The following is a 57,671-nucleotide window of genomic DNA, read 5'->3' as shown; positions in this document are numbered from 1 at the left end:
GACCGTATGCCGACCGATCGTTACGGTATGCTGCAAAAGCGCAGCGGCGCGGCGGCAGTTTTGCGCCACCGCGTGCGCAACGACTGGGCGAAGGTGGCGCTGAGGGTAATGCTGGATGCGGCCTCGGAAGCCGGTGCGCATTTTACCCCGGCGGTGCCGGCATTTCCTGAGCTGGCGTTGCCTGTGGAGCTGGAAAGCCTGTGTGAAAAGGCCGTCGCCCTGGGACGTGCGGCACGCAGCGGTGGGCAGGCGGTGGGATTTACCACCCCGGAGCTGAACCTGCTGGCGGGGCAGTATCTGCACTGTTCCGCCAACTGGAACGCCGTCAGCGTTGATGAAAGTGGCTGCGTTTCCGGCGCGGTCAGGCCTGGCAAACTGCTGTCATTCACTAACCGCCCGGACAGGCACTGGCAACGCACGATTTACAGCGTGGATGGCCGGAAAATGTGAGCGGAATTACCTGGCGTCTGTTTGCATCGGAAAAGTACCAGATAAATAATAGCGGCAACGTCATCTGCGACGAAAATAAATCTGACAGCAGATAATAATGGCACCATTAATCACAACGGTCGGTCTCATCGCTGTTGCTGCCGAAGCGTGCGGTATTTATATCTGATAAAAACATGAGAGATGCCGCAATTATTCTTACTGATTATTGACCTGTAATTATTTGCAGAATAGCATCGCAACCGCTGATCGAAAATCAATTTTCAGGATGCAAAAAATAAATATCTACCGAAAATTATTCGCGTTGCAGGAAGGCGGCCAGCGAGTAAATCCCCGGGAGCTTACTCAGGTAAGTGACCGGGGTGCGCTCGTGCAGCCAACGCACCTGCAACGTGAAGTATGAAGGGTATATGTGGGTGAAAAATACCGTTCATTAGCAAAATAAATTGCAGATAATATCAGGAATTTTCAGGGTAAAAATATCCGTAATATAGACCAGGCGATGGCATCTCTGAATAAAATCATCTCTAATCCTGGAATGAAAATTAATAAGGCTGATAAGGATGCAATAATTAATGCCTGGCGGAGTCTGAACGCCAACGATATGGCTGACAAGCTGGGCAACCTTGCCAGAGCGTTTAAGGCGGTCGATGTAGTGCAGAAGGTTGAAAAGATCCGCCAGAAAAGCATTGAAGGATTTGAAACCGGAAACTGGCAGCCGCTGATGCTTGAGGTTGAATCCTGGGTGCTGAGTGGTCTGGCCGCCAGCTTTGCACTGGGGATACTGACCAGCATAATAACTTCTTTATCATCAACTTTATCTCTAATAACAGCTGTAACTATTCTTGGAATAATATTGTTTAGTGTTGCTGCTACATTAATTGATGATAAATTAGTAGATAAAATAAATAATGAACTGATACGTCCTGCATATTAAATTAGAAAAGGAGAGAGCACTTTTATCTCTCCTTTTTTTACTGTGATATATTATAATTTAACTCATTACCTTTAGATAGAAGAATTGCATGTAAGGATGTTATAAAAAATAAATCGCTAAGATATATTTTCTTTATACTCCCTATATATTCCGATTATAATCCACAAAAAAAACACGCTAAAAACGAAAACTCCAGAGTAAATGCTCACATAAAATAACGTAAGGAAATAGTCGTTTTCTGCTACGATTTTTAATGGTTTTCTTTTTGTGGTCATTTCTATATTACAAAATATAAATATATAAATTATAACCGCGTACAGTAAGGAGTAGAGAATTCCTGATCTTATCTTTTCACTTAATGGAGTTATGGTTTTTAAAGTCAGGCAATTGCGTGATGTCAAAACAAACAGCAGTGCAAAAATGGGTGCCGTTTTGCAGTAAATATCCATCACCTTACTCATTAATTGATTTTTAGCTGACATCAAAGCGGGCCAGTCTGCACCGAAGCTGGCGATCTCTTTCAGCAGGGGGGATTGTGGATCATCCTGATAAAAAGCAAAGATAAACAGTATTGGTATCGCGGAAAGTGCCATAAAAACCAGCATTCTTTTGCTTATTTCATTGTTTTTCCTGACGATATCCGCGTGTTCCATATTATCTCCCTGTTTGTTATTTCACCCGAAATCTGTCCCGTCGGGCTGCTCCGGTCGCCTGCCTGGTTCGGAAAGTGCCTGTAATCCCTGTATGACTCTCGGCGCTGCGCCCGTTTTGCGTTGTGCTCCTGGTAAGTGGCTGTGACATCTGTTCGGAAAGATTGTCAGCCCAGATTGATAATCATGGCCGGCATCACTCTTTTTTCACCAGAATGTTGCAGTCCCAGCGATGATAAAGCGGCTTTATATTATCTGTCAGTATTCTCAGGGGAATTTGTGATACCACGCATATAGCCTGGCAGAGCATTTTATAACGGCGTACTGTTTTGCATTGTCGTGCCGCAGACTGTAAAACGGCCTGCTCCCTGTGTGCTGAAGTATCCTTGCCACCCGGCAAAAACAGGGCGCAAAGTAAATGAACTCAGCCCGCAATGAAACTGCCTTCGATAATAACGGGAAGGGAAATGATTCATCGCAACGACCTGTCAGCTCGCTGCTGTGCTGCCTGCGCAACCAGCATGCCAGTTGCGCAGGCCTCACTCTCAGCTGTTTGTCCCACCTACTGCGGCCAGGCCACCCAGTCGCCACCGTTAAGCCGAACCCAGGGTTTGCCCTGATAGAGGATCACCACCGCGTTATCATTTTCCGACACCACCGGCGACTGCGGCAGATTCTCCGTCAGCGCTGACATGCTGACGTTGGCCGCATTAAACACCTGCCCGTCCACCACCCGCGAAATCAGATCGGAGAGCGCCAGCAGGCTGGTGGGGGCGTCTACCTGTAATGGCTGCTGCTGATGCGGTGCTTTCATACCGGCGAACATAATGCCCACCGGTACATGGGTAATCGCCGGGCTGGGGATGTCACGCAGGCCGGGCATCTGCATTTTGTCACCTTCAAGGGCTGCACCGTGCTCCGGCGCAACAATCACCATCACCTTACGGCCTGATTTATCCAGACGGGTCAGGAAGGCATCCAGCTGGTCAAACAGCTGTCTGGCCCTGGGCTGCCAGGCGGCGGTTTTGGTGCTGCCCAGCTCCCGCGTGCCATCATGCAAGGGGATCAGGTTGTAAAAGGTGGCGCTGCGCGGATCGTGACTTTTTTGCCGCTCATCCAGCCAGCGCTGCATCACCTCGGCATCATTCAAAACCGGGGAGCTGTCAAACGAAGACCAGGCGGCGTTGATGCCGTTCTGCACCATCAATGGTGCCTGCAAATGACCATCGTCACGCAGTTCTTTCAGGTAGTCACCAAATACGCCGGTATGGTCCATCATCAGCTCAGATTTAAAGCCGAGCTTCGCCAGGTTATCAAACAGATAGCAGCGTTGATCGGCAGGCTGATAAAGCGAGGCGTGGGAAGCCTGACCGCAGCTGGCACGAAGCAGGCGAATGCCTGCCGGACCGCTGTAGCCGGTGGCGGAGTTGTAATTGTTCAGCACCACATCAAAGTGCTTCCACAGTGGGTGATTGCGCAGCTGGGCGTCATCCAGATCGGACCAGGCGAGCGAGCAGATGTTAATCACCAGAATATCGAAGGGCGTGGCGTCCGCCGGTAATGCGCCCGGGAAGGCGGTGATACGCTGCTTTTCACTCTGGTAAAACTGGTTAAGCCAGGCGGTCAGGTTTTCGCTGGTCGGCGGTGCCGACTGGTCGCTGGCACTGGCCGCTTTTGCCACGTTACCGGACGGCGTCGGCGTGTTCAGCACGGCCTGCGGCGTGCTTTCTCTGTCAGGCAACAACCTGAATGCCGGACCGGCAAGATTGACCAGATTGATCCACAGCAGCATCAGGGTCACCAGTACCGTGATGCGCAGCCACTGCGCGATAAACAGATAGCCCACCAGCATCACAAAGCCGGTGCCAATCATCGGCCAGTTGATAAAACGGTTCGCCAGGTCAAGCAGGTATGCGCCGGAAAAACCGGTCAGCTGAGAACCCTGGCTGGCGATGCTTTCCGGGCCCGGTAGCCAGGTGTCATGCCAGAACAGCGCGATAGCCACCGGAACAGCCAGCCAGTGACGCAGGCGATGCAGGCGTGGCGAGGGCAGGGGGAAAAGCAGCGCGGCGAGGAACACCAGATTGCTCAGCGCATGAAAATTAAGGTAGCCAAACCACAGCAGGGCAAATTTGACCAGGAAGTAGAAATTCCAGCCGCCCAGGCCCCGCCAGTGGAGGAGGGGATCTGGCTTCACAGGTTGGTGTTGATTCATTATTTATCCGATTCTGAAGATTTTCGTCGCCAGGTGCCCTGGTATTTCAGTGCGCGAGGCGGGGTAATACGCAGCACCAGCCGCCGCCACTGTCGTGGCAGCCAGCGGGCATAAAAGGGTTTCAACAGCAGTAACAGCAAAACCATCAGTATCAGGATTTGCACCACATCGATTAATGTCATCTGTTTTCTTCCGTGAAAGGCGCGCCGATGGTGATCATTTGGGGTTTTCTGCGCAGGGGCGGTTCGGCCAGCGGCTCTGCCTGGGCGCTTTCCGCTACCGGCTGAACCGCACGCCAGGGGGATGGCACGTTGCGGGCGATCAGTCGAATTTCCGATAAAATCTGTAAATCTTCGTACCACACCAGCCGGTTAGTGAAGATCTCGTCATGCGGCAGACGGAAGATAAATTTCAGCGCCGTGTTCAGGTCATTAAACCGGCAGGATGAGAGGAACAGGTAGAGTCTGTCTCCCACCCGGGTGACCAGATCGCCGTCGCGGCGGGGTTTGCACAAGGTCAGGGCCTGTTCGGCTTTCAGCTCCGGAACCGGGCGCAGCGCCACCAGCAGACCTTTGCCGTTCTCCGGTAGCAGGGTGTTATTGACCAGCTGGGTGACCGACGGACAAAAATCTTCCAGCGGCAGATAGCCGCGCTCCTGCATCGGGCGCATGGAACCCAGCAGTACGCTGAAATCGGCGGGAACGTGGCGATTGTAAGACTGTCCCTGAATGCCTTCCAGCGCGGTCAGAAACCGGGACAACGGTGCGCTGAACGGCACCAGCGCATTGACGCCGCAGGCCAGCAGCAGCCGTTCATCGCTGTAACGCAGCGCCGTTTGCATTTCACGCACCACGATTTTCAGCGCCGTTCCCCGCGTGCGGCGCAGGCTGTGCACCTGTGCCGCCAGCGAGGAAATCTGGTCACTTTGTTGCAGCGAAAACACCACCGTGGCCGCACTTGCCTGCTGTGCGCGCTCATACAGGCTGTCGTTATCGTCAAACAGGCTCCACTGGCTGGAGAGTGGCGGTGCGCCTTCCAGCACCGATCTTTCGGCCAGGAAAAGCTGCTCATCATTCAGGGTCAGCGGGGGTTTCTGCGCCTGCTGATTAAGCAGAACAAAGCGCGGTTCTTTGAAGGCAAACCGCACGGTGCGGTCGGCCACCATACCGGTTTTATTTGCCCACCAGTTAATTCGGTAATGCCAGCTGTCCTGCTGCCAGTCAAGATGGGCCAGCCCGTCAATATGGCGATAAAATACCTGCAACTGACTGCGCAAATGATTAATTCCGGAACCGGAAGTAATAATAAGAAGCGACAGTGATTTTTTGCTTAATGTCCGCTGTATTTTTTTTATCCATGATTTTAATTCTTCTGGATCTAATTTTTCCCACAATTCGGAGGAATTAAAAAATATTAACAGCCGGGGTTTATCATTAAATATTCTGGCGACATCATCGGCAAATGCCAGCAGCGCACGACGCGTCCCGGCCAGCGAAAAAAGAGGGACAGCAGAAGAACCCGCTGCGGGCGGCGGATCCAGCAAGGATTCGGGGGCCGATCCGGCAGTAATCAGTGCCACTGAAGGTTGTTGAGAAATACACTGACGCACCAGCGAGCGGGCATCTTCCTCACGGTTAGCGGTTAACCAGTAACAGCCTGATGACTGCATCAGCATTAATTCATCTCTGACCTGTCCGAAGCCTAATGTGAATGACGGAACCATAGGAATTTTCGCAATCCGATGTATAAAGTGACTGGTAACAGAACCAGAGAAAAATAAAGCAGAGCCATTGTATTCCTGCCAATATATAGTACAACTTATTGCCAACAGATTTAAAACTAAGAGTCTGGCCATCAGGGCTGGTTTACCTGCCATTCTGAACCCGGGCAGTGTTCTGAATCCTCACGTACTCGGTGTACGCTCCGGTTTTTGCGCGCTGTCCGTATCCAGACTGGCAGCGACAATAACGCCTGATGGGACAGGCTTTAAGCCAGGAAATTTCTTAAATGAGCGTTATTAACGCTCTGCTGCATAAGGCTATCCATGATTGGTGAACACCTCACCCCCGCGCAATTGTCGGACCGTGAATCCGAGGATGATATTCGCGCGTTAAGTAAAGCATTTTCACTGCGGAACTGGCACTACGTGGATATTGCCGTTCAGGAAAGAGTGACCGAAATCGTCACCCGCTGGCCATTGCTGGCTGAACTTGCCTCGAAAGCAGACAAGGTTCTGTAATGCCGGTGATTGCCATACAGGGACTGCGGGGTGGGGCAGGCGCAACATCACTGACCGCAGCTTTTGCCTGGGCGCTGAGCCAGCTGGGTGAAGCGACAATCGCAGTGGATTTTTCAGCCGATAATTTGCTGGGTATGCATTTTAATATGCCCGCCGGTCTGTCGCGCGGCTGGCTTCGCGCGGCGGTTGACCAGCAGCCCTGGCAGCAGAGCGCGATGCGCTATGCGCCGCAGCTCGATTTTATTCCTTTTGGTCAGCTCAGCGATGAAGAAAAGATGGACTTTGCTGCCCGTCCACTGGACTTTTTCAGCCGCTGGCCTGCGCAGTTAGCCGAGCTGAAACAGCATTATGCCTGGATTTTACTGGATATTCCTGCCGGGGATACGCCCTGGACCCGCACCCTGCTGGCCGGGGCAGACCGGACGATCAGCGTGATTGTGCCAGACGCTAACTGCCACATCCGGCTGCATCAACAGCGATTTCTGCCAGGCACATTGCATCTGATCAATCAGTTTTCACCGTTAAACCGCGCGCGGCAGGATATTCACCAGCTGTGGCTGAGCAGCCTGCACAATCTTATCCCGCTAACCATCCATCTTGATGAGGCGGTGGCGGAAGCGCTGCTCAACAAGCAGCCGCTGGGGGAGTACCGGCCACTGAGCCTGGCGGCGGAAGGCATGATGACTTTGGCAAACTGGGCGCTGATTAACCTGCGTGGCAAAACAGCATGATGCTGCTGCGTTGGCTGCTGGTGCCCTCCCTGTGGCAGGCGCTGCGTCTGCGTTACGCCGGTTACCGGCGGCAGAGCGTGTCGCCCCTGACCGCCGCGCTTCACTGCGGCTGGCGTGCGCTGGGCTGGGCCATTTTTCGTTTCGAAACGCCACAGTGGCAGCGCGTGTTCGCCCGGCGGCACCGGTTTTATCCGCACATTTCGGCGCAGCGTCCGCGTCCGGCAGATATCCTGCGTTATGCGCTGCAAAGCCTGTGGCTGCTGGTGGTGATGCCGCAGAATGCAGCGACGGTTGGTCAGCGTGCCCGCGTTCTGACCTTTGCCCGTTGCCGTCAGTGGCTTTATCTGCGTCTGGAAAGGCTGCCGCTGTGGGCCCGTCAGCGGGATCTGGAAAAGCGCGCCGACCATCTGCTGTGGCAGATGCCAGCGCTGTTGCGCAAGGCGTTGTTTAGCTGCGCCGTGCTGATTGCCACCCTGCTGGCCTTTTTATGTATCTCCCAGCCGTTTTCGGTGTTCACCCAGTTTGTTTTTGTCATGCTGCTGTGGGGCGTGGCGATGGTGGTGCGGCGCATTCCGGGCCGTCTGCCCACCATGATGATGATTGTGCTGTCGCTGACCATCTCCTGCCGCTATCTGTGGTGGCGCTTCACCGCGACGCTGAACTGGGACGATCCGGTCAGCCTGACTTTCGGCTTCCTGCTGATCGCAGCAGAAACCTACTCCTGGGTGGTGCTGATCCTTGGCTATTTCCAGACGCTGTGGCCGCTGCACCGTCAGCCGGTATCGATGCCGGAAGCGATCAGCAGCTGGCCAACCGTCGATCTGCTGATCCCGACCTTCAACGAGCCGCTCAGCGTGGTTAAGCCCACTTTGTATGCTGCCCTCGGCATTGACTGGCCGAAAGAGAAGCTGAACATTTATCTGCTGGATGACGGCAATCGTGCGGATTTTTGCGCCTTTGCCGCTGAAATCGGTGTGCATTACGTGGCCCGCACCAGCCGTGAACACGCCAAAGCGGGCAATATCAACCATGCCCTGCGGACCCATTGCCGGGGCGAGTTTGTTGCCCTGTTTGACTGTGACCATGTACCGACCCGCTCTTTTCTGCAAATGACGCTGGGCTGGTTTTTGAAAGATCCCCGGCTGGCGATGTTGCAGACGCCGCATCACTTCTTCTCCCCCGATCCCTTTGAACGCAACCTGGGACGGTTTCGTCGCACGCCAAACGAAGGCACGCTGTTTTATGGCCTGGTGCAGGACGGCAATGATGTCTGGGATGCGGCGTTTTTCTGCGGTTCCTGTGCGGTTATCCGGCGCACCGCGCTGGATGAGATCGGCGGTATCGCGGTGGACACCGTCACGGAAGATGCCCACACCTCGCTGCGGCTGCACCGCCACGGCTACACCTCGGCCTATATCCGCATCCCTCAGGCGGCCGGCCTGGCGACCGAAAGCCTGTCAGCCCATATCGGTCAGCGCATTCGCTGGGCTCGCGGCATGGTGCAGATTTTCCGGCTGGATAACCCGCTGAAGGGCAAGGGGTTGAAGCTGGTCCAGCGCCTGTGCTATGCCAATGCGATGCTGCACTTTCTCGCCGGTATCCCCCGGCTGATCTTCCTGCTGGCCCCGCTGGCTTTCCTGCTGTTTCACGCCTTCATTATTTTTGCTCCGGCGCTGACCATCGCCATTTTTGTGCTGCCGCATATGCTCCACACCAGCCTGACCAATTCGCGTATCCAGGGACGCTGGCGGCACTCTTTCTGGAGTGAAGTCTACGAAACCGTGCTGGCCTGGTATATCGCCATACCGACCACCGTGGCGCTGTTCAGACCGCACAAAGGCCGGTTTAACGTCACCGCCAAAGGCGGTCTGGTGGAGAAACGGCATCTCGACTGGGTGATCACCCGTCCCTATATGCTGCTGGTGCTGCTCAATCTGCTGGGGGTGCTTGCCGCCGTCTGGCGACTCCATGCCGGGCCGCCGCATGAGGTGCTGACGGTGTTGGTCAGCCTGATTTGGGTGCTCTACAACATGGTCATTCTGGGGGGCGCGGTGGCCGTCTCGGTCGAAGCCCGGCAAATCCGCGAGGCGCACCGGGTGGAGATAGCCATGCCGGCGGCGCTGGCGCGGGAAGACGGCCATATGTTCCCCGGTACGCTGCGCGACTATTCGGACGGCGGCGTCGGGCTGGAGATGCGCGAAGAGCATATCTTCAGCGAAAACGAGAAAGTGTGGCTGCTGCTGCGCCGTGGGCAGCAGGAGTTCAGTTTTCCCTGCTGCGTTCAGCGCACCTTCGGGCGTCGTGTCGGCATTCGCCTGCATCAGCTGACCACCGCACAACAGGTGGACTTTATTCAGTGCACCTTTGCCCGGGCCGATACCTGGGCGCTGTGGCAGGAGAGCTTTCCGGAAGACAGACCGATGCAGAGCCTGGCCGATATCCTGCTACTGGGCTTTAAGGGGTATCTGCGTCTGGCGGAATACGGTCCTCGCCCACTCCCTGTACTTTTTGCCATGCTGAGCCGCCTGGTGCGCTGGCTGGCCTCCTTTTTCCCTAGGGCTGTATCGCTGAGCGCCCTGAAACCCGACAGATGATGACAAGATGATAATGAAACGACGCTGGCTGGCCGCTTTACTGATGGGCGTGATATCGCTGTCGCAGGCCGCGACTTCAGATACCCTGCGCCCCCTGACCGACGCCGATGCGCCTGCGCAGAGGGTGTTGCCCGATCCGGCCTCCCCGGTACGTAACATCACGCTGGATTTTGCCCGCATTGCGCCCCCGCCGGGCAGCTTCAGCTTGCAGGGCACCCGGCCCCAGGGACAGATTGAGTTTGGCGTGCGCAGCGATGAAGTGGTGACCCGGGCAATACTGAACCTCAACTTTCAGGCCTCACCCTCGCTGATGCCCGCGCTGTCGCACCTGAAGGTCTATCTGAACGATCAGCTGGTGGGGCTGGTGACGCTGAGCCAGGATCAGCTGGGTAAAAATAATCAGATCGCGCTGTCGGTCGATCCGCGTTTTATCAGCGATTTCAACCGTATCCGTTTTGAACTGGTCGGCCATTACGCTAACGTTTGCGAAAACCCGGCCAACAGCGCCATCTGGCTGGATATCAATAAAGAGAGCGCGCTACAGCTGACGCTGCAAAAACTGCCGCTGAAAGACGACCTCTCCCACTTCCCGGAGCCTTTTTTCGATGCGCGTGATAACCGCCCGCTGAATCTGCCGGTGGTGTTTGCCAGCGCGCCCGATGCCGACCAGCAGCGGGCGGCGGCGATCCTGGCTTCGTGGTTTGGCACCAAAGCGGACTGGCGTGGGCAGAGCTTCCCGGTGTTGTACAACCAGTTGCCGCCGCAGCGCCACGCGGTGGTTTTTGCCACCAACGGGCAGCGGCCAGATTTTCTGAAAACCCTGCCGCCGGTGGACCAGCCGACGGTGGCGATGATCAGTCCGCCGAATAATCCCTGGCAGAAACTGCTGCTGATTCTGGGACGCGATGATAAAGACCTGCTGAACGCCGTCCAGGGGATTGCGCAGGGGGATGTGCTGCTGCGGGGTCAGGTGGCGGTAGTGGACAGGGTGAAGGCGCTGGCACCGCGTGAACTTTATGACGCGCCGAACTGGGTGCGTACCGACAGGGCGACCACCTTTGGTGAACTGCAACAGTTCCAGGGACAGTTGCAGTCTGACGGGATGCAGCCTGCGCCGGTGTCACTGACGCTGAAGTTGCCGCCGGACCTGTTCCTGGTGCGGGCGCGGGGAATCGATATGACCATTAACTATCGCTATACCTCGCCGGTGCAGGATGACGGTTCGCGGCTGGCGGTCAACCTTAATGACCAGTTTGTCCAGGATTATCCGCTGACCAACAAGCGTGATACCGGCAGACAGCTGATGCGCATCCCGCTGGTTCAGGGGCTACTGGACGGCAGTACCCAACTGACCATTCCGGCCCTGCGGCTCGGGGTGGTGAACCAGCTGCGCTTTGATTTTGACTATGCCAGCACCTTTATTGGCGGCACCTTCAACAACAACACCAACGAAGGCCGCTGCGAAACCATTACCCCGGTCAGTAACCATGTGGTGGTCGATCCGGAATCCACCATCGACTTCTCCGGCTATCGCCACTATATCGAAATGCCGTCGCTCAGCGCATTTGCCAATGCCGGTTTTCCTTTCAGCCGCAACGCCGATCTGGCTGACACCCTGGTGCTGGTGGAGAGTAAACCCGCCGCCGACCGGGTCAGCGCGCTGTTAAATACCCTGGGGAATATCTCGGCGCAGACCGGTTACCCGGCGCTGAAGGTGCGGCTGACCGACGACTGGCGTCAGGCGAAAACGCAGGATGCGGATTTGCTGATGATGGGCGCTATACCGGACGATTTAAGAGATAACAACAATATCAATCTGCTGGTGCAGGCGGCGAAAAGTCGGGTCAACAAGCCCGACCGGCAGGCGGTGCTGGACTACGGTCAGTCTTCCGCAGACGATCGTCGGCCCGAAAGTCAGACCACCATCAGCTCCACCGGACCGATGGCGGCGCTGGTGGGTTTTCAGTCGCCGTTTTATCCACAGCGCAGCGTGGTCGCCCTGCTGGCGGACAGCCCGCGAGCCTGGCAATTGCTCAACGGCGCGCTGAGCGACAGTGAGAAACGTGCGGCCATCTTCGGTTAAGCGTCGGTTATTCGCGAATCCGGCGTCAACAGCCTGCGCGTTGGTGAGACTTACTGGGTCGGGCATCTGCCCTGGTGGGAACGGGTGTGGAATGCGCTGGCCTCCCATCCGGTGCTGTTAGCGGTGTTTGCCGCCGTGGTGGTGATTCTGTTTGGTCTGCTGGTGTGGCGTCTGATGCGTAGCACAGGCCGCCGCCGTCTGGGTGACGAGGACGAGTTTTAGTGAAGCATCCGCTGCTGACCGGGTTGCTGCTGCTGCCGCTGACCACCTTCGCCGCGCCACAGATGGTGCAGCCGGTTGACTGGCTGCTACAACAGGTGCGGGTCGGTGAATCGGTATACCGCGACGATCTGGTCAGCCAGTCGCTCTACCGGCTGGAAAAAATTGCCCCGGATAATCCGCAGGTTATCGCGGCGCAAATCCGCCTCGCGTTGCATCAGGGCCAGCAGGATCGCGCGCGGCAGCTGCTGACGCGGCTGGAGGCGATTTCGCCGGATTCAGCCATTACCCGCCAGGCGCAGGCCGGGGTCCGCCTGACCAGCGCGGCGGGCAGACAGCAACTCCAGCAGGCCCGACTGCTGGCGGTTTCGGGTCGGCTGGCGGAGGCGCGGGCCGCTTATGATCGGCAGTTTCACGGCGTTTTTCCTGCCACAGATATTGCGCTGGAGTACTGGCAGCTGGTGGCGCGTCTGCCTGGTCAGCAGTCGCTGGCGCTGGCACAGTTGCAGGCGCTGGATGGCGATGCGCCAGGCAGTATCAGCGTACGCCTCGCCATTGCCCGGATGCAGCTGAGCCGCGACCAGCGTCAGGCCGCTATACGCCAGTTGCAGCAGGTGGCCGCCGAACCTGCTGGCCGCCGCCAGGCCGCAGCGCTGTGGCTGAAAACCATCCAGTCTGAGCCGGTCACGCCGCAAACGGTGGTGGCGTTGAAGGAGTACCTTGCCACCTTCACCAGCGACCAGCCGCAGGCGGATGGCCTGGCCGCGCTGGCCGCTGCTCAAAAAATGCTGGCCGACCCGGCTTACCAGCAACGTCTGCGCGGGCTGGCAATGATTGATCGCGGGCAGAGCCTCGCGGCGATTCCGGCATTAAGAGCCGCCCTGCACGCCACGCCCAATGACCCGCTGTTACTGGGCGCGATGGGCCAGGCTTATTCACGGGCCAACCGCCGCGCCGAAGCCGGCGTCTGGTATCAGCGGGCGATTGCTGCCGACGGGCAGGGCACCGATATCGACAAATGGCGCAGCCTGCAACGTTCAAATCTCTACTGGCTGGCGATTGCTCAGGGTGACAGCGCCGTGGCTGTCGGCGATCTGCGCCGCGCCGCGCTGCATTATCAGCAGGCCCGTGCGCTGGATGGACGCGATGGCTATGCATTAATTGGCCTGGGCGATGTGGCGCTGGCGCAGAAAAATCCGGCGCAGGCCGAACGGGATTACCGCCAGGCATGGCGGATGGATGCTGCCAATATCACCGCGTTAAGACGGCTGGTGACGCTGTATCAACAGCAGTCACCCCAACGGGCGATGGCTTTTATAAACAGCCTGCCCGCCAGACAGAAGCGGGCGCTGAACGATACGCTGGTCACGCTCAACAATACGCTGCTGAGCGCCGAAGGCGATCGGCTGGCCGCCAGCGGAAACTGGCCGCAGGCGGTCGCGACGTATCGACAGGCACAGCGGGCGACGCCCGATGACGTCTGGCTGAATTACCGTCTGGCGGGCGCGCTGCGTCAGACGGGAGAGCGGCAGGCGGCGGATAGTCTGATGGCCGCGCTGGCCAGACGGAAACCGGAGGATGCCAGCCAGGTGTATGCGTACGCGCTGTATCTGTCTGCCAGTGACCGCACTGACGAGGCTCTGCGCCAGCTGCATCGCCTGCCGACCGCCCGCTGGGATCAAAATCTTAACGATCTGCACGCTCGCCTGATGATGGAGATGAGCCTTGCCCGCGCCGAACGGTTGTATGCCGCAGGCGATCGGGCGGCGGCAGACGCGCTGCTCGACACGCTACCTGCATCCACACGGATTACCCTTACCCGCGCCGACTGGGCGATGACGCAGGGCGACAGTGAGCGCGCACTTCATGGATATCGCGCGGTGCTGGCGGTTGAGCCGCAAAACACCACCGCCAGACTGGGGGAGATTGACGCGCTGCTGGCGCTGAAGCAGCTGCCGCAGGTCCGACAGCGGCTGGTGGCGCTGCCTCCAACCACGGTGACGGAGAGTGTCAATGCCGGACGACGGGTGGCGGCGGCCTGGCTGGCGGTCGGGGATGCGGCCCATGCTCAGGCACTTTATCGCCGCCTCAAACCGCAGGCGGAAAAAGAGATGCCTTCCGCAGGCAGCGCGCTGCTGTTTCGCGATGCCGCCCGGCTGGCCGCCAGCCAGCAGCAGCCGGTTGCGGCGCAGGATGATTATGGCCGGGCGATGCTGGCCAGTGGCATCAGCGATACGCTACCGACAAATCAGCAGGCGCTTACCCGGTTGACCCGCAATAACCCGGCCGATGACTGGCTGAAGCGGAGTATCCGCAGCGATGCCGCCACGCTTGCCCGGCAGCAGGACACCACCCTGACCATTGCGGAGGATTATTCCCGCAGCAAAGGCACTGGCGGTATCTCTGATTTCACCGCCCACACCACCATGATGCAGCTGGAGACGCCGCTGGCGGCAGGCAAAGGTTTTGTGCGGCTGGATAATGTCTCCCTCTCTGCCGGGACTTTTTCGCGAAATGCGCAGGGTAATATTGACGACAACTTTGGCACCTGTGCCAGTACGGATGCGGTCTGTCGCCGGGATTTCCGGCAGCACCAGAACGGCACCAGCGTTGGCCTTGGCTACAACAGCGAGCGCTGGTCGGCGGATCTGGGCACCACGCCGCTGGGCTTTGAGGTGACTAACTGGGTCGGTGGCCTGACCTGGCACGACAGTATTCAGGATGTTGGCGTGTCGGTCACCGCATCACGCAGGCCGGTTTCCAGTTCGTTACTGGCCTATGCCGGGGCGCGTGACCCCGCAGAGGCCAGCGGTAAACGCTGGGGCGGCGTGGTGGCGACCGGCGGCGAGATCGGCCTGAGTTACGATCGTGGCGAGGCTAATGGTCTGTGGGCCAGCCTTGGCGCGCATCAGCTGACCGGCGAAAATGTCCGCGACAACAGCCGTCAGCGGCTGATGGCGGGTTATTACTACAAGCTGATTAATGAAGATAATCGCCGGGTGACGGTGGGGCTGAACGCGATGCTGTGGCACTACGCTCACGATCTCAGTGATTATTCGCTGGGCCAGGGCGGCTATTACAGTCCACAGCGTTACCAGTCGCTGGCGATTCCGCTCACTTACCGTCAGCGCAGCGAAAACTGGTCGTGGAGTCTCGGTGGCTCGCTGTCATGGTCACAATCCCGCAGCCGTGGCGAACCGCGCTATCCCCTCTCTGATACCTCGCTGACTGGCGATAACCCGACGGGCAGTGACGGCAGCAGCAGCGGGTTCGGTTACACGGTGCAGGCGGCGGTGGAAAGACGCCTCAGTGCGCACTGGACGCTGGGCGCGGGTGTGGATCTGCAACAGGCGAAAGATTACACTCCCAGCCAGGGTTTACTCTATGTACGTTATTCGATGACGGGCTGGCAGGGTGATCTGGATATGCCCGTGCAGCCGTTAACGCCGTATGCCGACTTCAATTAGGCTAACGTGCTGATATTTAACGTTGCCTGGTCATAGCCAAAACGCGTCTCAGCGCATGCTTCCTTAAGGGATGACTTAACAAGCGCCTGCCATCATATATACTCAGGACAGTTTTGCCGCCTGCGTGGCGGCATTCAGCATTGCGGAGAACAGGCTTGCGCGTCAGTCGTTCATTAACGATAAAGCAGATGGCGACGGTTTCAGGGGTGGCAGCTGTCACTATCTGTATTTTTATCGTCATCCAACTTTTCCATTTTGTGCAGCAGCGCAGGATTGACTATGCCCAGCAGATGGAAAATATCGCGCATACCGTGCGTCAGCCATTGTCCCGGGCGGTTCTGAAGGCGGATATCAGTCAGGCCGGATTGATTCTGTCGTCGCTGAAACCCGCCGGTATTCTGGCACAGGCTGAAGTGGTGCTGCCCAGCGGGATGCAGGCGCTGCATACGGATTTCGAACCCACCAGACCGGTGCCGGAGCTGGTTGCCCGCCTGTTTGAGTTACCGGTGAAAATTACCGTGCCGCTTTATTCGCTGGAGCCGTCGAACCCGAAACCGCTGGCGCTGCTGGTGTTGCAGGCGGATTCCTGGCGGGTGTACCAGTTTATTCTCAGCGCGCTGTCCACCATGGTGACCATCTGGCTGCTGCTGGCGCTGATCCTTTCGGTGTCCATCAGCTGGTGTATTAACCGCCTGATTGTCCGCCCTTTAAGAGCCATCGCCGCTGAGCTACAGGATTTGCCGCCGCAGGAAGCCATCTCGCACCAGCTGGTCCTGCCGAAACGCCACCGTGATGATGAGCTGGGGGTGCTTATCCGCAGCTATAACCGCAACCAACAGATTGCCGGCGCGGTGCACGATGAAATGAGCCGTCTGACCACCCGCGTTGCCCTGACCAACCTGCCAAATAAAGCCCTGTTTCTTGCGCTACTGGATGAGCATCTTAATTCGCTCTCCGGCGATGAGTCGTTTACCGTGCTGATCCTGCGCATCGAAACGCTGCTGGAAGCGAATGGGGTGGTGGCGGACGAACAGCGTGACGCGCTGTTACTGACGCTGCTGGAGAGAGTCAAAGGCTGCATTGACAGTCATACCATCATTGGGCAGATCTCCGGTAGCGATTTGGTGCTGCTCGCCAGACGTGCCAACAGTCCGTTTCGGGCGATGCGGCTGGCGCGCCTGCTGTTGCTGCGTCTGAATCAGCCGGTGACGCTTTCGCAAATGCAGCTGCGGCCCAATGTCAGCATTGGCCTGGCCCAGCGCGATGACAGTCATCTCAGCGCCCAGGATTTTCTCAGCCGCGCCGCGTCAGCGATGATGTCAGCCCGGCATCAGGGTAAAAATCAGATCCTGTTTTTCGACCCGGCGATGATGGAGCGCGCGCACAAGCGCCTGACCCAGGAGCACGATATCTTGCAGGGGCTGGCGGAAGAGAAATTTTCGCTGTTTCTGCAACCACAGGTGGATATGCGCAACGGCCAGCTGGTCGGCGCGGAGGCGCTGTTGCGAATGCGCCAGCCGGATGGCAACTGGTCGCTACCGGAGGATTTGATCGTCAATGCGGAAGAGATTGGGGTGATAGGTTCGCTGGGACGCTGGGTATTTGAAGAGTCCTGCCGGGTACTGGCGGCCTGGCAGAAAGCCGGGGTAGAACTGACGCTCAGCGTCAACCTCTCTGCCGCGCAGCTGCGTGAGCCAGATATGGTGCTGCACCTACGCGACCTGATTGATCGTCACCGCATTTTACCCGGTAGTCTGATGCTGGAAATTACAGAAACCGCACAGGTGGAAGAGCTGGAACTGGCGCTACGCCTGCTGGGCGAGTTGCAGGAGTTTGGTGTGTCGGTGGCGCTGGATGACTTTGGCATGGGCTATGCCAATCTGAACTGGCTCAGCCAGTTTAAATCCCTGCCGATCAGTAAGTTAAAGATGGACCGCAGCTTTGTCTGTTTACTGCCCCATGACGATACGATGGTGAAGATAGTGGCAGCGATAGCCGAGATAATCAGGCTGGACGTGATAGCGGAAGGGGTGGAAACGCCGCAACAGCGCGACTGGTTGCTGGCACGGGGTATCTTTATCGGTCAGGGATATCTTTATTCTGAAGCGCTTGCTGTTGCGGCCTTCAATCAGAAATACTTCGCCGCTCTTCAGAGCGCAACAGATCAACGCTTTCAGGATTGCTGACGCAGGCTGAACCTGCTCCGGACGACATTTTCTCCCGTTACCACTGCCCGATTATCTGAGTACAGCCGGGAGCTGAAGTGATTCAGCTCTTAAAACGTTATTCTGGTCTGCTCAGAATGTGTCAATTTATATCAATTCGGTTGACAGGGTGTTAGGTTTGCGTTGAAGTTTGACGATAACTACAACGAACCCACCCGTCATTAAGCTGTTAACGGATATTGCTATGAAAACGTCTCTGTTTAAAAGTCTTTATTTCCAGGTCTTAACCGCTATCGCTATCGGTGTGCTGCTCGGCCATTTCTGGCCTGAACTGGGCGCGCAGATGAAGCCGCTGGGCGATGCTTTTGTAAAACTGATCAAGATGATTATCGCCCCGGTGATTTTTTGTACCGTGGTGACCGGCATTGCCGGAATGGAGAGTATGAAAGCCGTGGGGCGCACCGGTGCCGTGGCGCTGCTCTATTTTGAGATTGTCAGCACCATCGCGCTGATTATCGGTCTGGTGGTGGTTAACGTGCTGCAACCGGGTGCCGGGATGAATGTCGATCCGGCCACGCTGGATGCCAAAGCGGTGGCTGTCTATGCCCAGCAGGCGGAGCAGCAGGGTATTATTCCCTTCCTGCTGGATATTATTCCGGGCAGTGTGATTGGTGCCTTTGCCAGCGGCAATATTCTCCAGGTGTTGCTGTTCGCCATTCTGTTCGGTTTTGCCCTGCATCGCATGGGTGATAAAGGCACGCTGGTGTTCAATTTTATCGAGAGTTTCTCCCGCGTCATCTTCGGCATCATCAATATGATTATGCGTCTGGCTCCGATTGGTGCCTTCGGCGCGATGGCGTTTACCATCGGTAAATATGGCGTTGGCTCGCTGGTACAGCTCGGCCAGCTGATTATCTGTTTCTACATCACCTGCGTGCTGTTCGTGGTGATTGTACTGGGATTAATCGCCCGCGTGGTCGGCTTTAATATCTTTAAATTTATTGCCTACATAAAAGAAGAACTGCTGATCGTGCTGGGCACCTCTTCGTCGGAGTCGGCACTGCCACGTATGCTGGACAAGATGGAAAAGCTGGGCTGTAAAAAGTCGGTAGTCGGCCTGGTGATCCCTACCGGTTACTCTTTTAACCTCGATGGCACCTCGATTTATCTGACCATGGCTGCGGTATTTATTGCTCAGGCCACCAACGCCCATATGGATATTTTCCATCAGATAACCCTGCTGGTGGTGCTGCTGCTCTCCTCGAAAGGAGCCGCAGGCGTGACCGGCAGTGGCTTTATCGTGCTGGCGGCGACGCTGTCTGCCGTCGGTCATCTGCCGGTGGCCGGACTGGCGCTGATTCTGGGGATTGACCGCTTTATGTCCGAAGCACGTGCGCTGACCAATCTGATTGGTAATGGTGTGGCGACGGTGGTCGTGGCGAAGTGGGTCGATCAGCTGGATGAAAAGCAACTGAATGAGACGCTTTCTGCCTCAGGAAAGGCTAAAAAGCTGTCTGAAATCTGAAGATAAGCGGTTAATTCACTAAAAATCCTGACAAATGCCCGCTGCGACTTGCCCTCGCGGCGGGCATTTGCATAATAATCCCCAACAATTTTATCATTTTTCACTTTCCGCTGAGACTTCCTCGCCGGGATGTGGTCTAACAGGCTGTTCTTTCTTTTACAGCAGCCCCTGCCGACAGCAGCAGGCTGAAGACCGCCAGTGATTATTTTTTGGTTTGTGATTGAGTAGGGGTTCACATGCAGGGCACCAGAATTCGTCTTTTGGTTGGTGGAATACTGCTGACCGCTGCCTGCGGTATGGTTCAGGCTGAAACGCTGCAACCCGATCCCGCCTGGCAGCAGGGAAAACTCAACAATGATTTCAGCTGGCAGGTGCTGGCTACGCCTCAGCGTCCCAGCGACCGTGTTGAAGTTCGTTTAATGGTTAATACCGGCTCGCTGATGGAAAATACGCAGCAGAGCGGATACAGCCACTTACTGCCACGTCTGGCACTGGTGCATAACGCAAAGCTGGATACCGCGCAGCAGCGTTCACTGTGGCAGCAAAGTATCGACCCGGATCGGCCGCAGCCGCCCGCGTTAACCTCTTATGACTACACGCTTTATTCCCTCAGTCTGCCAAACAACCGTCCGGAAATGCTGAAAGAGGCGCTCAGCTGGCTGGCCGCCACCGTGGGTGATATGAGCATCAACCAACAGACCGTCAGCACGGCGCTGAATGCCGATGACCCCATTGCCAGCTGGCCGGCCAATCCGCGGGATGTCTGGTGGCGTTACCGGTTGAAAGGTTCACCGCTGTTGGGGCACGACCCCCTGACGCCTCCGGACGTGCCGGTCGATCCGGAAAAACTTAACGCCTTTTATAAGCAGTGGTATACCCCGGATGCGATGACCCTGTTTGTGGTGGGCAACGTTGACAGCCGCAGTCTGGTGGAACAGATCAACAAAGCATTTTCACCGTTGCAGGGTAAGCGAACCACCCCGACGCCGATACCCACGCTGCCGCCATTGCCTCCGCAGCCGGTTAATCTGGTGAATGGCAACCTGAATCAGGATCGCCTGTCGCTGGTGTGGGATGCGGCGTGGCAACCCATTCGTGATGCGCAAAATCTGCAACGCTACTGGCAAAGCGACCTGGCGCGTGAAGCGCTGTTCTGGCACGTTCAGCGTGTGCTGAGCCAGAGTAAAGCGCAGAAAGTCCAGGTAGGTTTTGACTGCCGCGTGCTTTATCAGCGTGCGCAGTGCGCCATTAATCTCGATGCCGATAACGCAACGCTGGGCAGTAATCTTAATCTGGTGGCCCATGAGATGGCGAATATTCGCGACAACGGTCTGCCGCAGGAAGAGTTTGACGCGCTGATGGCGCAAAAGACCGCCGAGCTGAGCAAACTGTTTGCTACCTATGCCCGTACCGATACGGATGTGTTGATGAGCCAGCGCCTGCGTTCGCAGCAGAACGCCGTGGTGGATATCGCGCCTGAGCAGTATCAGAAGCTGCGACAGAACTTCCTGTCGGGCCTGACGTTGCAGATGATGAACCAGGAGCTGCGCCAGCAGCTGTCTCAGGATATGACCATGGTGTTGATCCAGCCGCAGGGGGAAGCGGAAACGGATATGCAGATGCTGCAACAGAGCTGGCAGAAGATTATGCAGCCGACCACGCCAGCGCCTGCCAGTACCCTCGATGAAACCAGACCGGAAGTGTCTGATATTCCCGCTTCACACAATTAACATCGTGACCACCCGGTCCTGCTACAAGGGGACCGGGTGGCGCGAATCGGTCTGTCTCATCTCTCACCACTTGCGCGCCCGCAGCCATTCATTGACCAGCATCGGCCAGCTTGCCAGCGGCAGGTCGGCGACGTTACGAATGCCAAAGCCGTGGCCGCCCTTCTCGTAGAAATGCAGTTCACTGGCGACCTTTTTCTCCCGCAGCGCACTGAACATCAGCATACTGTTGTTGATCGGCACGGCCTGATCGTTAACGGCATGAATCAGCAGGGTTTGCGGTGTTTCCTCGCTGACGCGGGTTTCTACTGACCAGTTGTCAATCTCCTGCTGAGTCGGGTGTTCCCCCAACAGACGCTGGCGTGAGCCGGGATGCGCCAGTCCTTCCCGCATACTGATTACCGGATAAAGCAGAACCAGCGCATCGGGCCTGGCTGAGAGGGAGTCGGCAATATCCTGTACCGGATAGAGTTTTTCAGCAAAGCGTGTGCCTGCGCTGGCCGCCACATAGCCCCCGGCAGAAAAGCCCATCATCACGATGCGTTTACCATTCAGGCCCTGCGCCGCCCGATGCCGCAGCACCCTCACGGCCCGTTGTGCATCAGCCAGCGGCGCATCCGCACCTTCATGGTGTCCATCCTGCGGTAAGCGGTAGGTCATCACCGCCAGCGTGTAGCCCATGGTGGTAAAAAACATCGCCAGGGCGCTACCTTCTCTGTCGATCATAATGCGTTCGAATCCGCCGCCGGGGGCGACCAGCAGCGTCACGCCGTTAGACTCCTGCGGATACCAGATAGCGATTTCCGGGCAGCGTATGCCGGAGGCGACACGGTCATGAGGCTGAAATGCTTCAGCTAAATCAATAATTTGCGGCTGCACCTGTGAATCACTGGCACCGGGTGCGTCACCGGTGGGCCAGATATTGATAATTGCAGTTTCCATCGATGCTCCTGTTACAGGTTTATGCCCGTGAAGAAATTGCCGTACGGGTGCCATATAAGCATTGTCGATTAATTAATATTACGTCCAGAAAATAACCGTTATGGTGAGCTATTTCAGACTATGCCGTAAAAAGAGGGTGAAAAGCGCTATTTCCGCAATTTCCAAAACTAACGTTATGTTTTGAAATGTTATTTATAGTGTCTTATTTCTTATCAATACGCTTTAAGTGCAATTTAATCACTCTTCGCTGTCATCACGCCGGATGATTTTCCGCACCCGCAGCCAGATTACCTGGTCGGGGGCGATAAATTCGTTCATCGCATCGCAGTGAACAATCTGGCGGCTTGTTGCTCTGGGGGGAGGGAGATAGCGAAGAAGATGACGCATAACGCTTTTTTTTGCTGTTAAAAGCATTATGTGCCGGTGCTGAATCATGGACGATCTTGTCTTATATCAACCGAACGGTATCAATCTCTTTTGCTGACTTACGCGGGTGCCTGCTCGCGGCCGGGAAAAGCAGTGAAGCATTTTTATTGATACAAGGAAGAGTTATGGCTAAGAGCCTGGCCCATCAGTCTGGTTTACCTGCCATTTTGAACCCGGGCAAAGCTCGAAATCCTCACGTACTCCGTGTACGCTTCGGTTGTTCCGCGCTGTTCGTGTCCAGAACAATAGCGCCCGGTGGGACAGGCTCTTAATCTGCTGTTCAGAAGGCATGCTTTAATGCCAGCAATTCTCAGCCTGTTTTGACGAACAATACCGTTAAAAATTCTGGCGGCTTACGATCTCAGCTCGCCGGGCCAGTACGGGGATAACGGAATGTCGATGCTTCCGCCGTAAAATCCTCTCATCAATCGCTTTATTCAGCTTAGTAAGAGGGGCAGGATATGCCGCAAAAGAACGTCATCGGGCCACGTTGGCTGATTTTTACCTGTTCCCTTCTGGCTGGCGCGCTGGCGGTCAGCCTGCCCGTTCAGGCTGTCACGCCTGCCTTTCTCGATCGGTCGGTGCTGGAGCAGGTCAGGCAGCAGCTTCACCACCACCAGGCCAGCGAGCCAACCCGCGAGGCCTGGCGACAGCTGAAACGCCAGGCTGATAAAGCGTTGCCTTTGCCGCTGATGAGCGTGACCGAAAAGGGAATGCTGCCGCCAGGCGGAACAAAGCATGACTATCTCAGCCTCAGCGCCTACTGGTGGCCGGACCCGCAGCATCCGGATGGACGCTGGATCAGGCGCGATGGCGAGATCAATCCGGCCAGTAAAAATAATCAGTCGGATGGCGTCAGGCTGGCGGCCTTTACCGCCAGAGTCCAGACACTGACGCTGACCTGGTATTTTTCCGGCGAGCAGAAGTATGCCGACCGGGCGATGGCGCTGCTGCGCTACTGGTTTATTAATCCGGCCAGTAAAATGAATCCCAATCTTAATTTTGCTCAGGGTGTGGAGGGCGTCGCTGCGGGACGTTCCACCGGCATTCTTGACGGACGTTATTTTGCCACCCGAGTGGTGGATTCGGTGATCCTGCTGCGCGAGGCGCCAGGCTGGCAGCAGAGTGATGAACAGGGCATTCATGCCTGGATGCAGGACTACCTGAGCTGGCTGAAAAACAGCAAGGCCGGAAAACGGGAGGCCAGAGCGGAAAATAATCATGGCAGCTGGTACAACGTGCAGGTGGCGGGGATTGCCTGGTATCTTCAGGATTTGCCGCTGATCCGCCAGCAGGTCAGGGCAGCGAGAAACAGAATGCAGCAGCAGATTGCCGCCGATGGTTCACAGCCGTTGGAGCTGAAACGCACCCGTTCATTTCACTACAGTTACTTTAATCTTCAGGCGCTGGTGTCACTGGCCGTACTGGCGGAAAAAGCCGGAGCTGATGACCTCTGGCGACCTGCTGCCGGGGAAAAGGTGGCTATCCTCACCGCGCTGGACTTTATGGCTCCTTACGCTGACGCCAGCAAAGCATGGCCATACCCGTCACGGGATCGTGTCAGTGACCGGCTGATCCCACTGCTTGCGCAGGCGGACATCAGCCTGGACCGCGACCATTATCAGTCGTGGATTAAGCAGGCCACCTTCACTACGGATAATAAAGCGGAGCAGGGGGCGTCAGAGGGCGCGCGCCGCGATACCTGGTTGCTTTCATTGCCGCGTTTTGCCCGGCAGTAAGCGCTGTCCGCCTGCACCCTTATATGATGGCTGTTATCAGGGGCAGGCGTTGCGGCCCGCAAGTCACGGTGATACGAATACCATTACCAGGCTTAACTCAGGCGGGCATTGCGCTAAGCGGAATAATGGCCCCGCGATGCTGAATTACCGTACTGGCGGTGAGGTGCCCGCGCCTTGCGGCCTCTTCGGCCCCGCCGCCAGTCAGGCGAACAGCCAGATAGCCTGCGCTGAACGAATCTCCGGCGGCGGTGGTATCCACCACGCTGGCGGCGGCCAGTTTGACAGCAGGGACATCGATCAACGGCTGACCCTGCTGCGAAACCAGACAGGATTCTGCCCCGCGTTTAATCACCACTTCCGTGACGCCTGCCGCGTGCGTTCGGGCAATCACGTCGTCAGCGCTGGCCTGGCCCCACAGTAAATCCTCGTCATCCAGCGTCAGGAAGGCGATATCAGTACAGCTCAGCATCGCCTCATAGGCTGATTGGGTGACCGTCGGCGATGACCACAGACGTGGGCGGTAGTTGTTGTCGAAAATAATCCTGCCGCCGTTCTGCCGACAGGCTTTCAGCAGCGCCATCAGCTTGTCCCGGCTCTGCGGGCTGAGAATGGCCAGGCTGATACCACTGAGATAGAGATAATCGTAGCGTGCCAGTTGTTGGCAGATTTCCTCCGCCTGGTCGCTCTCCAGCCAGTAGCGGGCAGCGGCATCATTCCGCCAGTAGAGGAAGGTTCGCTCTCCTTTTGCGTCGGTTTCGATGACATACAAACCCGGAAGTTTATTTTCCATACGCTGAACCAGCCCCGCGCCCACTTTTTCCTGTTGCCAGGCATTGAGCATCTCACTGCTGAAGTTGTCTGTTCCCAGCGCCGTGACGTACTGCACGTCCAGCTGCCGTTCGGATACCTGACGGGCGAGGTAAACCGCCGTGTTCAGCGTGTCGCCACCAAATCCCTGATTCAGGTCACTGTTTTTTTTCGATAGTTCAATCATGCACTCGCCAATCACGGCTATGTTTTTTTTCGTCATGGTCGTCTGCTCATCATAAATTTGTCCCAGTCTCTTCGTACTGACAGGCAGAGTCAATGTTTTAAAACAACGTTTTATTTTTATGTAAAGGGTGAAAATACGCTGAAAAAGTCGTCTGTTAGGCCGATTGAAAATGTGTCAGCAGAGTGATAATGGCGAATATCAGGGATAAATTACCGTACAGCCTGATGCCGATACATGTTTGTGGGAAGCCCTGCCAACATGGTTTCGTCTTCTTAAAGGATCTACATATGGTGCTGAAGAATATCAGTCACCGGCTCTCCCCCTCAATTGTCGTTAAAAAACAACAACAAGAGCGTTTGTACTGGCAACAATGTCAGCGCACCTATACGTTCCAGCCCATCTACCGGGTGACCGGCAGTCTGATGGCAATTGAGGTGCTCACGGCGGTGTTTCATCCTTCCGCACCGGGCCAGAGAATATCGCCGGAGTCCTATTTCGCCGCTCTTAGCGTCCATCAGCGACTGCTGATTGTTCAGGAACAGCTTGAATTATTGATAACCTGGGAGCAGAAATTTATTGCCGACCAGCTTTTGGTTTCGATCAATGTTGATGGTCCGACGCTACTGGCGGTGCAACATCATCCTGTCATCAGACAGCTGATTGCCCGTTGCCCCTGGCTGCGTGTCGAGCTGGTGGAACACCACAATCTGCCAGGAAAACAGATGATTGCGCAGATACCTGAGCTGGGGCCATTGTGGCTGGATGATTTTGGTTCAGGCATGGCGAACTTCTCAGCGCTGACTGAACTTGAGTTTGGCTACATCAAACTGGCGCGCGAGCTGTTTATGCTGCTGCGCGCGTCAGAAGAGGGGCAAAATCTGTTCAACTCCCTGCTGTTGCTGATTAGCCGTTATTGCCAGGGCGTGATTGTTGAAGGCGTCGAAACCGCTGAAGAGTGGCTCCAGGTGAAGAATTCACCCGCAGTTGCTGCCCAGGGCTACTTTTTCTCCCGCCCGCTCCCCTTTGATCGGTTGGATAACCTGCCGTTTCACCTCGCCTGATGTTGTTTCCGCACGCCTCGTCTATCTTTACTTAACACAGGAGTAAGGAAGAGGACGAAGCATGTCGCGAGCAGGAAAAATAATTAGCTGGATTGTCGGGATTTTTTTGTTACTGGTGGTTGTGCTGGTGATTATTATCGCCACATTTGACTGGAACCGCCTCAAACCCACCATTAACCAGAAAGTCTCTGATGAGCTGAACCGGCCTTTTGCCATTCGTGGTGATTTAGGCATGGCCTGGCAACGTAATCGCGATGAGCCAGGCTGGCGGCGCTGGATACCCTGGCCGCATCTCTATGCCGAAGATATTATGCTGGGCAATCCTCCGGATATTGCTGATGTAACCATGGTGCATCTCCAGCGCGTGGATGCCACCCTGTCGCCGCTGGCCCTGCTGCACAAGCAAATCTTTATTCCGTGGATCAAATTACAACAGCCAGACGCTCGCCTTATCCAGAATGCTGACCGCCATAATAACTGGACCTTCAATCTGGCGGACAGCGATAAAACGCAGCCCGCACAGCAGCCGTCGTCCTGGTCTTTCAGACTCGATAATATCCTGTTCGATAAGGGGAATATTACCTATCGTGATGCCATAAATAAGGCCGATGTGCAGGTTACGGTCACGCCGCTGGGTAAACCGGTGCCTTATGCCCAGCTTGCGGGTAGCAAAGAGGATGTTGCCAGTAAAGGTGCTTCGGACTTTGTTTTTGGCTGGCAGGCCAACGGCACTTACAACAATGAGAAGCTCAGCGGTGAAGGCAAAATCGGGGGCATGCTCTCTTTACGTAGTCAGACCAATCCCTTTCCGTTGCAGGCCGATGTGCGTAATGGCACCACCCGCGTTCAGGTTGCCGGTAGTTTGCAGGACCCTCTTAACCTGGGAGGGTTGAATATTCGTCTGCGTTTTGCCGGTGACACGCTGGCTAATCTGTATGGTCTGACCGGTATTTTGCTGCCGGATACCCCGCCGTATGAAACCGATGGCCATCTGATTGCCCGCTTCCAGGACAAGGCTGGCCCGGTATTCCGCTACGAAAACTTTAACGGTCATATTGGTGACAGTGATATCCACGGATCAATGACCTGGAGCCAGATCAAGCCCCGCCCCAAACTACAAGGGACGCTGGAATCGCGCCAGTTACGCATGGCTGACCTGGGGCCGCTGATTGGCGTGAAATCGGGCAAGGGCAGCGATAAAACGGAAAAAGCAAAGGCGGCGAGGGGGGAGGCATCCAACCAGCCAGCGGACCGGGTATTACCTCATGACAAGTTTGATACCAAAAGCTGGGATGTGATGGATGCCGATGTGAAGTTCAGCGGCAAGCGCATCGAACACAGTGATTCGCTGCCGTTAAGCGATCTCTACACCCATCTGGTGCTGAAAAACGGCGATTTGCTGCTGGATCCGTTACGTTTCGGCATGGCGGGGGGCACGTTAAACAGCACTATTCATATGGCCGGAGATACCACGCCAATGCGGGCGCGAGCCGACCTTCATGCCCGTAATCTCAAACTGAAACAGCTGTTTCCTGGCGTAAAGGCAATGCAAAGCAGCATGGGGCAGATGAACGGCGATGCAACCCTGAGCGGAACGGGGAATTCAGTGGCTGATATTCTTGCTACCAGTAACGGCGAGCTGAAACTGCTGATGAATGATGGGGTGATCAGCCGCAGCCTGATGGAAATTGTCGGTCTTAACGTCGGTAATTATGTTGTCGGGAAACTCTTTGGTGATGATGAGGTTCGCATCAACTGCGCGGCGGCAGATCTGAATGTTACCAACGGGCTGGCCTCCAGTCGGCTGTTTGTTTTTGATACGGAAAATGCGGTAATCAATATTACCGGCACCACCAACTTTGCTAATGAACGGATGGACCTGTCGATTAACCCGGAAAGCAAAGGGATCCGCATTATCACCCTGCGTTCCCCCCTGTATGTGCGCGGCACGTTCAAAAACCCGGATGCGGGTGTGAAGGCGGGTCCGCTACTGGCAAGGGGAGCGGCAGCCGTTGCTCTGGGGGCGGTGGTTACTCCTGCGGCAGCGTTGTTAGCGCTGATTTCGCCCAGCGATAACGAGCAGAATCAGTGTACCAACGTGCTTTCGCAGATGAAGAGTAAAAAATAAACGCAGTGAAAAAACCGGCCATCAGGCCGGTTAATGATGCTGTTGATAACCAATTCTCTACTCAATACAAAAGATTCAGGCGGTTTGCAATTTCGACAGGTGCAATATCCGTACTGTTGTTATATAAAAACTCAATTTCACCTAAATACTGGTCTAAGGTAATGCTGTTACTGTTGGATATATTCAAGAGGGGAGAGGGTAAACTGGATGTAATATGGGACAATGAGCCTGTTTGTCGCAGCTTTAATTTTTTTAATCTGTAACTTCTGCTGTGCAAAACATCAGCTTGCTGGCTGTTTTCTGAATTTGAAACATCAGAAAAAACAGGATATTTATTTAACGCCAGGAATTTGTTGTCTATACGCTCATAGTGAGAAATGATATTAAATACGCAAGACTTGTTCAGGCTGGATCTTTCCTGATTAATTAATTTTCCTGTTAATTCCTTCAGGATATTGTCTACTAATTTGACCTGAGGATCAAATTCCGAGACTGCTTTAATTTCAAGTCCTTTTTTAAACTTATTATTTTTATCAAAAGTGAAAAACATGGGGATTTTCTGAGCGTTCCCAACGTGACTGAATGTGCTGTGATTGTCATTCGGCTCTTTTGATCCCTTACTGGTTTCGGATCTTTTACTCAGAACAAACCTATCAGATCGGAAAGAGCGCCCGGCTTTGTTCTCCTCAATAATGGGCAGTGGATAGCACCAGAGCCTGTCATTATCACCGGGATGCATGGCAATCGGCATTATTTTGTATTCCGCAAAAAGATCTGCTTCTGTATTGAGTGCCGAAATTTTATACTCATCACTTTTTGAGGAAAAGATATTAGTATTAGTATTTGCTGATTCGGTTGAGGTTTTTTTTAATTGCAGTAAATCCATCGCAATTCTTGCGCCAACGGCGGTTCGTGGCAATACCATGTAAGTATGGTCATTAACCATGGTTCCGATTTGCAACCTTAACTCGCTTTTTGCTTCTACTTTTAAGACCAGTTCTTTTTCGTTTATTTTATCGGCCTGGGATTGTTCAATAATCATTTTTTCGATGTCAGGATTTTTCTTCTTTGATAGCAGCTGAGTTGAAAATATATTGAAATCGTCTGGCTTCATATCAAATGAAATGTTATTACCAGACAGAGTCTGATACAACATAATAGCATTGGCCTCAAAGGGCATGACGGTCATATAATCGATAGCGTTGGCGCTAAGGAACGCTCTTTCCAGACCTTGTCCGGTCCCGGCAAGAGCAACAAGCGCTTTCCTGTTGCGGTTTTGGAATGAGACGCTGATATTACCATTGTCCTTTTTTGCAAGAATAAGATCGTGAGTTACAGATAAACCAGTGACAATACCGGCAAACCAACCGGGGACGAAAGGAAGGCCGCCAGTAGCAACGCCAAAAAAAGCAGAGATGGAGCCTGCACAAGTAAGTTTTAGTATATCACCAGGCTTTATTTCATTTACCAGATCTGAAAATTTCGCAGGAATACCTGTGTGGTTTTTTATACCCAGAGCATCTTTAGAGACATTTACTTGTTGTTTTTCCGAAAAAGCATTTTTTTTGATGTTATAACCATACAGATGACATTTATTATTAAGTTCTCCCTTACCTTTCAGATAATCCGGTGTCTTTTTTGCAGCAGATATAAAGGCGGCGACACCGGGATCGGCAGCTTTTATCAATTCAGTTGTTGCCGCAATTTTATTGTGAGCAGCAAGATTAATTTTGGCTTTCTTAAGATGAAATCTGAAATTATCTATTGCTGTCTTTAAAAGGGGAATATACATGCTGCTGAAGTTGCCTGACCTGTCTGATGAAAAGGGTAGGCCTGCATGATATTTTTCATGGGGATCGCTGCCTAATCTTGAAGAAAAACTTTGAGGTGGTTTGTGGCTCACTCTTTGAGCAGATGATTTTTTATTTGATATATAAACAGGGTCAATGTAGTAGATCCTTTTTTTATCTCCTTTCCTGATCTCTGCTTGTATATGATCTGAACATCTTTTTACACTCTTCAGTTCATAGCCATTTTTAAAAATTATTGATATATCCTGTTCCAGAACGGAGTAATCTTTCTCCCGGTCATCAATGAAGATGGATTTCAGATACAGACTATTTCCTTTAAAATAATAAGATACAAATGTCTTGTCATCGATTTTAAATGTCAGTTGATCTTTCTTATCATTTTTTTCATATTTATCGAAGCTCAGGGTAATGTACTGCGACTCTGTATTAGCGTTGTGTCGAACGAGGTTAATATTAACCACATAGCTGTTATCAGAATTTTTATCATCAGCAATCAACAATCCATCACTGTTTATATATAAACCTTTAAACCTGAGTAGATTATTATCCGCAAGCTTAGCCGTTTGATATTGATAGCCAGAAGTGTACTTTTTTGCAAGCCCTTTCAGGAAATTATACTCATTTCCTCTGACCAGAACCAGACAGCCGTCCTCGTCCAGAGTCATTCCAGATTTATTTACTGGAAATGATTTTATCGAGCCACAATAGACAAAATGTTCTGAATTGATATCGTTGATATCAGTATCTTTGTATTCTGGCTTAATTGAACCCGGCACTTCATCAAGATATAAATTGGAGATAGCCTCGCTGCGAGTTAATGAGGATGTCGTATTTGATACGCACGACATTCTGTGCAAAAAAGGGGCTTTATCTCCTGCCGAAAATGTGTGTCTTCTGACGGCGCGGTGAATCTTATCAGGGTGCTGAGGGTGATCCGAACTGTGGCCTGTTATTAACATATTATTTCCTTTTACCCGCGTTAACTATGAGAAAAACGTTACGTAAATAAGAAGAGGGTGTTATTTCAGTACGCTTGATGATTTTATTAATTTTTAAATCTACCAATTATTTCTGTGAGATATAGAAGTTGATAAAAGAAATGTTAGCCCGGACATTAAAAAATTCAGCTGGCAAGATATAAAAAATTCGTATATAAAAAATCTAATGTAAAACTGAATGTTTTTTATGAGTAAGGTGGTTTTTATGTTTTTATTAATTGAAGATTAAATTCTTTATTGCATGAAATTTATAACTATTTTCACATTTATTCGTAATAATAAAATTTTGGCTGAGTTTTACAGTGAGATAATCAAAGGTGAAGATTGGAAATATAAGTTTAGCTGGCGGAGAGCAGAGAAAAAGGCTCTGTTTCAGCGTTTACTGAAGGCCATGCAGCTGGCCGTTGCCGGAGAAACAGTTACGGTAATGAAAGCTGTGGTGCAAAAAATCGGCAATCTCTGCATCTGTATTGACTGGAGAATTCGCCTGTACAGGGAGCACACTGAGTCGACATTATCGGAGAGCGATAAAAGCAATAAGCTCAGGATGCTACCCTGCGACTATGCATAATGCCAGGATAAAAAAGCAGAGCTGAATCAGAATGGCCGCTATATCAAAACATTATGAGTTTGAAGATTATAATGGCATTCAAAATTTTTCCAGCTCCTGATCTTCTTCAGGAAATAAAGCTCTGTTAATCATCTGATTAAACAACATATTAACCGAAGTTAACTGAATGGCATATTTGCCTAAATTATTTTGAACATAATTATTTAATTCAATCTGATCAGGGTCAGTCGTATCTTTATCAATATTATTACGCAATTGACCATCTACATATAACAAAGCACTGTTGAGTTCAGAAAGTGTTGGCGCTCTTTGCGGATTTATCTGTTGATATTTTTCTTTCATCATTTCTAACAGACCGCTGAGATTGCTGGCATTATACTCATCTGCATTATGAGGTTTATTCTGTTTTATAAATTTCAGTAGCTCCCTTTGATACTCGGTAGCATCATCGCTTTGATAATGTTGAACGATATTGTCAGAATTATTAACTATATTCATCTTCTTCCTCGTTTTGGTTATCGTTAGTCTCAATATATTGATCATTTTGGCTCAACTGTATAAGTTTATTGCCTAATTCTTCGAGCTTCTCCGGGATTAAACTGTTTAATCTTTCACTGGCTGTGTGCATCCCCTTTCTTGCCTCATTTAACCATTGATTACAAAGAAACTCAGCAGGAAAACGTAATGCAGCACTGTCATTTTGCACGGTAATATTATCATCATGAGTAAAAATATAGTTTGATATCTCTACACCATCAGGCAATGGAACCTGATGAGGAATAATAATTTTTAAATCTTTCTGATGACCAATTTTTTCTTGCAGATGATGAATGATCCGAACAACGATAACCGGATCGTAAAATGATGTTTTTAATGCTGTGCTTAAATCATGTTGGAATTTTGCAAAACGCGCATTTTGTAATTGTGTATATTCATCAAACATACTGAGAAGTTGCGAAAAAAAAAGCTCAAAGCCAGCAGCAAAACCCTCCTTCTCACTATTTTCCCTGAGAAGAACCGTATGCTGCTGATATTCTGCATTGATTTCGTTACAACGACTCAGTGTCCGTTCCAGCGCGCTGGCCATACGCTTGTGCTGCATCCGTTCACCCGATTTGATTAACGTCATGCTATCCGGATGTGGAGGAAGCGTGGATAATTCAATTTTTCGCATAATTAACCGACATCTTTAATAAATTAATCTGATCAGGTCCGGGTGTGGCGATGCAAACCGGAGGTGTTTTAAACGGTGGCAGGCATAAAATCATCCTCTGCCGTAAGGCCTCAGGAAGACGGGTGGATATACTCATGAGAAAAGCAGCCCCGCAGGCCATGGTTGTTATATCTGGATCTGCGCTCCCGACAACAACCTGGTGTGCTAAGGGAAGTGAGATAAATGCCAGCAGCCTTTCATCTGATAGCATCATTGCACTTTGCTTCATTAATCTCTCGCGAAGCAAATAGCCACCTAAAAGATGTACTATTTTTGGTAAGCTGTACCAGTTGTTAAGAATGAGCGACGTAATCACGTCACATGCCGTCCATCCCTCTGGTAAATCTTCCAGCTGATAATGAGTAATTAACCAGTAGTTAAGCAGGGTGTCGTTCCAGATATCCGCAGTCATCTGTGCGGCAGCCAGATGGTATGGATCGGTATAATCTGAAGGGCAATACATTATCCTGAGTAAATATTCCGGCTGATTCACCCCTTATTTCCTCCTTCAATGCCTGGCTCCGGAGCAATTTCTTTTTTAAACTGTGGCTTTGAACCCGATTTGTAAAATACATACCCGCCGGTTATTGCCGCGATTAACGCGATTGCAGCCAGTAGCAGTGTCCAGATTCCGGGCAGCGAGGCCGGTATCTTTGTTGGGGCAGCGTATTGGATAGCGGGGGCAGGGAATAGCGCAATGGATATATTTTCATAACGTACATCGCTGACACTATTTTTAATAAGTGATTTAATTCGGGAGATAAACATGTTTTCATCGATTTCTCCCTTGTAGGAAATCAATACACCCACATGACTGGCTACTTTTTTATTTCCGGAGGCATTGTCAAAAGGGGGATAGCTGATATGCACACGGGCGCTTACCACTTCTGCAATGATCCTCAGAGTTTGTTCCAGGCGCTGTTCCTGTAATGAAAGAACACGAGCCTGCTCCGCATTAGGAGAAGCTACCAGTGAACTCTCCGGAAACGCCTGGCTGATTTGCACATCTGGAGCCCACGGAAGCTGGTACTGATTGAGGATCGAAAGTGCAGCAGTCATGTCGCTGCGATTAATGCTAACGCTGTAACCCAACTTAAGCGTGCCATTTTTTTGCGCAGCAATATTATGCTGCTGTAAAACGGCGAGGACCTGATTAGCTTGTTCCTGCGTCAGGTTATTCAGTAATGCATCATCATTACAGGCGGATAAAAAAACAGCTGCCAGCAAAAGTGGAATTGCACGTAATAATTTTTTTAACATTATTGCGACTTTTCCAGCGTCTCAATTGTGCTTACGCTCTTACGAACCAATGCACTGACAAGCGAGATATGGTTGGTATATTCTCCAACATAATTTTGCAAAATGGCCAGCTTTTCGGGGTCGCTGGTAAAGTTAGGTGTTTCACTTAATGCATTAATGACATCTTTATACTGCGCATTAGTTTCGCTGATTTTGTTAAATGTACTTGTTACTAAATTATTAAAATTATGGTCTTGAACACTGGCAGATAAGCTATCTTCAACAGCGGAGTCGTAAGGCGTTATCTTTGTTAACGATGAAACAATTTCGTTGTAATTACTCATTATCTGTTCCTGGTGAGTTTTAAAAATATGGTACGGAAAACCGTACCATGATGATTAACGGAAGTTTTGAATAATATTGGCACCCACATCTTTGTATGCTTTCACAACACTGGTTTGTGCATTACGAAAAAGCGTATAAGCCTGGAGTTTTGCCTGATATGCAGCCAGAGTACTGGGGTTTGAAGGATCATTTTCCAGTGCAGTCTGAGCCAGTTGCAATTCTTGCATAAGATTAGTCGCACCTTTCTCAAATGCTCCTGCTGCTTTGTCAAGATAGATGTTTTCATCAAACGTAGGTATATATTCACTTGCAGTAGGCATAATTTATCTCGAATTGTTAAGAGGAAAATACCAATGTCTGGGATTCATGAAAAGATAGCCCTCAGACGAATCAACATAGGATTTGTTTTGCAACCAGTTTTCATCGAGGTTAATAGAGAAATTAATTACATTGCTCCCCCATTTTTGATTGAACTCTGCTATAAAATTACGTAATGCGAGAAGTACAGTGTCATTTAGTGCATCACGAACAATCAGGGCATATCCGTTGGCTGTAGTAATTTGACGATAATGTACATGAAAGCGATCAAGTCCCTGGCGTGCTTCTGCTAACAACTGATTTTTATTTTTTACTTTAATGCTGACATTTACAGCATAAAGAATTTCTTTCATTAACGCTTTTTTTAATCTTTGCTCTTCATCAGAAGACATCTGATGATAGACATAAATGACCGGATGCAAAGGCGAATTGTAGTCAAGTTGTAAGACCGGATAACCAAGCTGTGAAAGTCGTTTGATAATGTCCTGACTTTGTTGCCACAGCCAGACAGGAATTACCCGGTTATTCTCATTAAGCTTATAAATTGCCTGCGTTGCCCATTCCATCTCTTTCAAACGATGCGCAAGTACGAAAATTTCCTGTTTATCACGGCTTTTTACTACGAGAAGTGGAGCAGGTGCGCCTGAGAGCACATTGGTCAGCGTCAGAACCTGTTTTTCATACTCAATTTTTTTATAGCACACAACCGCAGCAATAATAAATAAAAATAGTATTATGCAGCCGCCTGTCAGAAATATTTTATTCCTCTTTTTTTTGAAATTCTGGATCAGAGAATCTTCTTCTTCGTCTTTCACCACCACAGGAAGAAGATTGAAGTTTGCGACGGACTCAGACCAGTTGTCCCCCTCACGTTTAAAGGCGAAATGCACCGTGTCGTGGGAGAAAACCTCATTCTCCTTAATGACATGCTTAACTCCGCCGCTACTATCCTGTACTTCCAGCTGAAATCCATGCCCATCTTCATCCTCAATGGGATGAGATAACCTTAATATAATGTTTGGAGCATCGATGCTGTATGGAATATACAGCGTATTCAGCGCGTAGTGAGCTGCATGCTGCTGTTCTGATGAAAGAGCTGTTGTTTTATCCTGAAGGTCCGCACCGGGTTTGATAATAAGAAAATAATCATCCGCAGGCAGGAGTAATTCACAGCCCACCATAGGACCAAACAAAACCTTCAGCGTGTAGTTCTGCTGTACCGACTCAGAATGGGCCGCAGCAAAATCATCTTTCACGTTGCTATTCATAATATAAATTTAGCCATTTTTTCAATTTCATGGACAGATGTAATTTTTTTAACTGTGGAGGAGATCTTATCTGATTACATCTATATTGTTAATTTTTGGTAAGGTAAAGATTGCTTTGTGGTTTTAAATTAACTTAAGTATGTGTTGGATGATAGATATTATTGGGGGTGATTTCAACCAAATACACCTTATCCTTATCTTATTTAGCATAAGTTTATTTTTAATGTCTTATTATGAATTCTGAAGTGTTGACTTGATTTTTTTTATCATCCAGCATGACATAACATTTTTTTATTTAATAATTGTCTTATTTTATTGCCTACAGTTGGGGGTGGAATTTATGACTACTCTTTTAAAAGATAATAGTAACGGTTTTCAGCTCAAACCACAGCAAGGCATAAAAAAATTCAGTTTATTATCCAGTGCAGTTACTGCTACTGACGAGAATCTCAAACTGGATAATTTGTTTTTGTTTGCCCGGCCCGTTACTGTCGATGCAGAAATAACATTTTCGCTACCTGAAACGGAGTGCCGTGAGGAAGGGAAAATCAACAAGCCTGCAATTATGTTGAGCACAGGTTGCATTGATGTTTCCCTCAAAGGGTGCTGGAATATTGAACTTTTCTCCGTATCACAACTGGCGACTTTTTTAGCTTTTCTTAACTATCAGCATAAAGCCTGTGGTTTTACATCTGAAAAGAGTAAAGAAGAATCACCACCAGGTAAAAGTTCTGTCTTAGTTAATTCGCGGAAAGACTTTGTTGGCGTTATCGAAAGTAAGGAAAAAACGTTCATGAGACTTCTTTTCAGCGATATGTTGAAAAAAGGTGTAAGTTGCATGAACGAATTCTTTTCATTTGTTCGCGGGCTGGAAAATTATTGGGTGGCTTATTTTTTACTTTCACAGGTGATGGAAGAAAAAAATGAAAACGATGCCTGCAAACTTTATAACGCATGTAAAGTATACGGCGTGTCGGAATCTCATTTCAGAAAGCTTTGTCATAATGCTTTTACCTGTGGACCTAAGAAACAATTACGCTTGTGGCGTGCTGCTTACAGCGCTTTACAACTTATTGAGAAAGATAACACCATTGCAACAGTGGCTGGCAATAATGGTTATGCTTCTTCATCCCATTTTTCCAGCGAGATAAAATCACTTTTTGGTATCACGCCAAGGGAGTTCAAGAAAATGGGTATTTTTCTTCATGAATAAATTTTTTTTAAAAAACAATCACAATATTATTCTGTTCCTGATTGGTGCCTTGTTCTGTAACTGTGCTGCGGCCACATTGTTTGAAAAAAAAGATGTAAACCACAGGCAGTACAATAATTCTGCAACGCAGAGCGAATCAGATGATATATATGTTGCCAGTGATAACAGCGTAAAACAGTTCTTTTATGTGCTTGGCGGCGCGCTCGGTAAACCTGTGATTGTCAGTAATGAAGCGGCCAAAAAACGCGTCTCAGGTAACTTCAACCTGAGTCGTCCTAAGGAACTACTGCAAACGTTGACCGCAAAAACCGGGCTTATCTGGTATGACGATGGCAGCTCTGTTTACATTTATGACAGCAACGAAATTCAGAGCAGCATAGTCAGGCTGAGCTACGCGCCTTTTGACCGGCTGATTGCTTTTTTACAGTCATCCGGGCTTTATGATACTCGCTTTCCGGTGCGATCTAATGGCGAGTCGGGGTCATTCTATGTTTCCGGACCGCCAGTCTACGTTGAGCTCATCAGGGCCGCAGCAAAATACATTGATGCGACCTATTCACGAAGCGATACAGGTGAAACCACTATTCGCGTAATCAAATTACGTAATAGCTTTGTCAATGACCGAAACTACACCCAGCGCGATGTTCCGATAACAATCCCGGGTGTGGCAACAGTATTAAACCAGTTACTGAATAGTGGTAATAATGGTGCTCTCGCGGGGGCACGGATCACTGTCGATAATGATACGCAACACGCGATGCAGGCGGAGGCGGCAGCTCAGACCGGTATTCTTCCGCCATTACCTGCATTTGGATCCTCAACGGGTGAATCTCGTTATGACGATATAACCGGTTCGCGCGATGACCGAGTCACTATTGTGGCTTATTCCGACACCAATAGTCTGCTGATCCAGGGGTCCGAGCGTCAGGTCAGTTTTGTTGAAGATCTGGTGCAGGCTATGGATATTGCTAAAAAGCAAATCCAGCTGTCGCTGTGGATTATCGATATATCTAAAGATCAGGTTGATAAGTTAGGTGTGCAATGGTCGGGGGCCGCGACCCTGGGCAGCACCGGTGTGACAATCAACAGCAGTACACTTACGCCGTCAGGAAGCGCGCACTTTCTTGCAGATGTGACTGCACTGGCGCAAAAAGGTAATGCGCAAATCGTGTCGCGCCCTGAAATACTGACTCAGGAAAATATACCGGCACTGTTTGACAACAACACCAGCTTTTATACCCGCTTAATTGGAGAGCGGACTGCGTCACTGGAAAAAGTTACCTACGGAACCATGATTAGCGTGCTACCCCGTCTGACGCAGCGTCAGCAGGAAATCGAAATGATCCTGAATATTCAGGATGGCGGTACTGTTACTGGCTCAGGGGGAAATACCACCTATGTTGATAATCTGCCGGTTGTGAGTAATACCCAGATCAGCACGGAAGCCCGTGTGCCGGCAGGATTTGGCCTGTTGGTGGGGGGATACAGTCGTGATGAGGAGATACGCAACAACATTGGTATCCCTTTGTTACGCGATATACCTCTGTTGGGAAAACTATTTGATTACAGTTATGTGAGTCGCACAAAAATGGTACGTCTGTTTCTGATTCAACCCCGTTTATTAATTAATGGCGAAACCTGGAGCGGGCCTCAGGATAATAATCCGGTATTGGGTAATAGTGTTAATGGTGAAAACATCACGTTGAAATCAACGGTATCCATGTTACGCGATAATATGGCTCACTCAGGCAAGGTTGAGTAAGATATATGGCTATCCGCCCGTTAGGAATATCAGATTTTAGCCGTACAGACTTTCGACAACCGGTCAGTCATAAGGCAAGTCATGCTGCGGCAGAGGAAAGCGCAGAAAGCGCGCCGGTTGTTAACTTGCAGGAAGAGCTATTTAATGCCAGTGAAGAACTGGCCAGCATGTTGAGCTTATTCGGCAGATTTAACCGGGCTAACCGTAAGAATGCTGAACTGGACAGTGACTTCTTCTCTTCAGCACTGGAAGAGCAGGCGGAAGAGAAGTTGAATCAGCTTATCAGGCAGGTTACTAAGCTCAGTACGATGAACAGCATACTTAATTTTGCCCGGGGACTCTTTCCTGATGAGTCCGATTTAATGATGGCTCTGCGTGAAATGTTATTGAGCAGAAAGCTGTCTGAACTACAGAAACGAAAAGTAAAAGAGGCAATAAAAGATTTAGAGAATTTTGGTGACCGACAAAAAATGCAATCTGGCATCAATGTCAGCCGCCTCTCTAAACGTTTTAGCATGGCTGGAGGCAAAAAGTCGCTTTCAGCAAAAGATCTGCGAAACAGCTACCTGCGTTTTCTTGATCTGGATTTACCCGCCGGATTTATTTATCAGGACTGGATAGATGAATTTGGCTGTGATAACCGTAAACGCCTGCTCACATTTACTTTAGCCGCACTGATTGCTGATATGAAAGCAACCGAACCGGGTATACATTTTGATGAGTTTGGGCCATTAAGCGCTAAACTTTCCGATGCGCGTATTCTTCATACACTTGATCTGACGTTGAACGAAAGATTCAATGCATTGAAATTTCGCGAACAATTAAGAAATGGTGAAGTTCAGATTGCCGAGAACGATATTGTCAGCATCTATATGAAAGGTCTTATCGATTTTCAGGGATTCAAACCAGAACTGAAGCAATTCATGGATAACTTTATGCCGTTATTATTCATCAGACAAAAGGCTGAAGTTATTCAAACTATATATAATATTTACAATATAACACCTGACTTTATTTTTTCAGATGAATTTTTCAAAGACAAAATACTCAATACCATGTCAGTATTGATCAATGAATTATCCAAAAAAGAGAAAACAACCGGGATCTGGGCTGAGTATTATATATAACTTTTATCTGACCTTTATTGGTGTTAATTGAAATGTTAAAAAATTTCATTTTGGACATTCGTACAAAACCAGAATTAATCATACTTGTCATGATGATTATGGTCGTGGTGATGCTTATTATTCCACTGCCAACATATCTGGTCGATTTCCTGATAGGCCTGAATCTGACGATGTCCCTGCTCATCTTCCTGGGGTCTTTTTATATTAAAAGAATACTCGATTTTTCAACATTTCCATCAATTCTTTTAATAAGTACCATATTCCGGCTGGCGATTTCTATCAGTACCAGTCGTCTGGTTCTGGCAGATGCCGATGCAGGTGAAATTATCGCCAGTTTTGGTGAGTTTGTTATTGCTGATAACTTAATTGTCGGCTTTGTTATTTTCTTCATAGTTACTATTGTTCAATTTATCGTTATTACCAAAGGGTCTGAGCGTATAGCAGAAGTTGCTGCCCGCTTTTCACTCGATGCCATGCCCGGTAAGCAAATGAGCATTGATGCAGATTTGAAAGCCGGAGTAATAGACGAAAAAGAAGTTAAGCAGCGACGTAGCGATCTTGAAGCCGAAAGTCAACTTTACGGTGCACTTGATGGTGCGATGAAGTTTATCAAAGGCGATGCCATTGCCGGTATTATTATCATTTTTGTTAATCTGATAGGCGGTATTTCTGTTGGGGTGATGCAACATGGTATGGATATGTCCCATGCATTATCGGTATTTACCCTGCTTACCATTGGAGATGCATTGGTTGCACAAATTCCTGCGCTGCTGACATCAATCAGCGCCGGGCTGATTGTTACCAGAGTTAACAACAGTAAGAACAGCAACCTCGGTTCGAAAATCATTCAGGATCTGTTTTCAAATAAATTTATTCTGGTGGTGACGGCGATTCTTTGTGTCGCTCTTGGACTGCTGCCTGGCTTCCCACTAATCATATTTTGTCTGCTGGCGGCGGTGTTAACAGGTATATATTTCAAACAAAAACTTGCTGAGAAAAAGGGAGCCACGTCGTCAGGTAAGGATGTTCAAGAGGATGAAAAAACCGAACCTGAGAGTAAGCCTGTTGTCATTGACGGGGAGTACATTCCAGAAACGATTCCTTTGATTATTTCGGCGTGGAAAGGTTATGAGAAGTATTTTCAGGAAAATGGCGTTGTCTCTCTGCTGAAGCGGAATTTCTTCATCGAGTATGGGGTGCGTCTCCCCGGCATTACTATCAATTATGAAGATAACGCGGAACGTGGTGTGCTGAGAGTTGCCATTAATGAGATTCACGTAGCCAGTTACAATATTTTCCCGGGAATGTGCAGAATACTGCTGCGAGGAGATGAACTGGAGGTTATCGACTCCAGCGTGGTCGTTGTTGAAAACGTGACGGGTAATACCTATTGGCTTCCTCAGGAGAGGAGTGAAAAAGCCCATCAGCTTGGTTTTTACACGCGTAGCGCCACAGATGAGTTTTATGCCTGCATATCTACGCTGTTGGTACATAATATCACCGAGTTTTTTGGCATTCAGGAGACTAAAACCCTGCTGGATGATCTGGAGAAGAAGTATCCCGAATTACTCAAAGAATGTTATCGCAACAACACAGTACAACGCATAACTGAAGTATTTCAGCGACTGTTGCAGGAACGAATTTCGATCAGAAATATGCGTTTAATACTTGAGGCACTGGTTCAGTGGGCACCTAAAGAAAAAGATCCTATTATGCTGGTAGAACATGTGCGTGGCATCTTATCTCGCTACATTTCTAACCGCTTTACTTCCAATGGACGTATAACCGCATTAGTTCTTTCACATGATATTGAAAGTTTGGTACGCAGTGCTATCAGGCAGACCTCTGCGGGCACGTTTATTAATTTACCTCCACCTGAGACTGAAAATTTATTAAATCTACTGAAAAATTGCATCACCTCAAACGGCATTAATGCCAGAGATGTTGTCTTGATGGTTTCCACAGATATACGGCGTTTTGTGAAGAAAATTGTTGAAGGTTCTTATCCGGAAATGGAAGTGCTTTCTTTCTCTGACATTGCCAGTACCGTTGAGGTTGACGTTATTGGTTCACTGGAAAATTAAAAGGGGAACAAATGAAATATGACGTTGCAACATTAATTTCTGGAATGCTTAGTGATGCTGGACTTTCTGATATCGTTGATAGTGATCTCAGCAATCACTCTACTATTTCATTAAATATGAAAGATGATATACCAGCAATTAATATCAAAACTGATGATGATGAAGTCTGGGTATGGACTAAACTTTGTGATTATAGTCCTTCGTCTATGAGCTATTGCAGTGAAAATATCTTTACAGTTATGTTTAATTACAATGAAGCATTTTTTTATGCCGGACAACCCTGTCTCTACCCGATTGACGGTAATCTTGAACTCAGGGCACTTGTAAAAGATAAATTTCTTGAGTCACCTTCTGCTTTTATGGAAGTTCTGGATAATTTCCTCAGCATTATGCAGGAATACCGTGCTGTTTTGATGTAGTAATTGAGGCTGAATAACATGGTCGCGCAATGTTTTGTACATCTTGCTCATCCTGTACGTATACAGGGTAATATTATCGAAGCGCTTTTACCTGAAACCACTATCGGTGAGATTTGTGAGATACAAAAATCGATACTGGAGCCTGAAGTCATGGGTTTTGCTCAGGTTATTGGCTTTAATAAAGAATATACATTACTCAGCTTGCTCGGCGACAATCACGGCTTCTGCCGAAGTAACGTGCTGCTGCCCACGGGAAAACCTTTTTATGTTCAGGTGGGAGATAATTTACCCGGCAGCATTATTGATGCTACCGGGGTTATTCGGGGGCGTCTTGATGACACGCCTCCCTCGTCTCTGGTTGGGGGCGTATCCATCCCTGCTTGCGGCAAAGCGCGTGACTTCAGTCAACGACGACCAATTTCGTCTCCGGTAACAACAGGCGTCAGAGCTATTGATGGCCTGCTCACCTGTGGAGAGGGACAGCGTATAGGCATTTTTGCTGCGGCAGGATGCGGTAAAACCTCGCTGATGAGCATGATTATTGAGCACTCCAGCGCTGATATTTATGTCATTGGTTTGATCGGCGAGCGTGGGCGTGAAGTGACTGAGTTTGTTGAAGAGATCAAAAAATCTTCCAGACGCTCACAGGTTATTCTGGTCTACTCAACCTCTGACCGTTCATGCACAGAACGCTGTAATGCTGCTCAGATAGCCTCATCCGTGGCCTGCTATTTTAGCGACCGTGGTAAAAATGTTTTGCTGTTTGTGGATTCGATTACCCGCTACGCCCGTGCATTACGTGATGTTGCCCTGACAATGGGAGAATTACCCGCTCGCCAGGGATATCCGGCTTCGGTGTTTGAAGCCCTGCCCAAACTGCTCGAGCAACCCGGATGCTTTCAGTCCGGATCGGTAACCGCGTTTTATACGGTATTAATTGAAAATGAAGAAGAACACGACGTCATTGGTGACGAAGTGCGCTCTATTCTTGATGGTCATATTTATCTGAGTCGAAAACTTGCGGCCAAAGGGCACTATCCTGCTATTGATGTCTTGCAAAGTATTAGCAGGGTTTTTAACCAGATAACTGAATCCGGACATCAGCAGATGGCTACCCGATTTCGCGAACTGCTGGCACGTCAGCAGGAGATGCAACTTTATATTGATCTGGGTGAATATCGCCGCGGTGAAAATCAGGACAACGATATTGCGTTTGATAAAAAGAAAATTATGGAAGAATTTCTTAAACAAAATATGGCAGAAAAAATGGAAATGCGTGTTTGCCTGGAAGTGATGTATGGATGTCTGGCGTAAAGGGCGTACTTTTGTTTCTATGCTGGAGCGCAAGCAGAAGATACTCCAGGGAAATATTCTGCAAGTTCAGGGAAAAATTGCTGAGATAAACAAAATGATCTCGCAGTTTTACGATGAGTACGCGGGTATAAATCAGGAAATTAAAAGGTTAACGCCCTCTGGAGTCCTCGACAGGGATGATATTTACAAAGGCATTCGTCGTCAGGGAACTTTACTGGTTCATCAACAAAATGTTATCCAGAAAATAACAAAACTTGAAGATGAAAAAATTAAATATGAACATCAGTTACAAAATTTTCTGACTGCATTGAGTTTGTTGGATAAACGACATCACAAAATAAGTGATTATTTGCAGAAAATCCGTAAGGCTCATCTTAAACGCATAGCTAATAGTATCGAAAACGAAATTCAGGAGATGGCTGGTTATGTCAGGAAAAATTAATGAAGTCTTAAAAACAGATTTCAACTTTGATAATGCTTCAGGGGAAGACTCTCTTACTGAGAACATCAACAAAAAGATCAAACAACACAAAGATGCTCAGCTTGCAGAACTTCCTGGTGGACTGATTAATCTGGTGATGCAACAGAAGGATGAAAATTCTCTTACATCAGGAGGCCAGCTGTCAGTAGAGAACAATGACCATCAGCCAACCAGTTACAGCAATAAGAATTTTGAACAGTTTTTCAGCAGCAGTACTGCACATACCGGGCTGTTGGATAATAACAAAACTAAACGTTTTCAGTCAGCTACGGATATTGTTAATCAAAAGCTCCCTGACAAAATGGCTGCAAAGGCGGTTAATAATACGAAATCCGCCGATTTGCTCGTTGGTAACGGCGTGAATAAGACGAAATCTGCCGATTTGTTTACCGGTAATGATGTGAATAAGGTGAAAGCGGCTGACTTATTCGCGGGTAATGGCCTGAACAATATAAAACCTGCTGATGCCCGGATGGAAAGCAGTATCAATAATTCGGCCACCACCCATCTGGTTGCAGAGAGTGAGCGGGGCAGATCTGATATCAACCGCACTCTGCCCACTGGTACTGCGCTCTCTGAATCGGCGATATTAACCAGGGTAGCCGATAAGGAAAAGCCGTCACAGGTTCCTCTGGCTGAGCGGAAATCCAGTTTGTTTCAGGATTCCGATGCCTTGATGCAGCAGCAACAGGGCGGTCTATTAAAAAGGGAAGCCGTGAATGAGGGCCAGCCGGGCAACGCCGCTGAACATTCACGATCGAATCCTGCTGCCATGCTGCAAAGCAAAATGCGTGCGCAGGCGGCAGAATCTCCCACCAGCAGCCGTTCACTGGATCTGGATTACAAGTTTCAGCAATGGTCCGGTCAGCATTCGGTGAAAGTCTCCGTTTCTGGCGAAGCAGTACGCGATGGAAATATGACGTTGCTTCCCTCCGGAACACGTGCTGCCGATGCGCTGACCAGCCAGTTTGCACAGCTTACAAGCCATACGCCGAAGCTACTTGAGCCGAGACGTGATGGCGATGAACAGAAACAAAGACAGCAAGAGCATGCCCAGGATGAGGAACAAGAATGAGCCTGCGGCAGCATCTCAGGGTCTTTAATAAAAAGCAGACCCCATTAGAACGCCAGATGAGTCAACATCCCGACAGCAGAATTGTTGATATACAAAAAGATGCACGCTATCTGACGTTATTGTTGACGGATTCACAGCAAAATCAGACAGAGGCATTTCTTCATATTGATCACTGGTTGGATGTAATGAGTGTTCAGCTGCCGGGTGTTCCGTGGCAGCAGGTCCCGCTTAATTATCTGGTTTGCTGGTTGAACAGCATGCAACTCAGTTTTCTGGTGAAAGACACAATCTGGGAGGTGCAAACTATCACCCTGCCCGAGCAGGCACTGCCAGAAAGAATGCTGTCGTTGCCAGCCCAGCCTTGTCCTTTACTGTGTCTGAAATGGCCTGTTGATCACAACGCTGACAATGAGAATGGCGACCAGCTGCGCGAAAAGATTCCATTTATCCTTCGGTATGTGCTGGGAACCAGTCAGCTACCGTTAGCCACGCTTGTTGACGTTGCCGTCGGTGATTTGCTGCTAATTAAGCAATATTCCCCTCACCTGGCAATTGGTCAGCGGTGTCTGTTTACTTTTAATTATGATCGATATCAGGAGGTAATAGTGGAGGAGCAATTATATGATGAGTCACAGGAATACCGTGCTGAAGAAGAAACATTATTACAATGGACTCAGTTACCGGTTGATATTGAGTTTGTACTTGATAGCCGCACAGTAACATTAAATGATCTGGATGATATCTGTCCCGGTACAGTCTTACCCGTCAGCCCGCAGGCAGAACATCAGGTAAAGATTTATCTTAACAGAAAATTCTTTGGTCAGGGTGAGCTGGTTGCTCTTGAAAATGGAACCTTAGCTGTTGAAGTGAATAAAGTTAACAACATGAATGCCAGATTGACGGGTTATTCTGATGTTGAGTAATGATATCTCCTTAATTGCATTACTCTCCTTTTTTACTTTACTTCCTTTTATCATAGCGGGAGGGACGTGCTTCATAAAATTTTCAATTGTTCTGGTTATGGTACGCAATGCGTTGGGCATTCAGCAGGTGCCCTCAAACCTGACTCTCAATGGTGTTGCACTTATACTGACTGCATTTGTTATGATGCCGGTATGTCAGAAAATAACCAGTTACATTGAAGAGAATAATATTGATTTCAACAATACCAAATCGGTCAACCAGCTGGTTGAACAGGGCCTTGATGGCTATCGGGATTATCTGGTTCGTTATTCGGACCATGAACTCATTCAGTTTTTCCATAAAGTTCAGCAGCGACAGCAGGAACAGGATTTAATCAGAGCAGAAGAGCATGATCTCAGTCAATTGTCGTTAATGACATTAATGCCTGCCTACGCCTTAAGTGAAATACAAAGTGCGTTTAAAATTGCCTTTTTTCTCTATGTGCCGTTCGTCGTCATTGATATGGTCGTTTCAAGTATCTTACTGGCTCTGGGAATGATGATGATGAGTCCGGTGACTATTTCCATCCCAATAAAACTCATTCTCTTTGTCGCCATGAATGGTTGGACTCTACTCACAAAAGGGCTTATTTCGCAATATGCCGATTTAATGACAATATGAATAATATTCTTTTTATCAGTAACACCGGATTGATCGTCGTGTTAAAGCTGGCGGCTGTTCCTATCGCCTTCGCAACTATAGTCGGTATTATTGTTGGCCTTTTTCAGACGGTTATGCAGATACAGGAACAAACACTGCCATTCGGACTAAAAATGCTCGCGGTTTTTGCCAGTATATTTATGTTAATTGAGTGGTTCTCTGCTGAAATGATGAATTTTGCTATTCAGGCTTTTCAGATGGCCTTCAGATAAAAGCGGTTATTTATGCTTTTTGTTGCTGTTTATCTTCATTTTCAACATAGCGTACTTATTTTTGTCATGGCTTATGCGCGTATAGCCGTGGTTTTCTATCTGCTACCGGCATTGGGTGAGCGGGTTCTTTCTAATCTTATTATAAAAAATGTTACTGTTTCATTAGTCATAATAGGCCTGTGGCCATGTTTTGACCGCGAAATTATGCCAGAACAGGGATGGCTGATAATTATGGTAAAAGAGTGCGTTGTCGGAATGATACTGGCGATGACACTATCACTACCCTTCTGGATTGCGACTGCCGTCGGTGAGATTCTGGATAATCAGCGAGGCGCCACTATCAGTGACAGTATTGATCCGGTGAACGGTACTCAGTCATCTGTCCTGTCTGGCTTTCTTAATTTTGCTTTTTGCGCGATTTTTTTTGCCAGCAATGGTATGCACTTACTGATGGAGCTATTAGCGCAGAGCTACGAAGTCTTTCCACGTGGGAGTGAAATGGTGGCTTTTAACTGGCAGGAGGCTGGCCAGTTAATCACGGTGCTGATGCGGTCCAGTATCCTGCTGGCAGCGCCGGTATTGATCGTTCTGATGACATCAGAAGTGATGCTGGGTGTATTTGCCCGCTATTGTCCACAGTTGAATCCATTTTCTCTGTCACTGTCGGTTAAAAGTTTTATCGCTTTTGTCGTTTTTTTATTTTATGGCTTCCACGCTTTGTCAGAAAAACCATTGAAACTGTTTTCCCTGACCATGTTCCGGCATTTTTTTTCCTGACAGGGGGGGGTAAATGGCAGAGAAAACAGAAAAACCTACTGACAAGAAACGCAAAAAGTCGGAAAAGAAAGGGCAGACATTCAAAAGTAAGGATGTTATTTCAACAGTTATCCTACTCACCGGAATTTACTTCATCACTAATCTGGTTAATTTTCGTGACTTTATTGAGGTTTACACCTTTCTGTTGCTGTATGGCTCAGACATTAACCTGAAAGAATTCATGGCTGTCCTGATGCGAGTTTTTTTGCATCTGGCCGTGCCATTTATTGTTGCCTGCTGCGCTGCCTGCTATGCAGCGACATTATTACAAACGCGTTTTACCATAGCTACTGAGGCGATAAGACTGAATTTTAAGGCGCTGAATCCGGTTGAAGGATTTAAGAAAATTTTCAGCATGCGCACTGTCAAGGAGTTGGTTAAGTCAGTTTTATATCTGATTGTTTTTAGTTACACCTGTTATCTTCTCATTCATGATGAATTAAGACAGGCTCTGGCAACTTATAATGGTACGCTTGAGACATTAATTAATGTCTGGGTTGGATTAATTGTTAAGGCCGTGCTGATATTTATTGCATGTTCGCTGATTGTTCTTCTTGCTGACTATATTGTTGAGTATTTTTTACACTTTAAAGATCTAAAGATGGATAAGCATGAAGTTAAGCAGGAACGTAAAGAAAGTGATGGTAATCCGGAGATCAAAAGTGCACGGCGTCGGGCGCATCAGGAAATTCTCTCTGGTGAGAATATGGCAGCAATCAGAAATTCTTCAGTAGTCATGGCCAACCCAACGCATATTGCAGTAGCTATCTACTTCAATCCTGAAATGGCTGCGTTACCTTTTATTTCTCTGCGTGCAAGCAATATGAAAGCGCGAGCCGCAATTGCCTATGCTGAAAAAGTTGGGGTTCCGGTTGTTCGCTATATACCGTTAACCCGCAAGCTTTACCATTCTTATAGTCAATACACTTTTATTTCACTGGAAGATGATATGTTAATGGAGGTTATGGATATTCTTATCTGGCTGAAACAGGTAGAAGTGGCGGGTATGACGTTACAGGAAACAGATGCTAAAGAAGCCGTAACCGATAAGTCCGCCGACATTTAATCTGAGAGATTTTGTACGGTTTTTTTGTATTCAGTCTGATTACTACACAGTAGTATGCTGATGTTGATTTTGCTGACTGCATTGCAATTTAACCACGTTTTTTTACGTATTTAACGCGTAATGTTGGAGGTGAAAATGAATGATAAAGAAAATACTGAAAATGGGGAAGATAAAGACTCTTCAATTAGGGATGATGAAGTTGATCATTATGCTGCAGGATTACTGGAGGCTATCCAGAATGGTGCCACTTTGAAAGATTTACATGGCGTCTCGCAGGAGACAATGCACGATGTTTATCGTCTGGCATATGATTTTTATAACCATGGAAAGCTAAATGATGCCGAGTCACTTTTCCGTTTCTTATGTATATATGATTTTTACAATCCGGAATATGCAATGGGACTGGCAGCAGTATATCAGTTGAAGAAAAATTACAATAAAGCAATTGATTTTTACGCGTTGGCTTATTCGTTATCGGAAGAGGATTATCGGCCTGTATTTTATGCCGGACAATGCAATTTAATGTTACGCCGTTCGGTGCAGGCGAAAAAGTGTTTTGAAACGGTGATCGGTAAATGTAAAGACCCGACGATTAATACAAAAGCGGAAGCCTATCTTTCTGCTTTGGATGAAATAAAAGACGGTAATACTAAAAATACCCCACGGGGTAACAAAGATGAGGACTCGTGATGGATATAAGGTCTGATAGCTTGAGTTTGTTGCATAATATGACAGGCGGAGCAGAGGTCAGCGAGAATGAGATAAAAAAGCAAACTAATGAAGCCAGGCGGTTTGGCAATGCTGCGATGAAAGAGCATTCCAGCTCAGGCAATGTTAAGCAGGCACTGCAAATATTGCAGCCTGAGCAGCTACTTAAGGTACTTGAGAGCACTCAGAATGCCATAAATGGAACAGGAGGTATTGTTCGCCAGGAACAGAAGGATGCGCCACAGCTTGCACAACCTAAATCTGTGGTCGCCCAGCTTAGTGAGGTTAAAAATGCCAGCGACAATATCACTACCACCAGTCAAAGTGATTCTGGCAGCACACTTGAGAAGCTTACGAAGTTACTGGGGCGAATGATTGAGCTTAACGCTCAAAGCTCAATGCACTCTCTACAGTCAAATGTAAACTCTTTCAACGCCATATTTGAAAGCACCCGATCTGCATTTAATGAGCTTTCCAGCCAATTGATTCAGCAGGGTGAAAATGTCGCTGCTTGTCAGGATAATCTCTCTGCGGCAAAAAACCAGGCACAGGAGTTTAACGGTAAAGTTTCTGATGCGCAGAGCGCACTGAGTGATGCTCAGGAAAGGTTGAAAAACCTTGAAGATAAAGCGCTCTCACAAAAACCGGTTTCTGCTGAGCTACAAAAGCAAATTGCCGAAGCGAAGAATAGTGTCATTACGGCACAGGCCAATCTGAATACGGCACAAAACAATTACAACAGCCATATTGGTGGAACATTAGCTAAAGCTGAAACTGCGTTAACGGCGGCAAAAAATACGTTGCAGGCAACGATCAATCAGTCTCAGTCTTTAACCAGCAACCTGTCCACTCAACAAACGTCTGCTATTGAAATGCAGCGAAAAGAGAATAGTGAAAATGCGCCAACTCTCGCATTTTTAATGGCTTTGATGCAGCAGCTTATTGATAAAAATAGTACTGATGAGCTGAACGCGTCGGCAAAACTGAAGCAAAAAATGGCTGAAGCTGCCCAAAAAGATTCAGAAAAGAAAGCTAAGGAATATGACGAGCAGGTCCGCAAAGCTGAAGAAATGCAAAAAACGATGGGCTGCGTGGGTAAAATTCTGGGCTGGGCGATCACTGCCATCGGTTTCGCCGCTGCGGCATTTACCGGAGGCGCCTCGCTGGCTTTCGCGGCTATTGGGCTGGCTCTGGCTGTTAGTGATGAAATTTATCAGGCTGTCACCGGCGATTCTTTTATGCAAAAAGCGATGACCCCACTGCTTGATTACGTTATTAAACCCATTATGGAATTTTACAGCAATATCGTTGCCACCGTGCTCGAAAAGCTGGGGGTTGATAAAAATATCGCGGATATTATCGGACAGGTTTATGGCGCAATTGTTGCGGCGGTGGGAATGATCGCTGCATCAGTGGTAGCGGGTAGCATTGCAAGTAAAGTCGCGGGCGCGGTAGCAAAAAAACTGGGAAATAATATTGTAGGGAAAATTGCGCAAAGCATCGCGAAAAGTTTATCCCGTGCGGTCACTTCTAACCAGGCCAAAATGGCGCAAATCGCCAACAAGCTTAATACTGCTTCAACCGTACTCTCGGCGGGTAATTCCGTGATAAAAACCGCAGGTGATATTACTACTGCGGCCATGATGGTAGAGGCGGCTAAAGTTAAAGCTAAATTAGAGATGAATACAACATTACAGGCTGTACTTAATGAGATGATGGACCGCGCAATTGAAGTTTTTACTCGTCAGACTGAATCGTTAAAAGCCAACTTAGAGAATATTTCTCATATGGTGGATAGCCAGAGTCAGGCAGGGAAATTCATTACCAGACAGATGCGCTCTGTTGCCGGATAATTTCATTTCTTATAAAAATAAACAGGAGTTAAAAAATCATGTCTGATTTTGCTATTAGTCATCAGTCTGTTAAGGATATTTATTCACAATCGTTAGCTGCTGAGCAGGCTACGAAGAATAACACAATTCTGGATCTAAGCGTTGAAAGAGCAAAAGACATCAGCGCGCTGATATTATCGGCAGGCCTTGCCTCTATTTATACTACGAATAACGTGATGTCCGGCAGCAATGATCAGGCTAAGCCTGTGCTGGCGACGCCGAATGATCTGGGTAACCAGGCTGCGCAGAAAATAACGACGTCTTTACCTTTGGTGGCTGACAGCCGGCCAAAAGTAAGTAACGAGCACGCCAGCGCACTGCAGAACCTGGCCGCTGACAGGCAGGTTCCGGCTGATGTAAAGACAGTGGAACTGATTGCTACTGGCGCTGCCGTCCTGTTGGCTTCGAAAAACGACAGTGTTGTGCAGAACAGTACCCTGGCAGCCAGCACTGAATCTGTTGCACAAACGCCAGCGTCAGCGACAATTGCGTCGGCTGGCGGTCGTCATACCGGTGTCGTGGGCACAGGTACGGAACAGGCCAACGTCGTTGTGAAGACATCGGCTGATGTGCAGGCTCCAACAGATGCGAATAAACTGGAACGTGTTGCGGCTTTAGTTTCCACGGTGTTGGTTTCACAGGCCGTCACTGTTCTGATGAACAATAAAGCGGACACAACAAGTCGTTCAGATTCGGAAGTTTCAACATCTGCCACGGTTTCCTCAACAGGCGGTGATGATGTTCGTTCACAACCCGCTGTTGAAGGAGGGACCGATATTACCGCAGCTGATCGTACGGGTGGTTTTGTCAATTTGTGGGGCAACATCGCAATGCTTGATGTGCTGATTGCATTTATTGTCAGCTTAAATAAGAGTGATGCACTCAGCGCGAAATCAGCCGCCGAGGCTTCCGCTCGTATGGTGAATTCGGCGGCGCGCGCCGGGCAAAAGACGATTGATGCTTCGAAACAAAACCTGAATGGTGCGATTACTTCTGGCGTTACGGGCATTGCGGGACAGTCTGTGAATACCACACGCAGCGTGAAAGCGTTGAACAAGGAATCCAAATCCATAACCAATAATATGGCTAAGTCGAATCAGCTTGAGAAGGGGCTGAACACTAACCGAAATATGATTGATAAAAGCGCAAACAACATGGTGCATCAAGGGAAAAATCTGGATCCTAATGTTAAAAATACCATGTCTAAAGATGATGCCAGTTCTATGTATAACATCCAGGAGCTAAGAAATAATCATAGCGTGATTCAAAATCAAACGCAGAATATTCGTCAACAGGGTGAGTTTGGTAACCAGGCGGTTAACTCAATTCAGGGGATGATTAATAACTCTTTCGGCGTCGCTGCAGCCGAAGAGACGAAAGAATCTGATTTGGCACGTGCGGATCAGTCAGTGAATAACGAGCTTTCCAGCACTCATCAGCAGGCCGGTAAGAAAGCGACTGAAACCCTTGCTGCTATACAGCAGGCAATTGACGCTGCATTTAATTCCAATAGCAGCACCTTGTCGTCCATTGCCGAGCGCGCTCGTTAATAACTTAATTAACCGTCAACGGAGAGATACTCTCCGTTGATTGTTGGAGGTTCATGTGACAATAGATTGTACTAATATGCAAAAAAATATGTCTGATGATTACACCGCTAAAAATGAAAATGTTGCCGGCAACACCGGGGCACAGCCTGTTACCAGCGCAGCCATATGTACTACCCCTGTTTTTGACGCCAGCAAAAACAGCGCTGATTTCGATACTGCCGTCAAGACTGTAAAAGTGATATTACAGATTTGCAACGATAAAGATTCACCCTCAAAGATTAGTGCTCATATGGATAATCTTGAGAAAATCTTTTCTGAAAATGAAAATTTAAAAAACGATGCTGCTTCTTCTTCTGAAAAAGGATACGGAGCCAGGGCCAAAACTATTTTAAATATGCGCCCTGATGATTTGGCGAAGGCCTTTGATGTTGCAGGTTATAAAACCAAAAATGAAGAAATTGTTGACACCACAAACGATTACCTTTCGGAGATAAGCACTAACGTAAAAGACATGTCGCTTGATGTTAAAGCTACCAGTGCGAAAACACAGGCAGCTTGCATGGCGGAGGCTGAAAAAGCAAAAATCAGCACCAGTAGCAGTTATTTCGAGTTATGGAATATTATAGCCATAGCTATCGGTTCGATCGAAAAAAATTATGTCAATGTCTATACCAATTTAATGCAATCTTTACGGACTTATACCAGTCATTTAATAACTCAATTCAGAAAGCCTCAGGGGATGCAATCACAAGCAGTGATGATGCTAATAAGGTTAAATTTAACGCACAAAAAATGGATGCGGCCTATGCTAAATTTAATCAGGAAATAGAGAAACTCGAAAAGAATATTAGTCCGGTAGATGGTTGGGAAGCTATGGACGATGCAGCGAGGCAGACTGCCAGAACAACAATGGCACCGGCTTTTAATATCGATGATAATGGTAAAATTACTTTTAATCTTAGTCAGTACAGAGAGATGAGCAGATACCCGGCTGGATATCCATCTGGACAAGCCTCGAGTGATGTAAGCACATCAAGTTATCAGGCCTGGCTGGCTTCTTTTAACTCTGTAACTAACTCATTACAGAGTAATATGCAATCTTTTCTTCAACGTACGACCCAGGCAAAGACCAATTTCGATAATTTAAATAAGGTATTGAGTGGTGCTATTTCTGCTCTTGCTGACCTGGCAAAAGATGTATTTAAATCTATAAGTTGATAACAGACTATGCAGGGAACTATGTCTGAATTTTTCACTCCTGAACGAGTTAATCTGGCCTGATTGTTGCACTTGTCGCTGTTAATCTCAGAGACAGAGCAATTCTTTTCTACGGCTATGGCAGAATGATTATCTGCAATTCTGTCCTCTCTCTTAATTATATTAACCCTGGTGTTCAGGTAGTTTTCTGAAGATATAGTATAAACCTGTCTGTTATGTCAGAAAGCAGGGTGGTCACAGACCTTTATCCCTGTAACTTTCTGCCAGACAGTAATGTATTACTTTTCCTGACTGTTCTGTAAATAACCATGAAATATTAAAGGGAGATGAATTATGGACGTTTCTTATGCTTCGAGGAACAATTCTGCCAGCACAATTAATCAGGCACTCGAGGAAAAAGTACAGGCCTGCACAACCAGGAGCAGTGCATTACTGAATTTAATTGAGAGTGCAGAGCAGAATTCTGGTGTCGTTAATGAATTTTACAGGATGCAGAGTTCAGATTGCACGAGTAATTTGTTAAATACGGTTGCATTGGGTCGTTTACCTGAAAATTTGATGAATGCAAATCTAAGTAGTGAAGGTCAGGCAGCGAGAAACCTGCTGGGTATTCTTGTTCATCATGTTGATGCTGCGGATAAGAAAGACTTTCTTAAAGCTTGTGATTATCTTCTTCGCACCAGCAATCCAAAAATTAAATCAACAGAACGCCACTCTCTGGAAAATAAAACAGCCGGACTGCTTAAGACCCTGTTAAGCAAGTACGGTAAAGATGCCTTTAATATATTTTATTTAAATTTTGTACAACACTGCCGTGAAGCATGGGCGAAGCACCACAATGTTTCTTTAGAAGGGGTCAGGGATGAAGATATTTTTACGGCAAGTTACAACTCCTGTGCTGACGTGTTTACAGGACAAATTGAGCAACTGAATCTACCGGATGCAAACTGGACATCGTTGACTCAGTTTAATGATTTCATTATGGACACACTTTCAGCCATTCCAAAAACGCTGAAGTTTAAAGAAGACAGTGATGACAAAAAGCCTGAAGAAGCACCTTCGGCTAAATCCCCGGTAAATAATCTTGCTGGCCCCGCAAGTCCCGCCCCGGCGACCCCTGCTGCTGCGACACCGGATGCCGCCAGGGACCGCGCAATTAATATTCACGTTGAAGGAAGCAGGGCGGAAGCCAGGATTGGCGATGGTTCGGCAGCGGCGCCAGCGGGTACCGGCAGTACTGTCTGGGATTTTGGCAAAGCACTGATAGGTGCAAATTTTAGCGAAGAATCTAAAGTAAAACTTCTTGGACAGCTTATTGAATCGCAGCTTTTTTCCAGGCCTTCAGGCGTTTTGCCCAATATTAAAAGCGTGACTCCTTTTAATGGCCGCGTTGATGGGAACAACAGTGAGCCTGATGGAGTACCAGGGGATTACAGCTCTGAACCAGACGGTGCTCCCTCTGTTGACCCGCATCGTGATTCGCCCTTTGCCGAGCGAAATATTGAAGGGGAGCTTTTAATTCCCGCTAAAACCGTTGCTTCGTCACTGCAACGTGCTCAGTCTGACGTAAACTTTGCCAGCCAGGAAGGGATCCGCTGGCTGCAAGCGGCTGAGTCTGATGGTTCATTAGCCGCTGGAATGCAGGGTGAATCTGTCATTACGCAGCAAAATGTCAGTGGCAATCTGCTCACCGCCAGTGAAACCGTTGCCCCGCCGTTGCAACGAGCTGTGTCTGACGTAAACTTTGCCAGCCAGGAAGGGATCCGCTGGCTGCAAGCGGCTGAGTCGGATAGTACATTGTCCACCGGAGTGCAGAGTGAATCTGTCGTCACGCAGCAAAATGTCAGTGGCAATCTGCTCACCGCCAGCGAAACCGTTGCCCCGTCGTTGCAACGAGCTGTGTCTGACGTAAACTTTGCCAGCCAGGAGGCGATTCGTTGGCTGCAAGCGGCTGAGTCGAATGGTGCACTGGCCGCCGGCGTGCAGAGTGGATCTGTCGTCACGGAACAAAATACCAGCGCGAATTTTTACACTGCCGCAAAAGATCTCTCCCGGTCGCTTTCTGAGACGCTGAGGGTTGCACTGGAGAACCAGCAACGAAATCTGCAACCTGAAGTAAGGCCGGTCACAGAGGATTCTGTCGGCAATCTTGTTTCTGAACCTTTGTTGTCGCAAAGTGCGCTGTCAGAAGATGTGCAACACCCACCTAAGCAGACTGCGCAAATGCTTGCTTCATATGATGAAGTTGACAGCGTTCCGCCGGCTGCCTATGAGCTGATTAAACAGCAGCAACGCACGGCGGATTTTTCAGCCTTCAATCAGCCAGTGAGTAAAAATGCCAGCACGGGGTTTATTAGCAGCAATGATGCCAGTACCCGCCGTATCGATCCACAAACCCTGGCAAAAGCCGAGGACCTGGCGAACTGGATTGCGACAAGAGGAAACTGGTCGGGTAATGCCGGCGATATTGCGCCCAACTTAATCACCAATCTTTTCCAGAATATAACGCTGCGCATCAATGTATTTGACATTCACGGGCGTCTCATCAATCCGGTGACCACTGGCTTTGACCATACCGAGACAAAACGGCTGGTTGAGCTCAATCTTCGCAATGACCATTACTCGCCTGTAATTTATGGTCAGGAAAAAAAAGCACCTGCTGATGGCGACTGTTTTTATTACAGCCTGTCATATGTATTAAATGGCGTGAAGCCATCCGGTGAAGAAGTTCAACAACTGCGCAACAAGATCGCCGGTTATGTACGGCAAAACCCTGAAAAGATCGTGCCCTTTATTTCTGATGACCTTCACAATGAAATCAAACAGCAGAGACCCTTTGCTCTTACCGATGGCAGCTCTACCACTGTTGTGGATACGGTCGACGTTCGCCCTCAGGAATCTGAAAACGTCACGCCAGTGGTAAAAAATATACCGGAGCCGCCAAAGCCGGTTATCGAGCATGACATTCACACAAAAAGTGCACCGCCAGTTGATACCAAGCCAACCCCGCGTTTAAACGGTGAGGGGCAGGCGGAAGAACACCAGCCGCTGGCGAAAGG

47 protein-coding genes and 1 pseudogene (1 of these 48 running past the window's edge) are annotated in these 57,671 nt (G+C 49.2%); 33 read left to right on the top strand and 15 right to left on the bottom strand.

Translation table 11 applies throughout. The annotated features are described in order from the left end of the window. Both BG55_RS04555 and BG55_RS04550 read left to right on the top strand, forming a co-directional pair. Positions 1–450: the 3' portion of a phospholipase effector Tle1 domain-containing protein gene (locus BG55_RS04555; RefSeq protein ID WP_052018691.1), read on the top strand. It extends 1,056 nt beyond the left edge of the window; 450 of the gene's 1,506 nt are visible here — the last part of the coding sequence; its start codon lies off the left edge, out of view; it ends in the stop codon at positions 448–450. 442 nt (positions 451–892) lie between these two features. Beyond that, the gene (locus tag BG55_RS04550; RefSeq protein ID WP_338070020.1) at positions 893–1,384 is read left to right on the top strand and encodes a colicin-like pore-forming protein; all 492 of its coding nucleotides are present in this window, start codon (positions 893–895) and stop codon (positions 1,382–1,384) included. A gap of 116 nt (positions 1,385–1,500) precedes the next feature. Here the strand turns inward: BG55_RS04550 and cui are convergent, their stop codons facing one another. From cui to bcsE, 4 genes are all read right to left on the bottom strand, one after another. Next, complete coding sequence (gene cui, locus BG55_RS04545; RefSeq protein ID WP_034934782.1) at positions 1,501–2,037, bottom strand: colicin immunity protein Cui; 537 nt, start codon at positions 2,035–2,037, stop codon at positions 1,501–1,503. 559 nt (positions 2,038–2,596) lie between these two features. Further along, the gene (bcsG, locus tag BG55_RS04540) at positions 2,597–4,249 is read right to left on the bottom strand and encodes a cellulose biosynthesis protein BcsG (protein ID WP_052018689.1); all 1,653 of its coding nucleotides are present in this window, start codon (positions 4,247–4,249) and stop codon (positions 2,597–2,599) included. Further along, a complete protein-coding gene (bcsF, locus tag BG55_RS04535; protein WP_034934780.1) occupies positions 4,249–4,431 on the bottom strand; it encodes a cellulose biosynthesis protein BcsF in 183 nt (60 codons plus the stop codon). Before bcsF ends, bcsG begins: the two co-directional genes overlap by 1 nt. Then, positions 4,428–5,972, bottom strand: a complete 1,545-nt coding sequence (gene bcsE, locus BG55_RS04530) for a cellulose biosynthesis protein BcsE (RefSeq protein ID WP_034934778.1) — start codon at positions 5,970–5,972, stop codon at positions 4,428–4,430. Before bcsE ends, bcsF begins: the two co-directional genes overlap by 4 nt. A gap of 321 nt (positions 5,973–6,293) precedes the next feature. Between bcsE and bcsR the strand changes: the two genes are divergently transcribed. The 8 genes and pseudogenes from bcsR to BG55_RS04490 all read left to right on the top strand — a co-directional run bounded on the left by bcsR (position 6,294) and on the right by BG55_RS04490 (position 21,002). Beyond that, complete coding sequence (bcsR, locus tag BG55_RS04525) at positions 6,294–6,488, top strand: cellulose biosynthesis protein BcsR (protein WP_034934775.1); 195 nt, start codon at positions 6,294–6,296, stop codon at positions 6,486–6,488. Beyond that, positions 6,488–7,219: a cellulose biosynthesis protein BcsQ gene (bcsQ, locus tag BG55_RS04520; protein ID WP_034934772.1), complete on the top strand. Its 732-nt coding sequence runs from the start codon at positions 6,488–6,490 to the stop codon at positions 7,217–7,219. The genes bcsR and bcsQ overlap by 1 nt, the downstream gene beginning before the upstream one ends. Further along, the gene (gene bcsA / locus BG55_RS04515) at positions 7,216–9,813 is read left to right on the top strand and encodes a UDP-forming cellulose synthase catalytic subunit (protein ID WP_034934770.1); all 2,598 of its coding nucleotides are present in this window, start codon (positions 7,216–7,218) and stop codon (positions 9,811–9,813) included. Before bcsQ ends, bcsA begins: the two co-directional genes overlap by 4 nt. Positions 9,814–9,820: 7 nt before the next feature. Beyond that, positions 9,821–12,118, top strand: a pseudogene (gene bcsB / locus BG55_RS04510) (cellulose biosynthesis cyclic di-GMP-binding regulatory protein BcsB). Further along, the gene (bcsC, locus tag BG55_RS04505; protein ID WP_034934768.1) at positions 12,118–15,582 is read left to right on the top strand and encodes a cellulose synthase complex outer membrane protein BcsC; all 3,465 of its coding nucleotides are present in this window, start codon (positions 12,118–12,120) and stop codon (positions 15,580–15,582) included. Before bcsB ends, bcsC begins: the two are co-directional and overlap by 1 nt. 155 nt (positions 15,583–15,737) lie before the next feature. Further along, positions 15,738–17,768, top strand: a complete 2,031-nt coding sequence (gene hmsP / locus BG55_RS04500; RefSeq protein WP_034934765.1) for a biofilm formation regulator HmsP — start codon at positions 15,738–15,740, stop codon at positions 17,766–17,768. A 223-nt stretch (positions 17,769–17,991) separates the two neighbouring features. After that, a complete protein-coding gene (locus BG55_RS04495; RefSeq protein ID WP_034934763.1) occupies positions 17,992–19,272 on the top strand; it encodes a dicarboxylate/amino acid:cation symporter in 1,281 nt (426 codons plus the stop codon). A 236-nt stretch (positions 19,273–19,508) separates the two neighbouring features. Then, a complete protein-coding gene (locus tag BG55_RS04490) occupies positions 19,509–21,002 on the top strand; it encodes a M16 family metallopeptidase (RefSeq protein ID WP_034934761.1) in 1,494 nt (497 codons plus the stop codon). A gap of 63 nt (positions 21,003–21,065) precedes the next feature. Here the strand turns inward: BG55_RS04490 and BG55_RS04485 are convergent, their stop codons facing one another. Both BG55_RS04485 and BG55_RS22775 read right to left on the bottom strand, forming a co-directional pair. Beyond that, positions 21,066–21,941, bottom strand: a complete 876-nt coding sequence (locus tag BG55_RS04485) for an alpha/beta hydrolase (protein ID WP_034934760.1) — start codon at positions 21,939–21,941, stop codon at positions 21,066–21,068. A 237-nt stretch (positions 21,942–22,178) separates the two neighbouring features. Further along, positions 22,179–22,328, bottom strand: a complete 150-nt coding sequence (locus BG55_RS22775; RefSeq protein WP_160170832.1) for a hypothetical protein — start codon at positions 22,326–22,328, stop codon at positions 22,179–22,181. Positions 22,329–22,828: 500 nt separating this feature from the next. Here BG55_RS22775 and BG55_RS04480 point away from each other — a divergent pair, with 500 nt between their 5' ends. Next, the gene (locus BG55_RS04480) at positions 22,829–24,106 is read left to right on the top strand and encodes an alginate lyase family protein (RefSeq protein ID WP_034934757.1); all 1,278 of its coding nucleotides are present in this window, start codon (positions 22,829–22,831) and stop codon (positions 24,104–24,106) included. Between the two features lie 97 nt (positions 24,107–24,203). On the opposite strand, the gene kdgK is transcribed toward BG55_RS04480, so the two are convergent. Next, on the bottom strand, positions 24,204–25,136 hold the full coding sequence (kdgK, locus tag BG55_RS04475; RefSeq protein ID WP_034934754.1) for a 2-dehydro-3-deoxygluconokinase: 933 nt from the start codon (positions 25,134–25,136) through the stop codon (positions 24,204–24,206). A 251-nt stretch (positions 25,137–25,387) separates the two neighbouring features. On the opposite strand from kdgK, the gene pdeH reads away from it, so the two are divergent. Both pdeH and BG55_RS04465 read left to right on the top strand, forming a co-directional pair. Next, a complete protein-coding gene (gene pdeH / locus BG55_RS04470) occupies positions 25,388–26,161 on the top strand; it encodes a cyclic-guanylate-specific phosphodiesterase (RefSeq protein WP_034934753.1) in 774 nt (257 codons plus the stop codon). 61 nt (positions 26,162–26,222) lie between these two features. Further along, positions 26,223–28,289: an AsmA family protein gene (locus tag BG55_RS04465; RefSeq protein WP_034934751.1), complete on the top strand. Its 2,067-nt coding sequence runs from the start codon at positions 26,223–26,225 to the stop codon at positions 28,287–28,289. Positions 28,290–28,350: 61 nt separating this feature from the next. On the opposite strand, the gene BG55_RS04460 is transcribed toward BG55_RS04465, so the two are convergent. Further along, the gene (locus BG55_RS04460) at positions 28,351–31,059 is read right to left on the bottom strand and encodes a hypothetical protein (protein WP_152542623.1); all 2,709 of its coding nucleotides are present in this window, start codon (positions 31,057–31,059) and stop codon (positions 28,351–28,353) included. A gap of 280 nt (positions 31,060–31,339) precedes the next feature. Between BG55_RS04460 and BG55_RS04455 the strand changes: the two genes are divergently transcribed. Next, a complete protein-coding gene (locus BG55_RS04455; protein ID WP_034934747.1) occupies positions 31,340–31,669 on the top strand; it encodes a hypothetical protein in 330 nt (109 codons plus the stop codon). A 78-nt stretch (positions 31,670–31,747) separates the two neighbouring features. On the opposite strand, the gene BG55_RS04450 is transcribed toward BG55_RS04455, so the two are convergent. The 7 genes from BG55_RS04450 to BG55_RS04420 are packed head-to-tail and all read right to left on the bottom strand — an operon-like array spanning position 31,748 to position 36,040. Then, positions 31,748–32,167 (bottom strand): hypothetical protein, encoded by a 420-nt coding sequence (locus BG55_RS04450; protein ID WP_034934746.1) that lies wholly within the window; start codon positions 32,165–32,167, stop codon positions 31,748–31,750. Beyond that, a complete protein-coding gene (locus BG55_RS04445) occupies positions 32,154–32,798 on the bottom strand; it encodes a type III secretion protein (RefSeq protein ID WP_235192714.1) in 645 nt (214 codons plus the stop codon). Before BG55_RS04445 ends, BG55_RS04450 begins: the two co-directional genes overlap by 14 nt. Before the next feature lie 31 nt (positions 32,799–32,829). After that, a complete protein-coding gene (locus tag BG55_RS04440) occupies positions 32,830–33,375 on the bottom strand; it encodes an OrgA/MxiK family T3SS sorting platform protein (RefSeq protein WP_052018687.1) in 546 nt (181 codons plus the stop codon). Next, positions 33,372–34,142, bottom strand: a complete 771-nt coding sequence (gene sctJ / locus BG55_RS04435; protein WP_034934744.1) for a type III secretion system inner membrane ring lipoprotein SctJ — start codon at positions 34,140–34,142, stop codon at positions 33,372–33,374. The genes BG55_RS04440 and sctJ overlap by 4 nt, the downstream gene beginning before the upstream one ends. Further along, positions 34,142–34,465: a type III secretion system inner rod subunit SctI gene (sctI, locus tag BG55_RS04430; RefSeq protein ID WP_034934743.1), complete on the bottom strand. Its 324-nt coding sequence runs from the start codon at positions 34,463–34,465 to the stop codon at positions 34,142–34,144. The genes sctJ and sctI overlap by 1 nt, the downstream gene beginning before the upstream one ends. A gap of 54 nt (positions 34,466–34,519) precedes the next feature. Then, on the bottom strand, positions 34,520–34,786 hold the full coding sequence (gene sctF / locus BG55_RS04425) for a type III secretion system needle filament subunit SctF (protein ID WP_052018686.1): 267 nt from the start codon (positions 34,784–34,786) through the stop codon (positions 34,520–34,522). 3 nt (positions 34,787–34,789) lie between these two features. Further along, positions 34,790–36,040: a PrgH/EprH family type III secretion apparatus protein gene (locus tag BG55_RS04420; RefSeq protein ID WP_235192713.1), complete on the bottom strand. Its 1,251-nt coding sequence runs from the start codon at positions 36,038–36,040 to the stop codon at positions 34,790–34,792. Positions 36,041–36,392: 352 nt separating this feature from the next. Between BG55_RS04420 and BG55_RS04415 the strand changes: the two genes are divergently transcribed. From BG55_RS04415 to BG55_RS04330, 19 genes are all read left to right on the top strand, one after another. Further along, a complete protein-coding gene (locus BG55_RS04415; RefSeq protein ID WP_034934790.1) occupies positions 36,393–37,265 on the top strand; it encodes a helix-turn-helix domain-containing protein in 873 nt (290 codons plus the stop codon). After that, the gene (gene sctC, locus BG55_RS04410; RefSeq protein WP_034934739.1) at positions 37,258–39,027 is read left to right on the top strand and encodes a type III secretion system outer membrane ring subunit SctC; all 1,770 of its coding nucleotides are present in this window, start codon (positions 37,258–37,260) and stop codon (positions 39,025–39,027) included. Before BG55_RS04415 ends, sctC begins: the two co-directional genes overlap by 8 nt. A gap of 5 nt (positions 39,028–39,032) precedes the next feature. Next, entirely contained in the window at positions 39,033–40,154 is a 1,122-nt protein-coding gene (sctW, locus tag BG55_RS04405) for a type III secretion system gatekeeper subunit SctW (RefSeq protein WP_034934737.1), read from the top strand. A gap of 32 nt (positions 40,155–40,186) precedes the next feature. Beyond that, positions 40,187–42,238 carry an EscV/YscV/HrcV family type III secretion system export apparatus protein gene (locus BG55_RS04400; RefSeq protein ID WP_034934788.1) on the top strand — a complete coding sequence of 684 codons (2,052 nt, stop codon included), beginning with the start codon at positions 40,187–40,189 and terminating at the stop codon, positions 42,236–42,238. Between the two features lie 11 nt (positions 42,239–42,249). Next, positions 42,250–42,657 carry an InvB/SpaK family type III secretion system chaperone gene (locus BG55_RS04395; RefSeq protein ID WP_034934736.1) on the top strand — a complete coding sequence of 136 codons (408 nt, stop codon included), beginning with the start codon at positions 42,250–42,252 and terminating at the stop codon, positions 42,655–42,657. Positions 42,658–42,675: 18 nt separating this feature from the next. Next, positions 42,676–43,971 (top strand): type III secretion system ATPase SctN, encoded by a 1,296-nt coding sequence (sctN, locus tag BG55_RS04390; RefSeq protein ID WP_034934734.1) that lies wholly within the window; start codon positions 42,676–42,678, stop codon positions 43,969–43,971. After that, positions 43,955–44,413, top strand: coding sequence for a SpaM family type III secretion system protein (locus BG55_RS04385; RefSeq protein ID WP_034934732.1), 459 nt, complete (start codon positions 43,955–43,957; stop codon positions 44,411–44,413). Before sctN ends, BG55_RS04385 begins: the two co-directional genes overlap by 17 nt. After that, positions 44,397–45,527 (top strand): SpaN/EivJ family type III secretion system needle length determinant, encoded by a 1,131-nt coding sequence (locus tag BG55_RS04380; protein ID WP_034934730.1) that lies wholly within the window; start codon positions 44,397–44,399, stop codon positions 45,525–45,527. The genes BG55_RS04385 and BG55_RS04380 overlap by 17 nt, the downstream gene beginning before the upstream one ends. Next, positions 45,524–46,450: a FliM/FliN family flagellar motor switch protein gene (locus BG55_RS04375; RefSeq protein WP_034934728.1), complete on the top strand. Its 927-nt coding sequence runs from the start codon at positions 45,524–45,526 to the stop codon at positions 46,448–46,450. The genes BG55_RS04380 and BG55_RS04375 overlap by 4 nt, the downstream gene beginning before the upstream one ends. Further along, positions 46,443–47,111, top strand: a complete 669-nt coding sequence (locus BG55_RS04370) for an EscR/YscR/HrcR family type III secretion system export apparatus protein (RefSeq protein WP_420889604.1) — start codon at positions 46,443–46,445, stop codon at positions 47,109–47,111. The genes BG55_RS04375 and BG55_RS04370 overlap by 8 nt, the downstream gene beginning before the upstream one ends. Continuing rightward, entirely contained in the window at positions 47,108–47,362 is a 255-nt protein-coding gene (sctS, locus tag BG55_RS04365) for a type III secretion system export apparatus subunit SctS (protein WP_034934725.1), read from the top strand. Before BG55_RS04370 ends, sctS begins: the two co-directional genes overlap by 4 nt. A 12-nt stretch (positions 47,363–47,374) precedes the next feature. After that, positions 47,375–48,139: a type III secretion system export apparatus subunit SctT gene (gene sctT / locus BG55_RS04360; protein WP_034934722.1), complete on the top strand. Its 765-nt coding sequence runs from the start codon at positions 47,375–47,377 to the stop codon at positions 48,137–48,139. 13 nt (positions 48,140–48,152) lie between these two features. After that, a complete protein-coding gene (locus tag BG55_RS04355) occupies positions 48,153–49,244 on the top strand; it encodes an EscU/YscU/HrcU family type III secretion system export apparatus switch protein (RefSeq protein ID WP_034934720.1) in 1,092 nt (363 codons plus the stop codon). A gap of 135 nt (positions 49,245–49,379) precedes the next feature. Then, on the top strand, positions 49,380–49,934 hold the full coding sequence (gene sicA, locus BG55_RS04350) for a type III secretion system translocator chaperone SicA (RefSeq protein WP_034934719.1): 555 nt from the start codon (positions 49,380–49,382) through the stop codon (positions 49,932–49,934). Further along, the gene (gene sctE / locus BG55_RS04345; RefSeq protein WP_034934717.1) at positions 49,934–51,805 is read left to right on the top strand and encodes a type III secretion system translocon subunit SseC family protein; all 1,872 of its coding nucleotides are present in this window, start codon (positions 49,934–49,936) and stop codon (positions 51,803–51,805) included. The genes sicA and sctE overlap by 1 nt, the downstream gene beginning before the upstream one ends. A 38-nt stretch (positions 51,806–51,843) precedes the next feature. Further along, positions 51,844–53,394 carry a hypothetical protein gene (locus tag BG55_RS04340; RefSeq protein WP_052018683.1) on the top strand — a complete coding sequence of 517 codons (1,551 nt, stop codon included), beginning with the start codon at positions 51,844–51,846 and terminating at the stop codon, positions 53,392–53,394. Positions 53,395–53,482: 88 nt separating this feature from the next. Continuing rightward, positions 53,483–54,223 carry a hypothetical protein gene (locus BG55_RS23160; RefSeq protein ID WP_235192717.1) on the top strand — a complete coding sequence of 247 codons (741 nt, stop codon included), beginning with the start codon at positions 53,483–53,485 and terminating at the stop codon, positions 54,221–54,223. After that, complete coding sequence (locus BG55_RS21335; RefSeq protein ID WP_235192716.1) at positions 54,115–54,612, top strand: IpaD/SipD/SspD family type III secretion system needle tip protein; 498 nt, start codon at positions 54,115–54,117, stop codon at positions 54,610–54,612. Before BG55_RS23160 ends, BG55_RS21335 begins: the two co-directional genes overlap by 109 nt. A 333-nt stretch (positions 54,613–54,945) precedes the next feature. Further along, on the top strand, positions 54,946–57,671 hold a 2,726-nt coding region (locus BG55_RS04330), incomplete at its 3' end, for an OTU domain-containing protein (RefSeq protein ID WP_034934716.1).

Source organism: Erwinia mallotivora, assembly GCF_000590885.1.
Classification (GTDB): Bacteria; Pseudomonadota; Gammaproteobacteria; order Enterobacterales; family Enterobacteriaceae; genus Erwinia; species Erwinia mallotivora.
Note: the sequence above shows the minus strand (reverse complement) of the source record. Positions and strands in the feature narration are given on the sequence as shown.

Coding starts and splice junctions, on each gene's coding strand:
- bcsE (WP_034934778.1), bottom strand. CDS start 5,972: ATGGTTCCGTCATTCACATTAGGCTTCGGACAGGTCAGAGATGAATTA.
- BG55_RS04385 (WP_034934732.1), top strand. CDS start 43,955: ATGGATGTCTGGCGTAAAGGGCGTACTTTTGTTTCTATGCTGGAGCGC.
- BG55_RS22775 (WP_160170832.1), bottom strand. CDS start 22,328: ATGCGTCATCTTCTTCGCTATCTCCCTCCCCCCAGAGCAACAAGCCGC.
- BG55_RS04375 (WP_034934728.1), top strand. CDS start 45,524: ATGAGCCTGCGGCAGCATCTCAGGGTCTTTAATAAAAAGCAGACCCCA.
- BG55_RS04450 (WP_034934746.1), bottom strand. CDS start 32,167: ATGAATATAGTTAATAATTCTGACAATATCGTTCAACATTATCAAAGC.
- BG55_RS04485 (WP_034934760.1), bottom strand. CDS start 21,941: ATGGAAACTGCAATTATCAATATCTGGCCCACCGGTGACGCACCCGGT.
- sicA (WP_034934719.1), top strand. CDS start 49,380: ATGAATGATAAAGAAAATACTGAAAATGGGGAAGATAAAGACTCTTCA.
- sctT (WP_034934722.1), top strand. CDS start 47,375: ATGCTTTTTGTTGCTGTTTATCTTCATTTTCAACATAGCGTACTTATT.
- bcsF (WP_034934780.1), bottom strand. CDS start 4,431: ATGACATTAATCGATGTGGTGCAAATCCTGATACTGATGGTTTTGCTG.
- BG55_RS04355 (WP_034934720.1), top strand. CDS start 48,153: ATGGCAGAGAAAACAGAAAAACCTACTGACAAGAAACGCAAAAAGTCG.
- sctN (WP_034934734.1), top strand. CDS start 42,676: ATGGTCGCGCAATGTTTTGTACATCTTGCTCATCCTGTACGTATACAG.
- sctI (WP_034934743.1), bottom strand. CDS start 34,465: ATGAGTAATTACAACGAAATTGTTTCATCGTTAACAAAGATAACGCCT.
- sctJ (WP_034934744.1), bottom strand. CDS start 34,142: ATGTTAAAAAAATTATTACGTGCAATTCCACTTTTGCTGGCAGCTGTT.
- bcsR (WP_034934775.1), top strand. CDS start 6,294: ATGATTGGTGAACACCTCACCCCCGCGCAATTGTCGGACCGTGAATCC.
- BG55_RS04480 (WP_034934757.1), top strand. CDS start 22,829: ATGCCGCAAAAGAACGTCATCGGGCCACGTTGGCTGATTTTTACCTGT.
- BG55_RS04415 (WP_034934790.1), top strand. CDS start 36,393: ATGACTACTCTTTTAAAAGATAATAGTAACGGTTTTCAGCTCAAACCA.
- BG55_RS04340 (WP_052018683.1), top strand. CDS start 51,844: ATGTCTGATTTTGCTATTAGTCATCAGTCTGTTAAGGATATTTATTCA.
- cui (WP_034934782.1), bottom strand. CDS start 2,037: ATGGAACACGCGGATATCGTCAGGAAAAACAATGAAATAAGCAAAAGA.
- sctF (WP_052018686.1), bottom strand. CDS start 34,786: ATGCCTACTGCAAGTGAATATATACCTACGTTTGATGAAAACATCTAT.
- sctW (WP_034934737.1), top strand. CDS start 39,033: ATGGCTATCCGCCCGTTAGGAATATCAGATTTTAGCCGTACAGACTTT.
- BG55_RS04465 (WP_034934751.1), top strand. CDS start 26,223: ATGTCGCGAGCAGGAAAAATAATTAGCTGGATTGTCGGGATTTTTTTG.
- bcsG (WP_052018689.1), bottom strand. CDS start 4,249: ATGAATCAACACCAACCTGTGAAGCCAGATCCCCTCCTCCACTGGCGG.
- BG55_RS23160 (WP_235192717.1), top strand. CDS start 53,483: ATGTCTGATGATTACACCGCTAAAAATGAAAATGTTGCCGGCAACACC.
- pdeH (WP_034934753.1), top strand. CDS start 25,388: ATGGTGCTGAAGAATATCAGTCACCGGCTCTCCCCCTCAATTGTCGTT.
- BG55_RS04400 (WP_034934788.1), top strand. CDS start 40,187: ATGTTAAAAAATTTCATTTTGGACATTCGTACAAAACCAGAATTAATC.
- BG55_RS04490 (WP_034934761.1), top strand. CDS start 19,509: ATGCAGGGCACCAGAATTCGTCTTTTGGTTGGTGGAATACTGCTGACC.
- bcsA (WP_034934770.1), top strand. CDS start 7,216: ATGATGCTGCTGCGTTGGCTGCTGGTGCCCTCCCTGTGGCAGGCGCTG.
- kdgK (WP_034934754.1), bottom strand. CDS start 25,136: ATGACGAAAAAAAACATAGCCGTGATTGGCGAGTGCATGATTGAACTA.
- BG55_RS04445 (WP_235192714.1), bottom strand. CDS start 32,798: ATGACGTTAATCAAATCGGGTGAACGGATGCAGCACAAGCGTATGGCC.
- sctE (WP_034934717.1), top strand. CDS start 49,934: ATGGATATAAGGTCTGATAGCTTGAGTTTGTTGCATAATATGACAGGC.
- bcsQ (WP_034934772.1), top strand. CDS start 6,488: ATGCCGGTGATTGCCATACAGGGACTGCGGGGTGGGGCAGGCGCAACA.
- sctS (WP_034934725.1), top strand. CDS start 47,108: ATGAATAATATTCTTTTTATCAGTAACACCGGATTGATCGTCGTGTTA.
- BG55_RS04395 (WP_034934736.1), top strand. CDS start 42,250: ATGAAATATGACGTTGCAACATTAATTTCTGGAATGCTTAGTGATGCT.
- BG55_RS04460 (WP_152542623.1), bottom strand. CDS start 31,059: ATGTTAATAACAGGCCACAGTTCGGATCACCCTCAGCACCCTGATAAG.
- BG55_RS04380 (WP_034934730.1), top strand. CDS start 44,397: ATGTCAGGAAAAATTAATGAAGTCTTAAAAACAGATTTCAACTTTGAT.
- BG55_RS04455 (WP_034934747.1), top strand. CDS start 31,340: ATGAAATTTATAACTATTTTCACATTTATTCGTAATAATAAAATTTTG.
- sctC (WP_034934739.1), top strand. CDS start 37,258: ATGAATAAATTTTTTTTAAAAAACAATCACAATATTATTCTGTTCCTG.
- BG55_RS04495 (WP_034934763.1), top strand. CDS start 17,992: ATGAAAACGTCTCTGTTTAAAAGTCTTTATTTCCAGGTCTTAACCGCT.